Origin of the sequence: Corynebacterium sp. ACRPO, assembly GCF_022347205.1 — a bacterium.
Taxonomy (GTDB): Bacteria; Actinomycetota; Actinomycetes; order Mycobacteriales; family Mycobacteriaceae; genus Corynebacterium.
Genome location: NZ_JAKRNE010000013.1, coordinates 1 through 57,328, shown reverse-complemented (window position 1 = coordinate 57,328; position 57,328 = coordinate 1). Strand labels below are relative to the sequence as shown.

The following is a 57,328-nucleotide window of genomic DNA, read 5'->3' as shown; positions in this document are numbered from 1 at the left end:
CGCAGCTCGGGGTCAGCAACGATGTTGCCTACCACCGTGATATTGGTATCTCCCTGTGCCATGTCTTTACTCCTTATCGGTTACGTGGATTGTGCTTGATCCCAGTATCCGTTACTTGCTGTCGGTGCGCAGAACCTTGGTACGCAGGATGGTGTCGTTCAGGTTCAGACGGCGGTCGAGCTCGGCAACCGAAGTGTGCTCGCACTCCAGGTTGACGACGGCATAAATGCCCTCTTCCTTCTTGTTGATGGGGTATGCAAGACGACGCTTGCCCCATACATCAAGGTTCTCAACCTTGCCGCCTTCCTGGCGGACGATTTCGAGGAACTTATCCAGGGACGGGGTTACGGTGCGCTCATCCTGATTAGGATCCAGAATGATCATGACTTCGTAGTGACGCACGGACCTCATCACCTCCTATGGTCTAGTAGTTTTCGGCTGCATCACCTTTGCGGATGCAGCAGGAGGGTACGTTGCGTCAAGCAACCCCACTACAGTACCGCAAATGACCGGCGAAAAGAAATCTAACCAGTGGTCGTTGCGGCGAAAAACACAGCTGCCGTCGCCGGAATGATGGTGAGGAAAAGAATGGCCAAAAGCCCCAGCACGATGGGTCCGCGGCGATCCTCACGATTGTGGAAGAGCCAGAAGGCTCCCATCACGCAGAGGAATCCCAAGAAGATGGATGCCATTCCGATATAGGTAACGATCATGCGAATGCTCCTGCCAAAGGATCGCGGTCGGCGTGCGCATCGCGCACCTTATCCGGGGTCTTTCCGCACATCTGGCGAATAACGAGGACAGCCATGGCGATAATGAGGGCGTCGCGGGAGACAATCGCAACGTCAAGCAGCTCGTGCGGAATGCCCTTATTGTCTGTACCCAGCATGTGCCACATGAGTAGGGGCCACACGAGGGCGTCGACAAGCGCCCAGCTAAAGACCAAACGCCAGCGTGGCAGGGCTAGGGCCGCGGGCACCAACAGCCACAACGAATACTGGGGCGACCACACCTTGTTGAACAGTAAGAAGGCTGCCACGATGAGGTAAACCAACTCGGCCATGCGCGGCGTCCGCGCGCTGCGCAGGCCCAGCACCGCAATCGCCGCACAGAGAGCCAAAAACGCCACCAGGCTGAAGGTATTGAGGAACTCAGGGCTAAAGCTAATCCCAGTATTGCGGCTAAGCACCGAGTAAATGGTGGTCCACTCCGCACCGCGCTCTTGGTTGAGGCGGAAAAATTCGCGCCATGCCTCCGGGTACTTCAGGGCCACCGGAGCGTTGACCACGATCCAGGTCACGGCCGCGGCGAGCAAGGCGTAGAAAAATTGCGGCCAGCGGCGGTTGCGCACCGCCAAGACCAGGAACGCCCCCAAGAGAAAGAGCGGCCACAGCTTAAAGGAAGTGCCAAGGCCGATGAGGACACCCGCTACGGCAGGGCGCTTGCGCGCGGCGGCCAGGAGCGCACCTACGGCAAAGGCGATGGAGGGAATATCCCAGTTGCTGAAGGCGTGGATGATGACAAGGGGGCTGGCGGCGACAAGGATGGTATCCCAAGTGCGGTTGCCCACCAGCAGGTAGACCATGTAGAGCACGCCTACCCAGATGCACGCCATGACCAAGGCGGTCAGGCCGAAGTACCATCCGGCCTCCGGGATGCCGGCCCACTCAACCAGAGAGTACGTATTGCGGGCAATCCAGCCCATCAACCCCTGGAAAAGGCCCGCGAGGACTGGGTACTCCATATAGCGGGTCAGGTCACCCTCTTGCCAAGAATAGGCATAGGGGAAGCCGCCTTCATCGAGGCCGCGGCCACCGTAAAGCGGGATGATGTCGTTATAGCAAAAAGAGGTGTACTGGCGGTTGCCCGCCCAATTCAGGCTAATGACCCCGTCATCACCGCGGGTGCCGCCGGCGCAATTAGCCTTCGAGAGGAATCCGCACGCCAGGAAAACCCAGCCGACGGCGATTATGGCGCGCAGAGGGGTCCACCACTGGGTGCGGCGTACACCGGCAAAACGGCCCCTTGGCCCGCCGAGGAATTCAATTACCCCGCGGGCCAAGGGTTCTGAGGAGGCGGGAATGCGCTGGTGCGGATTCGCTGTCACTGCCGCCTACCCTAGAAGGTCTGCCAAGTCGCTATCGGGGCCGATGAGGTCATCCAAAGACGGCGCCTCTGGCTGGGCCGGTGCCTGGTTGCTATTACCGCTATTGCCACCATTGCCGCTATTGCCATTGCCGCGTTGCGGTTTCGGGGCAGGCTTCGGGCTCTCCGGCTTCTTCTCCGGCTGAGCCGGCTTGGTTTCCTCTTCCGGAGCCGCTTCCTCGGCAGGGGCCTCGTAGTCCTGGGTATCGCCAGCGCCGCTATCCCAGCTCGGGTCATAGGCCGGAGCGGCCGTTCCGGCGCCCATGTTGCCGAATCCCAGCGGATAGGCAGCCGGGAAGTTTTGGAATTCGGAGTTGGCCAGGGAGTTATCCAGCACGGCCTTCCAAATCTTGGTTGGCGCGCCGGCGCCGTACATGATGCCGCCGTACTGATCGAAGATAGCGGAGGTGTTATCCGCGGTACCTACCCACACGGCGGTAGCCAGCTGCGGGGTGGCACCGACCATCCAGGCATCCTTGTTATTGCCGGTATCGCCCATCTGAGTGGTACCGGTCTTGGAGGCGGAAACACGGCCACCGGCAAGAGCGCCATTAGACCATGCGGCCACCGGCTCCATGGCTTCGATGACGTTATTAGCCACGTTGGACGATACGCGGCGCTCGCCCTCGTCTTCGGGGTGCTCGTACAGCACTTCGCCGGCAGCGTTTTCTACGCGCTGCACAAAGTGCGGGTTATGCCACACGCCCTGGTTAGCCAGGGTGGACATTGCGGTGGCCATATCGAGCGGGCGGGACTGGTACTGGCCCAGAACAATGCCTTCGAATGGCTGCTTGCCGTTTTCCGTCAGCGTCTTTTCAATGCCCGGCAGGGACTTAGCCACGCCAAGGGCGTGCGCCATATCTGCGGTGTCCTGCGTGCCGTTCTTGAGGTCCTCCTGCAGGCGAAGGAAGGAGGTATTCAGGGATTGCTTGGTAGCCTCGCGCAGGTTGCACACGCCGCAGCCGCCGCCCACGTTGGTGACAACATCCGAGCCAGGCAGCTGGTACGGAGCGGACGAGTAATTGGTATCCAGGCTGATGCCCTGCTGCAGGGCGGCCGCAAGGGTCATGATCTTGAAAGTAGAACCGGTCTGCAGCGGGGAGTTGGCGTAGTCCCAACCATTGGAATCGTGGCCGCCAAAGTATCCACGGACCGCACCGGTCTTCGGATCGATGGTCACGGAAGCCGCACGCGCATCCTCTTGCAGCGGAGCCATCTGGTCATCGACTGCCTGGATGGTGTTGTTCTGCACATTCATATCGATGGTGGTGGTGATGCGCAGGCCGCCGGTGGACACCTCGTTTTCGGTGATGCCTACCTCTTCCAGTTCGCGGATGACCTGATCCTTGATGTGGCCATTAGCGCCTGGGGCTTCGGTGTAGGCGGAGTACTCAGCTGGGTCGCGGGTCTCTGGGAAGACCATGCCATCACGCTGTTCCTGGGTGAGGTCACCCATGTCTACCAAGCCATCAAGGACGTAGTTCCAGCGGTCCTCGGAGCCCTCCTGGTTCACGCGCGGGTCGAGGCCGGACGGGGACTGAATGAGGCCAGCGAGCATGGCGCCTTCCTCCGGAGTGAGGTCCTTGGCGTCCTTATCAAAGTAGGCGTTGGATGCCGCCTGGATGCCGTAGGCATTGCGGCCGAAGTACACGGTGTTGAGGTAGGCGTTGAGAATATCCTCCTTATCCCACTCATTGGTCATCTTCACCGAGTAGATGAGCTCGCGAATCTTGCGCACGTAGGAGTATTCGTTGCCCACCAGCGTGTTTTTCACATACTGCTGGGTAATGGTGGAACCGCCGCCAGCATCTTCATTGCCGGTTAGCTTACCCACCACGGCGCGGCCGAGGCCGGTGAAGGAGAAGCCGGAGTTATCCCAGAAGTCACGGTCCTCCGCGGCCAGCACGGAGTCCTGCACGTATTCCGGGATTTCATCCAGCTTCACGTGGGTGCGGTTGCCTTCCGGCGGCACCAGGCGGGCGAGCTGGGTCTGATTATCACCCGCGTAGATGGTAGAGACCTGGTTATTGGCCAGGTCCTTGGGCTCCGGAACGGAGTATTGCGAGTATGCGTAGGCAAAAAGTCCTGCGGGCAGTGCTACAAAGACCAGTAGGAACGCCAAAACGACCCACGGCCAGATGCGGCGCTTCTTTGTCGCCTGCTTTTTGCTGGGGCGAGCCACCTTAGTGGACTTGCCGGTAGATTCCTTCTCGGTCACTGATTCGTGTCCTCATTCATCCCTGATCACAAACTAAATAATTGCAGCTTACTGCCTAAGGCGGTGCGCTGGAAACTAACACGCGTTAAATGCAGTAGCAGAACGCAACAAGTGGTTCCACCGGCACTGGCGGCATACCTCCACCTCGTGCACCGTAAACTCCAAGCCCTCGGCTACAAACTCCGCTATTTCTTTCTCACTGCGGGCACTCCCGGCGCGGCGGCCGAGGTTCTCGCCATAGACCCAGCGCGTGAGCCGCAGAGGTTCGCCACACACGGGGCATTCCTTATCCATGGCGCGCCCGTGGTGCTCTGCTGCGGCGCGCAGCAAAAAATCAGCATCGCACACGTCCTCCCGCGTGAGCTGCCCGGCGCGAAATTCGCGCAGGTGGTGGGCGCGCTCCCATTCATGGGAGAGCACGTGCTTATAGGCAACGGAATTCACCCGGATCATCCTAATTACCTCTTCTTGATCGATCCACATGGCGTTATGCCACCATAGGGCATAATTTTCGGCTTACTCTTGCGCAGTCACTGACAGCCACAACTCATGGAGTAAAAGGAGTAGACCGTGTCCGAAAAAGTAAAGGTCGCCATCGTGGGCGTCGGCAACTGCGCCACGTCCCTCATTGAAGGCGTGGAGTTTTATCGCAACGCCGCGGCAGATGCAGATATTCCCGGCTTGATGCACGCCCAGTTTGGCCCGTACCACGTAGGCGATGTGGAATTTGTTGCCGCCTTCGACGTGGATGCGGACAAGGTGGGCAAGGATCTGGCGGAGGCTACGCGCAGCTCCCGCAATTGCACCATTTCCATAACTGACGTCCCTGAGCTGGGCGTTACCGTGCAGCGCGGTCCTACCCTGGACGGCCTCGGCCGGTACTACCAAGAATCCATCGCGGAATCGGAAGCCCCGCTTGCCGACGTCCCCGCCACACTCCGCCAATCCGGCGCCGACGTCGTAGTCTCCTACCTGCCGGTGGGCTCTGAGGAAGCGGATAAGTTCTACGCCCAGGCGGCGATCGATGCCGGCTGCGCCTTTGTCAATGCCTTGCCGGTCTTTATTGCCTCTGATCCGGAGTGGGCGAAGAAGTTCGAAGATGCCGGGCTGCCCATCGTAGGCGATGATATTAAGTCCCAGGTGGGCGCCACCATTACTCACCGCGTCATGGCGAAGCTCTTTGAAGACCGCGGCGTGCGCTTGGAGCGCACCATGCAGCTCAATGTGGGCGGCAATATGGATTTCAAGAATATGCTCGAGCGCGAGCGCCTCGAATCCAAAAAGATCTCCAAGACGCAGGCCGTAACCTCTAACCTGCACAACTCGCCCATCGCCGGCAAGCGGGAGGACCGCAACGTCCACATCGGGCCTTCCGATTACGTGGAATGGCTCGATGATCGCAAATGGGCCTATGTCCGCTTAGAGGGCTCCGCCTTTGGCGAAGTACCGCTGAACTTGGAGTACAAGCTGGAAGTATGGGACTCGCCTAACTCCGCCGGTATCATCATTGATGCAGTGCGCGCCGCCAAGATTGCCCTCGACCGCGGGGTGGCGGGCCCAGTACTGGCTGCCTCGTCCTACCTGATGAAATCCCCGCCGGTACAAAAGGCCGATGACGTGGCGCGCGCCGAGCTAGAAGACTTTATTGCCGGAAACTAATTTTTTAACTTCCGAACTACCGCGCAGGGAAAACGGGCTATACAATCGTTTTCTATGACGCAGCAACATGAGGAGAAGGGCCCCGCTCAATCCCCGTCTACGTACGAGGATGCCGTCGAGGTCGCGCGTTCCATCCAGCCGTCGCTCAATAAGCTCATTCTTATTTTCCAGCGCACGGCGGAGGGCTCTTCATTGACCACCTCCCAGGTGTCCATCATGAACCAGCTGCGTATGCGCGGACCGTCCCGCGTTTCCACCATCGCGCAGGCAGAACTTATCCGCATGCCCACCGCCTCCAACGCGCTCTATCAGCTAGAGCGCCGCGGCTACGTGGAACGCCACCGCGATGAAGAGGACCGCCGCGGCGTCTTGGTAGCGCTGACGCAACTAGGCGAATCCGAACTAGCCATAGTCTCGCAGCAGCGCGCCTCCGCCCTAGCAGAGATCATGCGGTGGCTCGAGCCGAAGGATTTGGAGACCGCCAACGAAGTAGCCACCGTTATCTCCAAGCTGGCTGATGTCTATCGCCCCACAATGAACGGCGAACAGCGCTAGTTTTGCCCGCGGTGATTTCATTTTTCTTGGCCTTAACGTGATAATTGAGGGAAACGAAAACCGTAATCTCTCACTAGTTCACTCCGTATGGCAACTGATTCTTCCGATGGGCATCTGCCGGCCTTGAGCAAGGGCTCGGCCGATAAACCCCTTCGCATTCTTATTTCTTGGAGCCCTTCTTCCTCCGGTACCGAGGCTCTAGATTGTGCCGCGTGGCTCTCCCGCACCGCAGAAATACAAGTACGCGTCATCTCTACCGTGTTCCAGCCGTGGACTACGACTTCCCTCAACAAACTCGGCGGAAAATATAAAAAATGGTTTAAAGAACAAAAGGAGGCCTGTGCCGCAGCTACCCGTGCCGCCCTCGATGAAGCCGGCGTGCCGCGTAGCTGCTGGGATGAGAAACCCTCCCTATTGGTCGACGGCCCTTCGCGCCCCCATCTGCTGACGGAAATGGCCAAGAAGTTCGAGGCAGACCTCATCATTTTGGGGCCCAACCAGGCCGCACCGAAGGGCCGTTTCTTTGCTGGTTCTACGGCCGATACCTTGCTGCATTATTCTCCTCAGCCGTTGGGTTTGGTGCCCCGCAAGGTAAAACTGTCCAAGCACGGCGTCACCCGCTTTAACTTTGCCATTACTGAACGCAGCCCGCGCGAAGATCATGAGATGCTCGCCGCAGCGGAGCTCGCGAACCGCTGGAACCTGCCGCTGCGCCTGCTGGCCTTTTCGGCAAAGGGACTGCTCAATACGCCGTCCAAGGATAAGCACGATATGGCGCTCGAGCTGGTGGCGGAGTGGCTCGAGGATTCCCTCGCCATGCTGGACCGCGCCCGCGATTGCATTCAAGAAAAATTCCCCGAGCTGGATGTCACTTCTGAAATTGGTTCCGGTGCGGGCTGGGGCGGCGCAGTGGATTCGCTCAAGTGGAAGAAGGGCGATCTCATGCTCATGGCCTCCACCCCGCAGGGCCCCATCGCCCGCGTGTTCTTGGGATCTACCGCCACGGAGCTGCTGCCGCATATTCGGGTGCCTATCTTGGTCCACCCATCCTGCGGTTAGGATTGGGGCATGAGCCTGCGACCAGAGCATCCCGAAAACGATCTAACTTCCGATGCGGACTATGCCAATCTGCGCCGCCCGGAACCGCGGAGCTTTGATGAGCTGGCCGATGAGCCGGACCCTTTAGAGATTGCCGCTGCTAACCGCCGCTCCACCCGCCAGGCCGTCTGGTACATGATCGGCGTTCTTGTGCTCTCCGCGCTTTATGGTTTCGCAGTCGCGCTCGTCACTCGGCTCTCCGGTGGTCCCTTGTGTGAGGATGACGCCGCCACGTGGCTCTGCACCGACGGGCAGCGCACCTTCTTTAGCCTGACCACCCCGATCATTCCCTTCTTCGGCATGATCGGCTGCGCCATCATCATGGTGCGCAAGCTGCACCGCTATCTGCGGTGGCGCAGTTGGATGGCCATTTTCTGGGTAATGGCCTGCAATTTCATGCTGTGGACCATTACCGATATCCAGCTGTTCCTCATGGACTCGGCCGCCGCATAGAAACTTTCCGCCTCCCTATGATCCTCCTGCTTGATAATTACGATTCTTATACCTTCAACCTTGCCCACCTCATCGCGGAGGTAGCCGGACGCGAACCACTCGTCGTCGCCGCCGGTGAAGCGGAAGGGCTGGCCGATCGCGTCCGTGCCGGCGAATTTTCGCATGTGGTGATTTCTCCTGGGCCGGGCACGCCGGAGCGCGAGGAGGATTTCGGTGCTGCCCGGGGCATTATCGCCGCCGCAGCCGCGGCCGAGATTCCGGTACTGGGTGTATGCCTTGGCCACCAGGGGCTAGGTCTGCTGGCCGGCGCCCAGGTGTCGCGCGCGCCGCAGCCGCGCCACGGTTTTGTCTCTACCATCAGTCACTCGGGCGAAGGAATCTTTGCCGGAATCCCGCAAGACTTCGAGGTGGTGCGCTACCACTCCCTGCATATAGAGGAGGCCCCCGGCATTACCGTGCATGCCCGCAGCGAGGATGGCGTCATCCAAGCGCTTAAGGTCGATGGCTTGCCGCACTGGGGCGTGCAATTTCACCCGGAGTCGGTGCTTACCCAGCACGGCCGGGAGATTATGCGCAACTTTCTAGGCGGGTTCCGCTTGCTCCACCGCGAAGTCCCCGGCGCGGTGGATTGCCCACGGGTCTTTGCCGCCCTGCGCGCCGAGGGCAACGATGCCTTCTTCCTCGACTCCGCGGATCCCCGCGGGCGCTATTCCATCCTCGGCGATACCGCCGGCGCATTGAGTCGCTCTTTCCGCTACCGGCTTGGCGACGCCCCCGATATCCTCACCCTCCTCGACCGCGAGCTTGCCACCCGCATCATCGACGCACCGGACCTCCCGTTTACCGGCGGGGTAATCGGGTACCTGGGTTACGAATGCGCCCAGCTCACCCTGCCCATTGAGCTACGCCACCGCTCTCCTTACCCAGATGCCTACTTTGTGCGGCCGCAGTCCTTTATCGTCTACGACCACCACGCAGAAACCGCGCACCTGTGCTGCCTTGCCGATGACGGCGCCGAGGAACTGCTAAAACGCCTGGAAGCCGCCTTGGACACGGAGGAACCACGGCCCACGGGGGAGGACGGTGGGGCGTCGCTAAGCGCGGGCTCCTGGCGCAGCCCCGGCTACCTGGAGCGGATTAAACGCGCCCAAGAATTCCTGCACGCCGGCGAGAGTTACGAGGTCTGCCTGACCGATACCTACACGGCCGCGACCGAAGGCGAGCTCTATCCCCAACTGCGCTCGCACAATCCCGCACCCTATGCCGCACACCTCGTCTTCGACGGCGTAGAGGTCTGCAGCGCCTCGCCCGAACGCTTCCTCACCGTGCGCGGCCGTGAGGTAGAGGCCAAGCCGATTAAGGGCACCATCTCGGCCGACCAGGATCCCGCACTGCTGACCACGGACCCGAAGACACGGGCCGAAAACCTCATGATCGTTGACCTACTGCGCAACGATCTCTCCCGGGTATGCGAGCCCGGTACCGTGCGCGTGCCGAAGTTGATGCAGGTAGAAAGCTATGCCACCGTCCATCAGTTGGTCTCCACCATTACCGGGCAGCTGCGCGCCAGTGCCACCGCGGTCGATGCCCTCCGCGCCACCTTTCCTCCCGGATCGATGACGGGCGCGCCGAAGCTGCGCACCTGCGAGATCATTGACCAACTCGAAACGGGACCGCGCGGCGTGTACTCCGGCGTGGTGGGCTACCTGGGGTTTGACGGACAATCCGATCTCAGCGTGGTCATCCGCACAGCCGTGCGGGCGGCCGGTGAGATCACCATCGGCGCCGGCGGGGCCATCGTCCTGGATTCGGATCCGGCCGCCGAGCTGGAGGAGCGCAACCTCAAGGCCCAATCCGTGCTGGGGGCGTGGCAATGAGCAGCTACCTCTGGCACCAGGGCAGCTTTATTCCAAGCCAACCTCACCCCGGCCCCTTTGACGTTGCGGATTCTTGGCGGATGCTTGCCGACGCCCACTCCAACGCCCTCCCCCTGCACCTCCAGCGCTTCGAGTCGGTGGCCGGCCCACTTCCCGCCGGCTTCGTCCCCGCGATGCTGCAGCTTATAGGCCCCGGCGATCTCTTCCCCCGCATCTCGCTAGCCGGCGAACACCTGCGCCTCGATATTCGCCCCGCACCCCCTGCGCGCCGAACCACCCGGGTGACCTATGTGCAAGCCCCCGACCCGCGCACGCAACCTTTAGTCAAGGGTCCCGACTTCCCAGCGCTAGCACGCTACCGCGACGAGTATCAGGCAGACGGCACCGATGACACCGCCATCGTGGATTCCTCCGGTGCCATGGTGGAGACCACCACCGGCGCGCTCGTCGCCTGGGACGAGGAAACGCTTATCCTCCCCACCGGTCAGGCGCTGCCCAGCATCACGCTGCGCCAAGTTGCCCGGCGCGCTGCGGACCTAGGCATGCGAACCGAAACGCGCCCGCTCACCCCGGAGCTTGCCGCCGAACGCCCCCTGTGGTTCCTCAACTCGCTCCACGGTATTAGCCCGGTCAGTAAGCTACACGCCCCCACCGGCGTCATCCATCCGCCGCACAGCCCATATACCGTAGCGTGGCAGCACTGGTGGTGGGGCTGCTTCCGCAAGGAAACGGCGCGCGACTAGCTCTCCTGCTTGGCTAGCTGCGCTGCCACTTCGGCGCAATCCGGCCGGCCGCAGTGCTGGGTTTCTACGTGCTGGATGCAGTCATCACAGATGAGTACCTGCTGGCGGCAGGTATCTTCATTGATGCAATTGTGGAAGGTATTCGTGCCCTTACCGCAGTGCACGCAGTGGCCGAGCTGGATGAAACCGGGGTCTTGCAGTCCTTGGCCAAACTCGTGGTGCATGCGCTTGTCAAAGACATACATGGAGCCTTCCCACAGGCCATCATTGCCGTACTTTTCGCCGTAGCGCACGATGCCACCATCGATCTGGTAGACCTCTTTGAAGCCGCGGTTCTTCATCAACGAGGACAGGATCTCGCAGCGGATGCCACCGGTGCAGTAAGACACCACCGGCTTATCCTTCATCCAGTCATACTTGCCGGATTCGATTTCCTCGATGAAGTCATGCGTGGTTTTCACATTGGGCACGACCGCATTTTTAAACTTGCCAATCTCTGCCTCCATGGCGTTGCGGCCATCAAAGAAAACGACCTCTTCACCACGTTCTTCTACCAGCTTATTTACCTCTTCTGGCTTGAGGTGCACGCCGCCGCCAACGACGCCGTTTTCATCGACCTTCAGCTCGCCCGGCGCGCCAAAGGCCACGATTTCATCGCGCACCTTGACCGAAAGCCGCGGGAAGTCATCCGCGCCGCCCTCGGACCATTTAAACTGCATGCGCTTAAAGCCGGGGTATTCCTTGGTCTGGCGGACGTAGCGCTTGCAGGCTTCCATATCGCCGCCAACGGTGCCGTTGATGCCGTGCTCGGAAATGAGGATGCGCCCCTTGAGCCCCAGGGACTCGCACAGGGTGCGCTGCCACAGCATGATTGCGGTGGGATCTTCGATGGGGGTAAAGCAGTAATACAGGAGAACTTTGCCAATAGTCACGCCCCAATCTTAGGCCCGCAGCTGCGCAGATCCCCAATCTTGTAGCTCTCCCTTATATGACTGCGGCCCCTCCAGTACAAGCTGAAAGGGCCGAATCTTGAGCATGCGAAAGTTAGCGCTTTTGGTACAGCGCCTTCTTGCGGGCAAAGACTGGGTCAGAGGTCACGAGCACGCCGAGGTTGCGGAAGATTCCCTCATCCACAGAACCCAGGATGGTGGTGGTGTGGACGTCGCAACCAGCAAGCTCCTTGATCTGCTCCAGCGCCTTGCGGGCATTGTCATCCTTCGCCGCAGACACGGACAAGGCGATCAGAACCTCGTCGGTATGCAGGCGTGGATTCTTGGAACCCAGGTGCTTGGTCTTGAGCGTTTGAATCGGCTCGATGGACTCGGGCGACAGCAGATGAATATCGTCATCGATGCCCGCCAGGTGCTTCAGCGCGTTGAGCAGCATCGCCGCCGAGCAGCCCAGCAGGGGCGCGGTGCGGCCGGTGATCATGGTGCCGTCGTGCAGCTGCATAGCAGAGGCAGGCTCGCCGGTTTCTTCCGCGCGCTGGCGCGCAGGTGCTACCACGGGCCGATCTTCTACCTTGATGCCGGCCTTAGCCATGATGACGGCGGCGCGCTCGGATTGCTCGGTGCCCAAGCCCGCACGCGCCTCTTCCACCTGGGCCTTGAAGTAACGGCGGATGATTTCTTGTTGGGCGGCGGCGCGGCACACGGCGTCATCAGTAATGCAGAAGCCGGCCATGTTCACGCCCATGTCCGTCGGAGACTGGTACGGGGTGGTGCCGGTGAGCTTTTCCAAAAGCGTGCGCAGCAGCGGGAATGCTTCCACATCGCGGTTGTAGTTCACGGTGGATTCGCCGTGGGCGGACAGGTGGAAGTGGTCAATAATATTGGAATCGTTCAGGTCCACCGTGGCTGCCTCATAGGCCAGGTTCACGGGGTGTTCCAGGGGGAGATTCCAGATAGGGAAGGTTTCAAATTTGGCGTAGCCGGCATTATTGCCGCGCTGGTGCTCGTGGTAGACCTGCGAGAGCGCGGTGGCCAGCTTTCCGGAGCCAGGGCCCGGCGCGGTGACCACGACAAGGTCGCGGGAGGTTTCCGCAAACTCATTGCGCCCAAAGCCCTCTTCGGACACGATAAGGTCCGTATTGGTGGGGTAGCCGGGGATAACGCGGTGGCGCGCCACCTTGAGGCCGAGGCGCTCGACCTTTTCGATGAAGGCCTCCGCCTGGGAGTTGCCTTCCTCCAGCTGGGTCATGACGATGTTTTCTACCAAGAATCCGCGGCTGCGGAATACGTCCACCAGGCGCAGCAGGTCATCTTCATAAAGGATGCCCAGGTCCGCGCGCACCTTCTGGCGGGAGATATCCTTCGCGTTGATGCAGATGAGGATCTCAACGTCCTCTTTGATGCGCTCCAGCATCGCGATTTTATTGTCCGGGGTGAAGCCGGGCAATACGCGGGAGGCGTGCATATCGTCAAAAAGCTTGCCGCCCATCTCTAGGTAGAGTTTGCCGCCGATTTCCTCGCGGCGGGCGTGGATGTGCTTCGACTGCAGCTCAATGTATTTCTCGCGGTCAAAGCCGATTTTTTGCGTCATGATTTGAAAGCCTTCCCCTGAGTTAAATCATTCCGCATTTCGAGTTTACGCTATTGTCACCCCGCAAATAAGTGAGCTGGTTAGCGCCCGGTTTGGCCGAAAATTCTTCCCGATTAGACTGGATTCCATGCCTGAAGGTCACGTCATCCACCGCCTAGCTAATAAATTCAACGCCGATTTTCGCGGCATGCCGCTGCGCGTGACCAGTCCGCAGGGCCGCTTCGCGGCGGAGGCGGAGCTTCTCGATGGCGAGCGCATCGAGCTGGCAGAGACCTACGGCAAGCACCTTTTTGTACACTTCAGCGCCCAGGATCCGCGCCATATCCTCTATATTCACTTAGGCCTGATTGGCAAGCTGCGCTTCGAGCCCCGCGCGGAAGTAGGCGGACAGATCCGGGTGCGCATTGATAATGGCGCCGAGGCCGCTAACCTGCGCGGGCCGCAGTTTTGCCGCCTGCTCACTGAAGAGGAATTCCGCGCCCAGCTAGCCAAGGTAGGCCAAGACCCGCTGCGCACGGACGCCGACGTGGAGGCGCTCTGGGCCAAAGTGCATAAATCGCGCCGCAGCATCGGCTCACTCATGATGGATCAGCACCTTTATGCCGGAGTGGGCAATATCTACCGGGCGGAAACCCTCTTTCGCCACGGCCTCTCCCCTTTCCTGCCGGGCCGGAACGTTTCCCGTGAAACTTTTGACGCCACATGGGCGGACTTGGTGGTTCTCATGGAATACGGGGTGGAGCACGGCCGCATCGATACCGTGCGGCCCGAGCACTCCCCCGAGGCCATGGGCCGCGAACCGCGCAAAGATGACCACGGTGGCGAGGTCTACGTCTACCGCCGCGCCAGCCTTCCTTGCTATATCTGCGGCACCCCGGTGGCAGAAAAAGTCATGGAGGGACGCAACCTATTTTGGTGCCCGACCTGCCAACCGGCACCTTAAAGGCCTATCCTGGCGGTCATGCGACATGCCTATAGCGTTGCCGCCGTCCGCGCGGCAGAGCGTTCCCTTCTAGCCCAGCAGAACTTTGACGATGAGCTCATGCGCCTAGCCGCACGAGGCGTAGCAGCCACGGCCACAAGCATGCTCGACTCTGGACGGCACGTAACTATCCTTGCCGGACCAGGCGGCAACGGCGGCGATGGCCTCTATGCTGGCGCTTTCCTGGCAGAAGAGGGCTACTCAGTGGAGGCCATTCTCGCAGCGGATAGCGCCCACGAACCCGCGCTAGAGGCATTTGCCGCGGCCGGCGGAACCATTGCGCACGGTCTAGGAAACACCGATCTGCTTATCGACGCCATCGCCGGCCTCGCCTCCACACGCGGCCTTTCCGGTGCCCCACTGAGGGCCTATACCGAGGTCAAGGAGCGTGGGGTGCCGGTATTAGCTGTGGACATTCCTTCGGGCATTAACGCCGATACCGGCATGGCCGCAGCCGATGCCGTAGACGCAGACGTGACTATTAGCTTTGGCTGGGCCCGTGCCGGACATATCTTTGCCCCGGAATGCGGTGCGGTGGTGCTCTGCGATCTGCTCCTACCCGGCGCCCCTCGCTCCTTTGCAGAAGAGCTTTCCGCTACCGCGGAGCCGGTGGGCTATATCGCCAATGAACCCACTATTCCCCTGCCCTACCAGTGGCCGACTGAGCCGGTGCTTTCGGGAGAACAAGGCCTGGTCACCGCCCCGAAGCCGGTGGGCTGCACGGGACCAATCCTGGATCCGACTCCGGGAGCGAAAAGCACCAAGTACACCGGCGGAGTGACCGCAGTATGTGCTGGCAGCAGTGCTTTTCCCGGCGCGGGCATCCTCGTCGCCACGGGCGCGGTGCGCGCCACGCCGTCCATGGTTCGCGTCGTAGGCAATGACTCCGTGGTCACGAGCCTGCCGGAGGTAGTGCCTCATGCCAGTGCCCAAGAAAAGGTCCACGCCCAAGCCTGGGTCGTAGGTCCAGGGCGCGGCACCGGACCGGAGGCGGCCGCGGAATTGCGCGCCGTGCTAGAACGCGGGCTGCCCACCATTATCGACGCCGATGCGCTGACCGTGCTCTCGACCGACGGCGATCTACGCGAACTCGTGCGCGATCATCCCTGCGCCGTCCTGACCCCGCATGCCGGGGAGTTTGAGCGGCTCTACGCGGCAACTCTCGACCGCGAACGTGATCTTTCGGAAGGCCTTGGGGTGCGCCTGCGGGAGCTTTCCGATGCGCTCGACTGCTTCATCCTGCACAAGGGCCGGATCACCACGGTCACGGCCCCAGGCCAGAAAATTTATGGCATGAACGCTGGGCACTCCTACGCGGCCACCGCCGGTTCTGGTGACGTACTCTCTGGCATCCTCGGAGCCACGCTCGCGCAACTGGATGCCGCCGAGGCGGATTCGGAGGCGATCATTATGGAAATCCTGCACGCCGCGGCCATCCACCAACACGCGGCGGCCATTGCCGCCCACACCCCGGACGGCTTTGGCCTTTGCTCCGCCTCCCAGATTGCCGCGGCCGTGCCGCAGGCAATCGCACGGCTACTCCTCATGCAGCGCTAGCTGAGCGCAGTGACCTTCTCCTGCTCGGAGACATGGCCGTCCTTGACCTCAACCACGCGGTCAGCGAAGTTCAGCAGGGAGCGGTCGTGGGTCACCAGCACGGTGGCGGTGTTCATCTCCTGGGTGACATCGCGCAAGAGGCGGATGATCTCCTGCGAAAGGTGGGAATCAAGCGCAGAGGTAGGCTCATCCGCCAAGAGCAGGTCCGGCTGCTCCATGAGCGCTCGAGCGATATTGACCCGCTGGCGCTGGCCACCGGACAACTGGCCCATGCGGCGATTGCCCATCCCGGCCAGGCCTACAAACTCCAATAACTCATCGGCGCGCTGTGTGCGCAGCTTGCGGCCAGCAATATGGTCCATGATCACCAATTGGTCGCGCACATTGAGCGAGGACAGCAGGTTGGCCTGCTGAAAAATGATGGAGCGGGTACCGTCCACGTGCACGGACCCGGAGTCTGGGGTGATGAGGCCAGCGGCTACGGACAGCAGCGTGGACTTGCCGGACCCTGACTCACCCACGATGGCGGTAAGGGTAGTGGATTCGGCGATGAGGGAGGCTTCGGCAAGCGCGGTGGTCGTGGCCTCACCGTCCTGGTAGGTCACGGTGGCGTTGCGGATATCAAGAATGGTGGACATATTAAGCATTTCCTCCAAGGGCATCGAGTGGGTTGGCTTTAGCTACGCGGCGGGTAGCAATAAGGGCGCCGGCCATGCCGAGGGCCCAGATGCCAACCGCGGGAACGGCGATGGTGCGCAGGGAAACATCGAAGGGCACGGTGCCGGAGGCAAGCGCGCCGAGCACCCAACCAACGACGGCGCCCACAATGGTGCCGGCAGCCAAGATGATGGCGGCCTGTGCCAGGGCATCGCGCAAGAGGTAGCGCACGGTGGCGCCGAGCGCGCGCAGGATGGACAGGTCGCGGGTGCGCTGGATGGTCCACACGGTCAAGAAAGCGACGGTGACCAGTGCGGAGATGCCGTACAAGAAGCCCTGCATGGTAAGCAGCGAGCCGCGCTCAGACTGATAGGCCGCCAAGCCGGAGAAGGACGTGGACACCTTCACGGAGCCTGGAACCTCTTGTTTATATAGCGCTGCCGTACCTATCACGCCCTGTGGAGCGTGGCTGATGCGCTGCCAAGTTTCGGTAGACGCCCATACCACCTCGGAGTGGGAGTACATGGTCTCTGGGACGGTGCCCTCCACCGAAAAGTCGGCGCCGCCTAGGGTGACGGTATCGGCCGCGTCGATGGACTCTGGCAGGAGCACTCCCTGCTCCGGGATGGTCTTATCGCTACCCGGAACCTGAGTGCCGGCCGGCAGGCTGAGGACGGCAACGCCGCCGTGCCCCTCCAGCTTGGTCTGGGCAGCGCCTAGAGGAATGCCATCGCTGGCGATATCGCCAGCGTGCATCTCGGACTCGCTGAAGGAGGGCTCCTCGGTGGAGAAGGAAATATACGGGTACTCCTCTTCCAGGGACTCCAACGCGGAAGTATTCTGCTTGGACAGGCCCTCCGTCAGGCCGGAGAGCATCACGAGCAGAAGGGTAATGAGCGCAACCGTGCCGCCGATGAGCGCGAAGCGGCCGCGCGCTGTGGTGATTTCTCTGATTGCTAGGAACATAGTTCTATATTCGCTTTATGCAGGTCAGAAGTAATCGGCCAGCTCGCTGAACCTCGAGTCAACCAAGTGGTTGATTCACGGTCCACCCGTGCGCGGATATCCTGGGTGGTTGTGTTTAAAGGACAAAAACTATGGGTCTATGGCCTCCACGCCATGTTCGCGTTTCTGCTGGTATTCGGCGTGGCGCGCGCCTATGTGGACGGCCGGCTCGATGCCCGGGTGATCGGCTTAGCCATCGCCCTCGCCGTGGTCTACTCCGCACAACGTTGGCTGCCCACATGGCTATGGCTAGGTGGGCTATGCGTGCTGTGGCTGGGCCTGATGGTCCATGCGCAAGATTTCATGTGGCTGGAATTCCCGCTCATTTTTGTCTTTCTGCGTGCTTTGCCCACCGTGCCTGGGTTGGTTTCCATCGCCGTGCTGTGGGCGGCGGCCGCCTTCATTCCCGCCTGGCTACACCCCGAGGGCTGGTCCATCGCTGCGGCCGTGGGCCCGCTTATCGGCACCGCCTTTGCGGCAACGGTCTTTTTCATCCAGCGACGCCTGCAGGCAGAAGCGGCGCACCACAGGGACATCGCCAAGCAGCTGCGCGAAACCCAAGCCGAGCTGGCCGCCAGCGAGCACCAAGCCGGCCGGCTAGAGGAGCGCGAGCGCCTCTCCCGGGAGATCCATGACACCGTCGCGCAAGGCCTTAGCTCCATCTTGCTGCTCTCCCGCGCGGCCCGTGGCACCGATGATCCCCGCACCAAAGAAGAGCAGCTGGCGGTCATCGAGGATGTCGCGAGCGAGAATCTGGCCGAGGCCCGCCGCTTCGTCCGTGAGCTTGCCGGCCCCGATGAACGGCTGGAAACCCAGCTCACCTCCCTGCTGTCCCAGATGCGCAGCCGTGTGAAAGCCTTGGGGGAAGAGACCACCTTTGAGCTGGTGGTTTCCGGCAGCGGCAAGGTGCCCGAACACATCAAAGAGGTCATCGTGCGCGCAGCCCAAGAGGGCCTGAATAACGTCATCAAACACGCCCACGCCTCGCGCGCGGTGGTTACGCTCGGCCTTTTCGAGGATGCGGTGACCTTGGACGTCGTTGATAATGGACGCGGACTATCCGCCTCCCCTCGCCCCAGTGGCAGGGATCATGGTTTCGGGCTTACCGGCCTCCGCGGCCGCGTGGAAGCTGTGGGCGGCACCATGAACCTGGAATCCGGCGAGGGCACCGCCCTGGCCGTCCGTATCCCGCTGAAGGAGAAAAGCAATGGTTAATGTCATGCTGATTGATGATCACCCAGTGGTCCGCGCCGGCCTGCGTGCCATCCTCAATACCTTCTCCGATGTCGAGGTAGTCATGGAAGGCTCTACCGGCGCGGATGTGGATAAGCTCTTTACTGACAACGCCCCGCAGGTAGATGCCGTGGTCTGCGATATCCAGATGCCCGGCATGGATGGCATCGCGGCCACCAAGCGCGTGGTGGAGGCCGGCGGCCCACCGGTGCTCATCCTGACCACCTATGACACGCAGGCCGATATCCTTGCCGCCGTGGAGGCCGGCGCGATGGGCTATCTACTCAAGGATTCCCCGGAGCAGGCGCTGCACGAGGCCGTGCTCAATACCGCCGCGCACCGCCGCACCTTGGCGCCGGAGGTGGTAGATCTCCTGGCCCAGCGAGTGGGCCGGCCGCAAGAATCGCTCTCCACCCGCGAGCTAGAAATTCTTCGGGCGCTTTCCAGCGGTTCCTCCAATAAGGAGCTGGCCAAGCAGCTCTTCATCTCTGAGGCCACGGTCAAGACCCACCTCATCCATATCTTCCAGAAGTTGGGCGTGGAAACTCGCACCGCCGCGGTGACCGTGGCGCGGGAAAGGAAGCTCATTTAATGCTGGACTGCATAGTCATTGGCGCCGGTCAGGCGGGTCTTGCGGTGGGCTATTACCTGCGTAAGAAGGGGCTGGATTTTGTCATTCTGGACGCTGAACCCGGCCCCGGTGCGGCCTGGCGTCACACCTGGCCTTCGCTGACGCTCTTTAGCAATTCCGCCTCTTCTAACCTGCCGGGGTGGCCCATGCCCCACCACGAGGGCTTTCCGCCGGCCAGCCACGTTATCGACTATTTTGCGCGCTACGAGCAGCGCTATGAACTGCCCATTCGCCGGCCGGTCAGAGTGGATGAGGTGACCCATGATGGCGCATGCTTCCACGTCTTTGCCGGTACAGAGCATTTGACCGCGCGCACGGTCGTGGCGGCCACGGGCACGTGGTCCGCGCCCTTTATCCCCTACTACCCCGGCGATTTTGGCGGACAGCAATGGCATTCAGCTTTCTACCCAGGCCCAGAGGACTTTGTCGGATCCACCGTCGCGGTCGTGGGTGCGGCCAATTCCGGCGCCCAAATCGCGGCCGAGCTCCTGCTCTCTGGCGTGGAGACCACCTGGTATACCCGCAGCTCCCCGCGGTGGATGCCCGATGATGTTGACGGCCGGGTGCTCTTCCAGCGCAATCGCGCCCGCCTCAACGCCATGCTGCGTGGCGAGCCAGACCCCGGCGCGGATTCCAACCTAGGCGATATTGTGATGGTTCCACCGGTCCTACGCGCGCGGGATTCAGGCCTTTTGCAGGCCACTCCCATGTTTTCTTCGCTTGAAGAAGTCGCCGCAGACCACCTCATATGGTGCACCGGTTTCCGGCCTGCCCTCCGGCCCATCCGCGGGCTCCTTGATGGCACCTCCCCCACCGTCGACGGCCTCTTCCTCGTGGGTTACGGCACATGGACCGGCCCCGGCTCCGCAACCATTACCGGGGTAAGCCCCTTTGCCAAGCAGACCGCGCACGACGTTGCGAATATATGTGACTAAAGCTATAGGTTAGTCCCAGCTGATTCGACTACACTGCCTTCACGCAGAGAGTGCGAAACGATTAGGGAAAGCTGGTCTATACATGTCTGCCTGGGATCTCTACGATGACCTCATCGATGCCATTCCCCGTGACATAGTGGTCTCCCGCGCCGCCCAAGGCCCGCGGTGGACCCGGGTATACACCGAAAGTCCTAGCTGCGGCATGGCCATGACCATGTCTGCCACCTCTCGCCCGGCCCAGATGCGCACCGAGTACACCGGCGTTCCTCTACGCGCCATCGCCCAGCTGGCCAAGAGCTGGAATTTTTCGGAGGCGTCCTTCGGCATGGCCGCGCTAAATTCCTACTACGCCACACCTTCCGTGGCCGGCGAGCATGGCTTTGCGCTTGCCGACGCCCCCTGGCCCCACATCTTCGATCCCTTCCGCAACGCCGTTGCTGGGAAGAAGGTCGCAGTCATTGGCCACTTCCCTTTTGCACCTAAAGCACTCAACCAGGCTGCGGATTTTTATATGTTGGAGCGCTCGCTCAATGAGGGCGACTATCCCGATTCCGCCGCCGAATACATCCTGCCCGAGTGCGATTATGTTTTTATTACCGGCTCCGCCTTTGTCAATAAAACCGCTCCCCGCCTGCTCGAGCTCTCCCGCGAGTCCTTCAATGTCGTCCTAGGCCCATCAACTCCCCTAGCCCCAGTACTGCTGGAAGACTACGGCGTATCGCAAGTCACCGGCATGGTTCCGTCCAATCCCGCAGGGATGTTTGAGGGCCTAGAGAAGGGTGATTCCCTCGATATGTTCAACTTCGGACACCGAGTCACCCTAGGGCGCTAAACAATCACTCCGGCCAAGATTACTGCAGCGAGAGCACCCAGTCCCGCCGCCGCAGTCCAGCCGATGAAGCGCACAGCTCGCAGCTGCGCCTTAAAACTGCTCCGGCTTAGCAGGAACGCACCCAAGGATGCGCCGAGGGTATTGAAGACCAAGTCGTCTACGTCGCTAAATCCCAGCGAGAATACGTATTGGGTAATTTCGATACCCAGGCTGAGCGCCATCGCCAGAAGGATGGTTCCACCGCGGCCAAAGCGGATGCGCCGCGAATTGTGCCCCATTACTACCAAGCACGCACCGAGCGGCATAAACAGCGCGATATTACCAAAGGTATTGGTCCACGGACCCCACCACGGATGAGGGTTATTAAACCCATTAAGCATCTGCAAATCTAGACTGCGGCGTGCGTGCGCAGACGCATCAACCACACCGGGGATATCTATAAAGGGCTTTCCCACCGTAGCTACTGCGATAGCCACCATGACAACCACGCAGGCTACGGCTGCACTGCGCCACAGCGTGCGCTTAGCAGGCATGCCACGCGCACCAATCTGGCGCGAGGCGCGGGCGGGCATCGTGGTCATCGTCATGTTGTTCAAGTTAACAAGCGAGCCTGAAAATTCTCCGTGAGATTCGCTGTTAAATGGCTGCATCACATTTAACGTACGATGGTGAGCATGAGCACTCTACTAGTTACTCGCAACGAAGATAAATCCGTTACGACCTCCTTTGAAGAGGGAGAGTTTTTCGGCGAAGGCGACCTTACCGTCGATGTTTCTTATTCTTCGCTGAACTACAAAGACGCCATGGCAATTGCCGGCGATCGTGGCGTCATGCGCACCAGCCCACTGGTTCCGGGCATCGACGTGGTCGGCACCGTTGCCGAGTCCAACGTGGAACGACTCCCGGTTGGCACCCTGGTAGCGTCCTTCGGCGATGGCCTCGGTGAATTCCGCCACGGCGGCTACACCCCGAAGCAGCGGGTGAATTCCCAGGCAACCGTTGCGTTGCCAGCAGACTTCACAGCAGAGCAGGCGGCCGCCGTGGGAACCGCAGGTTACACTGCCGCCCTGTGCGTTAATTCGTTGCGCGGGCTTCCCGATGGCCCCGTCTTGGTCACCGGCGCCACCGGTGGCGTAGGCTCCATCGCCGTGAATCTACTGTCCAATGCCGGTTACGAGGTCCACGCCATGACCGGCCGCCCAGATGACTATTCCCAGTACCTCCACGAGCTCGGTGCCCATACCATTGTGGACCGCGCCGAATTTGCTGAGGCCGGAAAGCCCCTGCAGAAGGCAACGTATGCCGGTGCGATTGATACCTCCGGCTCCAATATCTTGGCTAACGTATTGGCCCGCACTGTGTGGGGCGGCACCGTCGCCTCCACCGGCATGGCCGCCGGCCCAGACCTGCCCACCACCGTCTTGCCGTTCATTCTGCGCAATGTGCACCTCGCCGGCGTTAACTCTGTCGACGCCCCGCTGCACTACCGCCAGAACGCTTGGCAGCTCCTCGCACGCAAGCTGGACCGGTCCATCCTTGAGTCCCTGACCAATACGATTCCGCTGTCGGATGTTGTCGAGGAATCCAAGTCCCTCCTCGAGGGCACCCACCACGGACGCACCGTTCTTAAGATTTCCTAGGTCCCGCCTAGCCAATCTTCTAAGGCGCCCGCCGTTATAGCGGGTGCCTTTTTACATCCACCGGCCGGCGCGGACAGCTAGCTTTCCGACGTCCCCTCTTTAACTACCGCGCGTAGCAACGTGCGGGAAATCCTGCCCAAGGTTTGTAGGTCTTCGTCACTAAGGGTGCCCACCACGATCTCTTCGACTGTGGCAGTATGTCGCACGATCGCTGTGTTGAAAGCAGCACTTCCCTGTTCCGTCACAGTGACTTCAACTGCACGGGTTCCTAACTCCGGCGCCTCGCGCCTGGAAACCAATTTTCGGGACTCCATGCGCACTAACTGCCGATGCAACCGCGACTTCTCCCACCGAAGCTCCGCCGCCAATTCATGCGGGCGTGTAGAAATCTGGCGGCGACGATACAGAACGGCCAAAACCGCGTAGTCTGCCTCACTCAAACTAGAGCCACTCTGCAGCTCTCCAGAAAGCCGCGCGTGGAGCGCCTCTTGCATGGCAACAAAGTCAGCCCACGCCGCACTCTGCTCCACACGCATCGCATTCCTCCTTTGGTTCTCCTTCTATCAACAGTCTATACTGCAGAGTTGATCTAGCAACTCATAGGCTTGCTTGGAGTTGATACACCAACTCCCACTACTGAATAGGGATGTAGGTCTAAGAGAGCCACAATTTCACAAACCCATACCTTTGCTAGCGAAAACACTTTAATTTTCCTTTTGAATACCTATCTGCTGGTACTCACTATTGTTTGAGTAGGTATGTTCTTGACCTGAAAATTAAATAATGAAGCAAATACCCGCGACAAAAATGCGGCTGTGAAGGCAATGACTGCTCCGGCAGAGGAGACCGCAGCGTTTAGAATGGCAAGCATGGATAAGCTATTTAGCACGTGCGGTTTCGACTTCGCGGATATGGAAGAACTCATTGCGGAGCTACCTAACGACCACGACATGTGGGAGGCGCCCGGATTTGATCGAGTGTTATTCCACGCCGACCCGTCTGGCATGGCGGTTACAGGTATGGAGTACGAAGGGGAGTGGGCCGCAGTTCCTTCCTACCGGGGTGGGGAAGAGGCACCGGGCACGATATATCGCGCAACGCCCTATATCGGCATTGTGGAAACTGGTGATCTACAGTTCGCGGCGCTGGCGGATGCGCCCTTTGCCCTGCCGGCAGGCAACCCGGTCGGAGGAGAAAAGCTCCAGGGACAGGTGCGGCCGGCGGTTGTGGCATTGAAGTACGAGGTAGGGGAACCGGAAGAGTTTTCCTTGACTTCGCCTGCTACCGAGCGCTTCTACCGAAACTTCAAGCCCAGCATGCTCAACCCGCAGGTGGAAGTGGCGGGGACTATCGGGGGCGTCGCCAAGCACAGCAATGAGCTGGGCATGGGGGAGTTTTGGGTATGCGACCTCGACGGCCTCCCGCTCATCGTGAACGAGAAGCTGGAGGTCGGCCAGGGGATCCGGGCGCACGGCATTGCGCTGTGCGCCACGGAATTTTGGGACGAGTAACTACTTGACCACAAGGTTGACCATGCGGCCCGGAACGTAGATCTTCTTCACCACGTTCTTGCCGTTGGTCAGATCGGCAATCTTTGCGTCGGCGAGGGCAACGTCAAAGACCGCGTCCTGGTCCGCATCAGCGGCCACGTTGATCCGGGCCTTGACCTTGCCGTTGATCTGAACCGGCACCTCAATCTCGTCGTCTACCAGGTATTTTTCCTCAAAAGTGGGGAAGGGCTGATAGGTGATGGTCTCGTCATGGCCGAAGCGCTGCCACAGTTCCTCCGCGATATGCGGGGCAATGGGGGAGACCAACTGTGCGATCGGCTCCACGGCGGCGCGCGGGGCCTCGGTGCGGTAGGTCTTAGTCAGGTAGTTGACGTACTCGATGAGCTTGGCCACCACGGTATTAAGCCGCAGGTTCTCGTAATCATCGCGCACGCCTGCGATGGTGCGGTGGAGCTGCTTGAGGTCATCCTCGCTCAAGGCGGCGTCGGTAGTGGCCAGCTCGCCGGTGTCCTCATTGACGGCTAGGCGCCACAGGCGCTGCAAGAAGCGCTGGGAGCCTACGACGTCCTTGGTAGCCCACGGGCGAGACGTATCCAGCGGACCCATGGACATCTCATAAACACGCAGGGTATCGGCACCGAAGTCGCGGCAAATATCGTCCGGAGCCACGGCATTCTTGAGGGACTTGCCCATCTTGCCATACTCCTGATTGACCTCTTCGCCGTCGTAGTAGAACTTGCCGTCCTTTTCCTCTACTTCCGCGGCCGGAACGTACACGCCGCGGGAATCCGTGTAGGCATAGGCCTGGATATAACCCTGGTTGTACAGGCGGCGGTAGGGCTCTTGGGAGCTAACAAAGCCCAGGTCAAAGAGCACCTTATGCCAGAAGCGGGAGTAGAGCAGATGCAGCACGGCGTGCTCGACGCCGCCGACGTAGAGGTCCACGCCGCCCGAGTCCTGCGGGCCATGCTGCTCCGGACGCGGGCCGGTCCAGTAGCGCTCGTTTTCGATATCGCAGAATGCCTCATCATTGCGGGGATCGATATAGCGCAGCTGATACCAGGAAGAACCCGCCCACTGCGGCATAACGTTGGTATCGCGGAAATAGGTCTGTGGACCGTCGCCCAGATCCAGCTCTACCTCGACCCAATCGCGCACCTTTGCCAGCGGTGGTTGTGGCTCGGAATCCTTGTCCTCGGGATCAAAGGAAACTGGCTTATAGTCTTCCACCTCTGGTAGCTCTACCGGCAGCATGGATTCCGGCAGGGCGTGGGCAAAGCCGTTCTTGTCGTAGACGATGGGGAAGGGCTCGCCCCAGTAACGCTGGCGGGCGAAGAGCCAATCGCGCAGCTTGTACTGCACCTTTTCGCGGCCAGAGCCGTCCTTTTCCAGCCATTCAATGGCCGCGGCAATGGCCTCGGCCTTATTCAGGCCGTTAAGATCCAGGCCTTTGTCGTTGGAGGAATTAACCAGCGCGCCGTCCTCGGTCCAGGCTTCTTCCTCCACGTTTCCGCCAGAGACAACCTCCGTAATAGGTAGGCCGAAGGCCTGGGCAAACTCGTAGTCACGGGTGTCGTGCGCCGGAACTGCCATGATGGCGCCGGTGCCGTAGCCGGTCAGGACATAGTCCGCGATGAAGATCGGGACCTTCTTGCCAGAAACCGGGTTGGTGGCATAAGTACCCAGGAAGACGCCGGTCTTTTCCTTGTTCTCCTGGCGCTCCAGGTCGGACTTGGCGGCAATATCGGTGCGGTAGGACTCCACGGCCTCCTTCGGATCATCGTGGCCATAGGTCCAACGCTCATCCACGTCATCGTCATAAGGGATGGGGGAGAGGAGGGCGTCGACAAGCTCGTGCTCTGGGGCCAGCACCACGTACTCGGCACCGAAGAGGGTATCCGGGCGGGTGGTAAAGACCTCGATCTCGTAGCCCTCGGCAGGGAAGGAGACCTCTGCGCCGCGGGAACGGCCGATCCAATTGCGCTGCATGGACTTGACCTTGTCCGGCCAATCCAAAAGCTCCAGATCATCCAGCAAGCGATCGGAGTAGGCGGTAATGCGCATCATCCACTGCGAAAGGTTCTTGCGGAAGACCGGGAAATTGCCGCGCTCGGACTTGCCCTCAGCGGTGACCTCCTCGTTTGCCAGCACGGTACCCAAGCCCGGGCACCAATTCACCGTGGAATTAGACAGGTAGACCAGGCGGAATTCATCGATGGCCGCGGCCTTTTCCTCTTCGGTGAGGTCCTCGTAGTAGCGGCCATCCTTAGTGGTGCGCTTATTGGCCTCCAGCTCCTTGATGAGCTCTGCAATCGGGCGCGCCTTCTGCTGCTCCTCATCGAACCAAGAGTTATAAATCTGCAGGAAGATCCACTGCGTCCACTTGAAGAACTCCGGATCGGTTGATTCCACAGAGCGGCGCGGATCGTGGCCCAGGCCCAACATGCCCAGCTGGCGGCGCATGTTTTCAATATTCGCCTCGGTGGTGGTGCGCGGGTGGGTACCGGTCTGGATGGCGTACTGCTCGGCCGGCAGGCCGAAGGCATCGTAGCCCAAGGTGTGCAACACGTTCTTGCCCAGCATGCGGTTATAGCGGGCGTACGTATCGGTGGCGATATATCCCAGTGGGTGTCCCACGTGCAGGCCCGCACCGGAAGGGTAGGGGAACATATCCTGCACATTGAGCTTTTCCTTAGGCAACTCGCCCGCATCGGTGGCGAGCTCGCCTACCGGGTTCGGGGCATTAAAGGTGCCATTGTCTTTCCAGTACTGCTGCCAGGTCTTCTCGATCTGGTTCGCCAGCTCCGGGGTATAGCGGTACGAAGTGGAATCGCTCTGGGTAGTCATAATCACACAGTGTAATAGCCGCATCCCGGCGCGGGGTAGTTCGCTATGCTTTCCGCGTTCTGCTTGGCACGCACATCCAAAATCCCCGCCGTAATCGCCCCCGGTTTTCGCGCCATTTCCGCCGCTCGCAGCCAAAATGCAGATCTGCATGAAAATGATCTAGGCTGGGGTAAATGAGCCAGGAGAAGTTTCGCAGCCAGCTATCATCTTTTGCAGACGCAGCGGTATTTCAGGGGATCCCGCACCTGCGCCTCTCCCCAGCTACCAACACATTGGAGCTGTACCTACCGGCCGTAACCGCAGGTTATGAGCCAGAAGATCCCCAGTGGACCGTGACCGCACAGCTGCTCGACGGCAGCGAGGACACCCGCAAGTTCTACTACGTGGAGGGCGAGGAGCCCGGCTTGTGGATCAGCATGCCGCGTGCCTTTAGCCACCTCAGCGTTTCCTTTGAGGAGCACACCTTGGAGTTTGCCGGCGTGGCCAATGGCGGATTGCTGCTCGATTCCACCCATCGCCCAATCGATACCACCACAGCGGTAGCCAAGGGTTCTTATACCTTCATCGCCCCCACCGGCACGGAGCTTGCTAAGGCCAAGGTCGGCGAGGCCCGTCCCCACGGTGCATGGGAGGGCTGGACCATCGCCCCGGTCGAGGTCAGCCAGTCTTTCACCGTGGAGGTTCCGCGCCAAGAATCCGCGACCATCAAGGTGTCCGGCAGCCCTGATTTTGCCTGGGACATGGCCGTGAAGACGCTACCTAATGCCCATGGCCTAGATGGTGAACTGGTCTATACCCAGTCCCCGCGGGTCATCGCCAATACGGAACTCAGCATGGAGCTGGCCTATGTCCCCATTGGTGGGGAAGAGGAGGCCGTGCTGGAGGATGAACTACCGGAGGGCATTCACGAGGTACTTCCCGCAGACGCCTTCGAGGATCCCTGGGTGGGCCGCTACCGCTTCACCCTGTACAAGGACGAGGAACTGGTGGATATCCAGTACCTCAATTTTGCGGAGTCGCTGCACATGCGTGCCAAGAACGAGGGCCCGCGCGGCACCAACTTTCGCTTTATCGATGCCCTGGGCAACCTTTCGCCGTTTAGCTATGCCTTGGCTTCTGCGCCGGGCAAGGCTATCCAAATGGAAAAGGGCCAGCGCGTCTTTGGCGAGGACGAAAGCGTGCGCGAGGAGACCGTCGGCAGTGAGGCCGGCTATGAGCTGACCTTCCAGGTGGAGCCGGCGACGATTCGTACTCGAGTCAAACGCACCGCGGCCGAGCCCGTGGATTACCTGGATAAGCAGGTCATCCTGGCGGACCAGCTCGATGCGGATGCACTTTTTACCATTCATTCTCCGGAGCCACTGCCGCTGGCAAAGTTCGTGGTTATTGATAAGAACCAGAAGATTAGGGACCTGGTCACCGCCAATGGCTCAACGGAAGCGGCCACCAGCCTATCCGTACCCAACCGCGCGCTGAAGTCGGCACTGACGAAGAAGACCTCGCTGGAGCTTTACCTCCTGTGGTCCACGTTGTCCTATGAGGAGTACCTCGAAGGACTGCCGGAAAAGGAGCGCGCAGCGCACCAAAAACGCAGCTTTGAGCGGCGCGTCATGGAATATGAGGCCACCGCGGCCAGCGACCTCATTTATGCCGCCATCGCCACCGTGCGCAAGGCACCGTTGGTCGCCCGCGCAACCATTGAGGACGGCATCCTCGTCCCCGAGCAGGCGCACGAGGAGGAGGTAGAGCTATTGGCTTGGGCGTGGCCGCTGGGCAATCCCGCGGGCGAGCCGCTACCGCTGGAGCCCACTGAGGAAGGCTTTGAGCTGCCCGAGGAGCTGCTGGACGCCGGCCACCTCATCGTGGACTTCCGCGAGGATGAGCCGGCCAGCGACTTGGCCGCGCCGCAGTACCCGCCGGCTAGCGCTCTTATCATCTTCCACGACGGTGAAACCGAAAACACCGAGGGTATGTGGCCTGCCTACGCGGCCATGCGCCGCCTCGCACCCAAGGCCAAGGAAACCTTCGAGGGAATCATCAAGGAGATTGAGGCCGATCCGCGCGCCAGCATGGATGCACTTATGGCCGCGGAATTTGAGCCGGGGCAGCGCATGCGCGCCTTTGTCCGCACCGGCTTGGTCTCCCGCACCTTCCGCCGCGAGGAGCCGGCCACCGAGCCTTCCTCACTCTTGGCCGCGCTTGCCGACGCCGCCCATGACTACGTCGAAGCCCACGGCTCCGCCTCCCTCGCGCGCGTGCCGTCCACCGGCGTCGACGATGTCACCCGCCCCATGCTGCTGATGAGTGCAACGGGCGAGGCACCTACGCCAGCAACGGACAGCGACCAGCTCTGCGATGATGCCCACCGCATCGCCGCACTGCGCGAGTGCTTTGCCAATGACCTTGCGCTCACCCGCTTGGGCACCATTTCTAACCTGCGTAACACCGCAATGCAGCTGCGGGTGACGCTGCAACAGCTGGGCGTCGATAAGTCCGTCCTGCATACCCTGCTCGCGCTGGACGCCTTTGGCGATGGCAATTCGGAGCTCGGCGATTCCGCCTGGATGCCGTTTATTTCCTATGTCTTTGCCATCACGGCGCGCGGCGTGGCCAATGGCCAGCTGGCGGACCCTGCTTTCGCCGCCACGCTTGACGACGCCCTCCCACAGCTCGCCGAGGCCGTCTCCCTCGCCCCGCAGCTGTTCTACCGCGATATTCTCACCGCGGAGGCCCTCACGCTGAGCTAGGGTGGCAGGCATGCAGGTCATCTCTACCAATGTCGCCGTCCGCCGGCCGGACCCGAGCGGGCGGCATGAGTTCTCGGGCATCGATAAGCAACCGCAGGACTTTATCGATCTGGCAGCGCCCGGACCCCATTACGGCGATGGGTCCGGCGTGCGCGGCGATATAATTGGTGACACCCAACATCACGGCGGCAACGATAAGGCCGTCTACGCTTACTCCCGCGAGGAACTGGATTACTGGCAATCTGAACTTTCCCGCCCGCTGGCCTCCGGCGGCTTTGGCGAAAATCTCACCACGCAGGGCATCGATCTGTCTGCTCTGCTCATCAATCAGCGCGTGTGCATCGGCACCGCCGTGCTTGAGGTATCCGTGCCCCGACAACCATGTGCCACCTTCGCCGGCTGGCTAGGGGAGCGCGGCTGGCTCAAGCGCTGGACCGCGCGTGGTGACTGCGGCACCTACCTGCGCATCATGTCCCCCGGCCGCATTCGCCCCGGCGACGCCATTGAGCTGGATAACCCACCCAGCCACGGCATCACCATGCGCATGGCCTTTGCCGCCAAGATGGGCGACCGCGCCCTCGCCCGGCGCGTTGTAGATGCTGGCTGCCTGCCCACTCACCAACAGAACTCGCTTCGCACCTAGTTACACAAGGGCTCATAGTCCGCCATCAATGTCGCCGTTGTTCCGCCCGCACTCGATGAGCCCAAACATCCGGTAGGCAACGAGACCGCAGGCTGTGTCAGGGCCTTTAGCTTACCGGCGAGGCCAGCACCCTCTTCTTGCCCGGAGTGCACGCAAAACAAAAGCACGCCAGCGCTTAGCGCTGGCGTGCTTTTCATGCCGAGTGCGAAGGAGGGGCAGTGGCTGTGTTACTTGCCCGCTTCAAAGCTCAGATGGTGCCCCTTCGCCTTAGGGAAGCGGCCGTGCACGAAGAAGTAGTAGATAGCGGCGATGACCACGAGACCCGCGAGAATGAGATACATCGTGTCAAAGCCCGTTGCCCCAACAATGGGGCCCAGGCCGAACGGGGCCAGGCCAATACCGAGGTCCATGAGCAGGAACATGGTGGAGATACCGGCGCCCATCTGCGCGGCAGGAACCGAGCGCACGGAGATGGCTTGGCAGGCGGGGCTGAGGGTGCCGAAGCCCAAACCGGTGCAGGCGCCCGCGACCACCAGCATGACGTCATTGGTGGGGAAACCCATGATCAGCAGGGCCACGACAAAGGCGGCCAAGCCGAGGTACATCACGGCATTATCACCCTTATGGTCCTGGATACGGCCCAAGACGAAGCGCATGATGAGCATCGTGACCGCATAGCCGATAAAGAAGAGCCCTGCGCCGGTGGCCAGGTCTTCCTTGCGGGCGTAGGCGTTGAGGTAGGTCACCACGCCGGAGTAGGCGATGCCGACTAGGAGCATGAATAGACCGATGGGCACCACGTTGGGGTGCACGGCATTGCGCAACTTAAAGGCCGGCTTTTCGGAGGAAACCTCGGCCGGATAGCGCAGCACCAAGGCCAGGATCAAGGAAACAATATTTGCACCAAGGGCGACAGCAAAAAGCGTGGTGTAGCCGATGTTATTAGCCAATAACAGGCCGATAGCTGGACCAAACGCGGTTGCAAGGGTAGTGCCCAGGGCGAAGTATCCGGTGCCTTCCGCACGGCGTTCATGTGGGATAACGGACTGCGCCACCGCCATGAGTGCCGTGGAGGTCAAGGCATAGCCCGCGCCGTGCACCATTCGCACGATAATCAAGACCGCAACATTATGCGCAAAAAAGTACGCCACAGCTACAACTGTGACGAAGGCCAGGGAAGTCAAGGCCGCCTTCTTGTGGCCCACGCGGTCCACGATCCAGCCGGAGAACACGCGCATGCACGTCGCGCCCAGAACAAAGGCACTGGAGGCGAAACCACCGACGGTATCCGATGCCCCGAAGCTTTCTACCGCGTAGAGGGCCATGGTGGTTACGGACAGGTAAAAGACCAAGAACTGACAAAAATTAGCCACCCACGCGAGGACAAACGTAGGCGTAATCAGCTGCGGTTTAGCCGCTGCAGATTCCGTAGGCGTCATATACTCACTCCAAATAACAAAAAGAAAATTCCCTCTCCACGCGCTGGCCATAAGGCCACGCATCGCAGACGAAGGAAATAGAAATTGAATTATACGGAGAGGCACTATACGCCCCGCAGGCCGCAAAGGTTAATCAAAAGCCCTTACAGGCTCTTATCAAAGCCGCCCCCGTTTCGGCGGCTACCGGCAAATTGCCAGGCCTTGAACTGGCACAATGCTACCCACTGGGCAGGTAGCACAGATTCGTGCACGCTTAGGAGACGCTGGTCAGGAGATTTGCATAAATAGCTTGAGCCGGGTCGCGCAAAGGGGACCCGGCTGGTTTCTCCCGCCTTGTAAAGCGCTCAAACCTTTAGGCCCCGGTATAAGGATCACGGATACCCAAGTACTGCACCGCGGTATATTCTTCAATACCTTCGGCGCCGCCTTCGCGTCCTAAACCAGATTGCTTGACACCGCCGAATGGGGCAGCGGCATTAGAGATGACACCGGCATTGAATCCCATCAAGCCAAACTCGAGGCCGTCGGCAACGCGCCAGAGGCGATCGGAATCCTCCGTATATACATAGGAGGCAAGTCCGTACTCCGTATCGTTCGCAATCGCTAACGCTTCCGATTCGTCCTTGAAGGTAAGGATGGGCGCAATCGGTCCAAAAATTTCTTCCTGAGCCACGCGAGTTTCACGTGAAACATTACTCAGGATAGTGGGCGCATAGAAGTGGCCCGCGCCCTCGCCGCGGGTGCCACCGGTGACAACGGTCGCGCCCTTGTCCACCGCATCCTCAACCAGGGCTGCAACATTGTCGAGGGCCTTAGCCTCAATCAACGGACCACACGTCACGCCTTCGTCCATGCCATTGCCAACGACAAGCTTCTCAAACTCTGTTGCCAGCTTCTGCGTAAACTGCTCTGCCACGGACTCGTGCACCAAGAAGCGGTTGGCCGCGGTGCAGGCCTCGCCGATATTGCGCATCTTGGCGCCCATAGCTCCCGCAACCGCTTGGTCAATATCCGCATCCTCGAAAACAATGAACGGTGCATTACCGCCAAGCTCCATAGAGGTGCGCAAGACATTATCCGCGGCACCCTTAAGGAGGGTTTTGCCCACTGGGGTAGAACCGGTGAAGGAGAGCTTGCGCAAGCGGGCGTCGGCAAGCAAGGGCTCCGAAATGGCCGAAGCGGAGCTGCCGGAGACCACATTGAGCACGCCCTGTGGCAGGCCGGCATCGAGCATGGTTTGTGCGAAGTACTGCGTGGTGAGCGGCGTCAGCTTGGCCGGCTTCAGGACCATGGTGCAGCCCGCTGCAACGGCCGGAGCAACCTTTCGGGTGGCCATGGCGAGGGGGAAGTTCCACGGAGTAATCAATAGACACGGACCCACAGGCTTGCGGCGGGTAACCATGCGCAAGGTACCTTCCGGGACGGGGGAGTAGCGGCCATAATCGCGCGTGGCTTCCTCACTAAACCACCGCAAGTATTCCGCACCATAGGTAACCTCACCTTGCGACTCGGCAAAGGGCTTTCCCATCTCAAGAGTCATCAGGGTGGCGAACTCATCGGCGCGCTCGTGTACCAATTCAAAGGCGCGGCGTAGAATATCAGCGCGCTCGCGCGGGGTGGTGCGCACCCACTCATCTTGGGCCACACAGGCAGCGTCGAGGGCAGCCACCGCATCATCAGAATTCGCCGAGGACAGCGTGGCGATGGTCGCGCCCGTCGCCGGATTTTCTACGTCAAAGGTCTCACCGGAAGACGCGTCGCGCCACTGTCCGCCTATCAAAAGCTGAGTGGGGACCTTCGCTAGTAGTTCCTTCTGGTCGATGCTCATATTCATCACCTTTCTCCATTGCGTGAATGCACTCCACAGTACCGCGATTCGTTAGCTGGCTTTCTTGGTCCGGCGCCAAGCACAAGCGCATAGTGGGAGAGGATGAATATTTTTATCGATTACCTGACCGGCTATAGAAATCTAGGTTAGTATGACCGTTATGAAGAAGATGACTACTGCTTGGTGGTGGCGCGCGTAACCCGCGGGCCTTATTCCACATCCCATTTTTAGGCTCGCATTCTGCGGGCCTTTTGGCGTTTTAGTGCCTCTGCTCGCGGAAGCTTCCTATCCGTTTCCCCGTTCCCCACACCCATCGAAAGGGCACTGCAATGCCATACACCGCCACTCGCGACATCTCCTACGGCAGCGATGCGGCCGCAATCTTTGACGCCCTCGCACAACCGCACGACTCCCTACTTCTCGAAAGCGCGGACATTGAGACAAAGAAGAATCTCAATTGCCTCGCGGTCCTCAGGGCCGCCCTGAAAGTAACATGCCACGGCCAGAGGGTAGAGGTACGCGCCCTCACGGAGGCAGGGGAGACGCTCCTTCCTTCCCTCGAGGACCGGTTCCACCATCGCCTAGTTTCACGTGAAACTACCGCGGCAGTTTTCGAGTTCTCGCAGTCCACGCTTCCAGACGAGCGGGAACGGCTTCTTGCCGAATCTACCGCCGATGTTTTGCGGTTCCTGCAATTAGAAGCCAACTATTCCTCTCCTTTATTGCCGTTCCTTGGGGGTGGATTCGCTTATGACTACCTCGCTACTTTTGAGGAACTGCCCGAGGTTAACCCCGGGGCCAACACCTACCCGGACTACGAATTCTTGGTAGCCCAAACGGTCCTCGCAGTGGACCACCTGCAAGGGACTGCGCACCTAGAAGGCTGGGACATCGACGACAAGCGCCTGCGGGAAGAGTTGGATTATCTTGCCTCACTGCCGGTGGCTGCTCGTTTCACGGCGCCGCAAAAGGAAAGGATCCGGGCGGTGGCCGATGTGGATGATGCAGGGTTTAGGGCGGACGTCGACAAGCTTAAAGGCAATATTCACGCCGGTGATATCTACCAAGTAGTGCCCGCGCGCGCCTTCACCGTGGAATGCCCCAACGCCCTGGCTGCCTACCGGGCACTGCGCGAGACCAACCCCTCGCCCTATATGTTCTACGTCCGTGGTGCCTCCTATGAGCTCTTCGGCGCCTCGCCGGAATCAAACCTCAAATTCACGCCAGAAGATAGGCAGGTCCAGCTCTATCCCATCGCGGGAACCCGGCCGCGCGGGCTCAACCCGGATGGCAGCATCAACCATGAACTGGATATCCGCAACGAGCTGGACATGCGTACAGACCAAAAAGAGGTTGCGGAACACACGATGCTGGTCGATCTAGCACGCAATGACCTCGCTCGCGTGGCCGTGCCCCGCAGCCGGCAGGTAGCAGAACTCCTGCACGTTGACCGCTACTCGCGGGTCATGCACTTGGTCTCCCGTGTCACGGCGACGCTCCACCCGGACTTCGATGCGCTCGATGCCTACCGTGCGTGCATGAATATGGGGACGCTTACGGGAGCACCCAAACTTCGCGCCACCGAACTGGTGCGCCGCACGGAGGGGAAGCGCCGCGGATCCTATGGCGGGGCGGTGGGGTACCTGCGCGGCGATGGAGCCATGGATAACTGCATCGTCATCCGCTCGGCCTACGTCCAGGACGGAACCGCAGTGGTGCAAGCCGGCGCCGGAGTGGTCAAGGATTCCGTGCCGCAAGCCGAGGCCGATGAAACGGTGCATAAGGCCTACGCCGTACTCCATGCCATCGCCATTGCACACGGAGCCGAGTTGGAGGTACAGCGATGAGCTCGCCGCATATTGTCCTGCTAGATAACCACGATTCTTTTGTCTACAACCTCGTCGATGCCCTTGCTGGGTTCGATACCACCGTGTTTCGCAATACCGTAGCGGTTCACGACGTGCTGCGCGCACAACCCGACATTATTGTGCTTTCCCCGGGCCCCGGTCATCCACGGGACGCCGGCTGCATGATGGAACTTATCGACGCCACCCTAGGCACCACCCCGATCCTTGGCGTATGCCTCGGCTTCCAAGCACTACTCGAGCACCACGGCGGTTCGGTCGAACCGTGCGGCCCCGTGCACGGGAAGTCCATCCCGATGACCCTGACCGAGGCCGGCGTTATGCACCCCGTCTTTCAGGGCCTTGCCACCGATACTGAGCCGGACCAACCGGGTCACCTTGGTACGCAAGTTCCGGTGGCGCGCTATCACTCGCTTGGATGTACGGACCTCCCTCGGGGGATGCGTTGTCTCGCGCGTACGTCCACGGACATCGGAGAGGTAGCCATGGCGGCCGAAACGGACGACGGTAGGGCCTTCGGCGTGCAGTTCCACCCTGAGTCCATCCTCACTCCCCGCGGCCCCCTCATGCTTGAGCGTTGCGTTAATCAACTATTTATGCACACCACTATGGATATGGAGCACTAAAAATGAATCACGCACCCCTGCGTACCTTGCAAGCCTTCCTGAATAACTCTCAGCCCACCATGGAAGAAGCCATGGAGGTATTTACCCCCTTGGCTGTGGGCGACTACGACGATATTCATATCGCGGCGCTGCTTACCCATATTCGCACCCGCGGCGAGACCTTCGCAGACATTGCCGGCGCGGCCAAAGCTTTCTTGAAAGTGGGCTATCCATTCCCCATCACTGGAAAAGGACTCATGGATTCGGCCGGCACTGGTGGCGATGGCGCGAATACTATCAATATCACTACGGGCGCCTCCCTCATTGCCGCCGCCGGGGGAGTGAGGATGATCAAGCATGGCAACCGCTCGGTCTCTTCTAAGTCCGGATCGGCCGATGTCCTCGAAGCCCTGAATATTCCACTGGACCTAGACGCTGCCCGAGCAGTGCGCCAATTTAAAGCTTCCAACTTCACGTTCCTATTCGCCCCAGCCTACAACCCAGCGGTCGCCCACGTACAACCGGTGCGCAAGGCGCTAGGTATCCCCACCATCTTCAATACACTAGGACCCCTCCTGTCCCCAGGACGCCCGTCACTGCAAATTATGGGCATCGCAAACCCAGCCCAAGGCCAACTCATCGCGGAAGTCTTTCGAGAGCTCGGCCGAGAGCGCGCCTTGGTCGTCCATGGTGCTGGAACGGATGAGATCGCTACCCACGGCACGACACAGGTCTGGGAGCTCAAGGACGGCGAGATTGCCTCTTACGAGCTCACTCCGGAAGACCTCGGCATCAAGCGCCACGAGCTGACGGACCTTGCAGGCGGCGACGGCGCCGCGAATGCCCAAGCCCTCCGTGCGGTTTTTGCCGGCCGTGGCGAGCCCGCCCATTGTGACGCCATTGCCGCCACCGCCGGCGCGATATTTTACCTCAACGGGACCACGGAGACTATCGCAGAGGGAGTCACTCACGCCAAGGAACTGATCAGCAGCGGCACTGTTGAAGAATGGCTCACCCTTCACGAGAGCGCCAACTATGCAATAGGGGAGGAGAGCTAATGTCAGAGAATACTTTACCCACGGTGCTCGAGGAGATCGTCACCCAGCGCCGCACTCACCTGCCTGCACTCCGGGAGCGCCTGTCCCACGTGGACCTGGCTAGCGTGCCACGCTCGGAGCGTTCGCTTGCCGACGCCCTCCGTGGCACCAACCGCTTCATCATGGAGTGCAAGTCTGCCTCGCCGTCCCTTGGCAAAATTCGCGAGGACTATCGCCCGGGCGATATTGCCCGGATCTACTCTCGCTATGCCTCCGCCATCTCGGTGTTGTGCGAGCCCGATCGTTTTGGCGGCGACTACGACCACTTGCAGACCGTCGCGCTATCCACCCATGTGCCGGTGCTGTGCAAGGACTTTATTGTCGATCCCATCCAGGTATATGCCGCGCGCTATTACGGCGCCGATGCCATCTTGCTCATGATGTCTATCGTGGACGATGACACCTACGGTGAGCTCAAAGCACTGGCGGACGAACTCTGCCTAGACGTCTTGACTGAAGCCATCACCGAGGACGAAGTGGATCGCGCAGTGAAATTTGGCGTCGATATCATCGGCATTAACAACCGCAACCTCCACGATCTCAGCATCGACCTGGGCCGCACCGAACGCCTAGCCCGCCATGTTCCAGACGGAAAGGTGATCGTTTCCGAATCTGGAATCCGCGATAATGCCACCGTCCGCCGGTTAGGAGCCCACGCTCATGCTTTCCTTGTAGGCTCCCAGCTCACCTCCCAGGAGGACATCGATCGGGCGGCGCGCGACCTCGTCTATGGTGCCAATAAAGTATGCGGCCTTACTACCGCCTCTTCCGCACAAGCAGCCCGCGCTGCTGGCGCCCGCTACGGGGGACTCATCTTCGCACCAGGTTCGCCCCGCAGTGTTTCACGTGAAACCGCACAAAGCATCATTTCCGCGGAACCAGAGTTGGAGTACGTGGCCGTGACGCGGTCTACGGATGTGGAAACGCTACGGAGCCTAGCCGGGATTCCCGGCCTCAAAGTTCTCCAGCTCCACGCCCCATTCCAAGGCAGTAGGGAAGCAGAGCTGGAATTCGTTCGAGATGTACGCGGCGTCGCTGACGGTCTTCACCTTTGGCGGGCCATCGACATGAATAACCCTGACTTCGCTGCCTTGACACTGGACCTAGCGCCAGAGGCAGACGCTCTTGTCCTCGACTCCGGCAGTGGCGGGACAGGAACCACTTTTGAATGGCGAACGATTCCCCCTGAAGTGAAGGACAAGGCTCTCCTCGCCGGCGGGCTCCGGCTAGACAACCTCGAAGAGGCGTTGTCGATCGGCACGAAGGGACTCGACCTCAATTCCGGTCTGGAATATGCGCCTGGGCGCAAGGACGCCTCGTTAATCGCCCAAGCCTTTAGCACCATCCGAAACTACACACCCATAGAAAGAAGAGAACGATGACAGTTTCACGTGAAACGCTCCTTCCGGCATATTTTGGCGAATTCGGCGGACAGTTCGTCCCCGAATCCCTCATCCCGGCGCTCGACCAACTTGAGAAGGCCTTTGTCGACGCACAAAACGACCCCGCATTTCGCGAAGAGCTAAGCGCGCTATTGCGTGACTATCTCGGCCGTCCCACACCAATTACAGAGGCGAGGAACCTCGGGGGTAAGGCGCGCATCTTCCTCAAACGTGAAGACCTCGTACACGGTGGAGCACACAAGACGAACCAGGTTCTTGGTCAGGCACTGCTGGCAAAGCGGATGGGGAAGACACGCATTATTGCGGAGACCGGAGCGGGCCAGCACGGCACCGCTACTGCACTCGCTTGCGCATTGCTGGATCTTGAGTGTGTGGTCTACATGGGTGCGAAAGACGTGGAGCGCCAGCAGCCAAACGTATTCCGTATGGAGCTGATGGGCGCGAAGGTCGTCGCCGTCGACACCGGATCCGGAACTCTTAAGGACGCAGTGAATGAAGCCCTCCGTGATTGGACCGCCACCTTCCATGAATCCCACTATCTCCTCGGTACCGCGGCCGGACCCCATCCATTCCCAACCATCGTCCGAGAGTTCCACAAGGTCATCTCTGAAGAGGCTAAAGCACAAATGCTTGAGCGCACCGGTGGCCTGCCGGATGTAGTCGTAGCGTGTGTCGGAGGCGGCTCCAATGCAATCGGCATGTTCGCAGACTTTATTGACGAAGAGGAAGTGGAACTCGTCGGCGCCGAACCCGGTGGTGAAGGGCTGGACTCCGGCAAGCACGGTGCCACCATCAACAACGGTACCGTTGGCATCCTCCACGGCGCGCGCAGCTATCTCATGCGCAACGCGGACGGCCAAGTGGAGGAATCCTATTCAATTTCCGCCGGGCTGGACTACCCGGGTGTAGGGCCGCAGCACGCGCACCTTCACGCTAGCGGCCGCGCACAATATGTCGGCATTACTGACACCGAAGCACTGGAGGCGTTCCAGCTTCTTTCCACTAAGGAAGGCATCATTCCAGCCCTCGAATCCTCTCACGCGTTGGCCTACGCCCTGAAACGCAAGGACGAGGACATCACCATCTTGGTCTCCCTGTCCGGCCGCGGAGACAAGGATATCGACCACGTTCGCCACACCCTTGAGGCCCACCCAGAATTCAAACTGCAGGAGAAGAATTAATGAGCACCCGATACGAAGACCTATTCCGCTCACTACACAACAGGGGAGAGGGCGCTTTCGTCCCATTCCTTATGTTGGGCGACCCCACGCCAGAGCACACGTTGGCCATCGTGCGAACGGTCGTCGCGGCCGGAGCCGATGCATTGGAGCTCGGCGTTCCATTTTCTGACCCAGTGGCTGACGGCCCCACCATTCAGGCCTCCCACCTTCGCGCGCTTGACGGCGGCTCCACCGTAGATTCTGCCTTAGAACAGGTGCGAACAATCCGCGCGGAATTTCCCGAGCTTCCCATCGGCATGCTCATCTACGGCAATGTGGCGTTCACTCGAGGATTCGACCGCTTCTACGCGGAATTTGCAGAGGCGGGCGCGGATAGCATTTTGCTTCCCGACGTCCCCGTGCGCGAAGGTGCTCCATTCATCACCGCAGCAGAAAAGGCCGGTATTGATCCAATCTTCATCGCCCCGGCCCGCGCTACTTCGCACACCCTCGAGGGCGTCGCTCAAAGCTCGCGGGGATATATCTACGCAGTTTCGCGCGATGGAGTTACGGGTGCCGAAAAGAAATCAGAAACTATTGGTCTCGAAGAAGTCGTCGCCAACATCAAAAAGTTCGACGGACCACCGGTACTGCTCGGGTTCGGCATTTCCGAGCCTGAACACGTGCGCGATGCCGTCGCCGCTGGGGCAGCGGGAGCCATTACAGGATCCGCAATTACCAAGATTATTGATCGGCACGTTTCACGTGAAACAGACGCGGAGGGCAAAATTGTGGAAGGAACCCCAGGACGCATTTCCGATGCGAAAGCCTTGCATAAAGAACTCGCCGAATACGTAACTCGCATGAAGGCGGCAACTAGGAAGTAGTCCTGAAGACGCGAAGAACCCTCCTCAGCTCTCGGCAGCTGAGGAGGGTTCGCTATAAAAAGCCTCTACGCGGTTGCTTCTGCAGATTCCTCTTCGGTGTGGTCCTTCTTGGAGCCCGCGAACTTGTCCACGATCATCGCGATAGCGCCGTCGCCAGTAACGTTGGCGGCAGTGCCAACCGAGTCGATAGCAATATAGGCGGCGATCATCAGTGCCACCATGCCATCGTCAAAGCCCATCATGTCCGCCAGTAGTCCAGCTGCGACCATGACCGCGCCGCCGGGCACACCCGGTGCCGCAATCATCATGATTCCCAATAGGAAGATGAAACCAAGTCCGGTACTCGTACTAATATCCAGGTTCGCCATGTACACGATGGCAAAAGCATAGAGCGTCAGTTTAATCATGGAACCGGAGAGGTGGATGGTCGCACACAGAGGAATAACAAAATTTGCCACCGGCTTCGAAATGCCATTCTTCAGCGTCGACTCCAAAGACACCGGAATTGTCGCGGCCGAAGAAGAGGTTCCCAGTGCGGTGAAATATGCCGGCACCATATTGCGCAGTGCCTTGAAAGGATTCTTTCCGGTAATTGCGCCAGCGATAATGTACTGGAACACCAGATAGACCAGAGTCATGACAACCGCCAGGATCAGGACCTTGGCGAAGGCCGAGAGCACTGAGCCCAAATTGCCATTCATGCCCAAGCCCAAGAACATGCCGAAGATATAGAAGGGCAGAATTGGCACAACAAAGCCCCAAATGACCTTGACTACTACGCTCTCCAATTCCTTTGTGACCGCATACAAGGTATCGGACTTCACTGTAGTCATCGCTACACCGATGCAGAATGACAACAAGAGAGCCGTCATAACCTCAAAAGGCGGCGCCATTTCCACCTCGAAGTACGGACTGAGTGCACCCTCATCAATATCGGAGACATTTGTAATCAGATCCTCACCACTGAGCATGGCGGGGTAGAGCCAGTGTGCAAGTACGTAGGCAAGAAGACCCGCAACAATCGTTGAGCCGTAGGCAATACCTGCAGTAACACCCAACCATTTTCCGGCTCCCCGTCCCAGACCAGCAATCGACGGGGCGATAAGCGCGAAGATGAGGACCGGAATAAAGAAATTGAGGAAGTTACTAAAGAGTCCATTGAAGGTGGCGAATACGCGGCCAAACCATTCGGGCGCGAATTGGCTCACCACCACGCCAAGGATGATGGCGACGATGATGCGGAACAACAGAGATTCCGAGAGTTTCTTGAGATTCACGTACTTACAATCAAATCGGGTGTTTCGCCCCTTGGTAAACAATCCCAGGGTGAAACAGTGCGGTACAGAGGCAACGGTCAATTCAATATCTATCGATCGACCTTAAAGGCATACTACCCGACCGGAGGCATAGCCAGAACACTCACCCCAGCCACGATTTTTATCTTGGCGCTACAAGGTTAAACTGAATACATGATCGCTGTGGGAATCATCTTTTTAATCCTCGCCGTCTTTCTTATCGTCGTGGGTGCCTTGGCCTCCACCAAGCGCCTACCTGGAAATAGCTATATCGGCTTGCGGCTGCAGGAAATTCGCAAGTCCCGTGAAGCATGGGACAATGCCCATCGCGTCGCCGGGCCATTCTGGATGCTGAGCGGCGTCTGCTTAGTCTTCGGCGGCATCGTCGCGCTCCGCGCTGAGGGCTGGATGTGGCTCATCCCGGTTCTTACCTTTGTGGCCGCTGTTCTAGCCCTCTCCATCGGTTCTAATCTCGGCTCACGTGCCGCGTTCCTCTACGAACAAGCACACGCGGATGAGGAGGGTTGTGGAGAATCCTGTAATTGTGGTTCCGACGGTTGCGGTGGGGAAGAGGCCTCCGCAGCATCCGCCCCCCAGGTTGATGTCGACGCACTCCGTCACGCCGCTCGCGAATCCGACAGGTAACCACGCACCGCTGCGCAATCTACCCCTTCTGGAGAAAGATTCATCTTCCGTCCAGAAGGGGAATTTTTGTAGCTATACCTTTCGTAGTGAGTTATCGCTACACACTTCCGGTTAGTCACAGTGACTTTATTAATTAGGACAGCTGTTTGCCCGTTTTTAGTAACTGTCAATATTTTAATCCAAACCACGGTCTGGAATTAACCCATACTTGAATAACTCTATAGTTGATTCACTGCACCATTGCGATTCCTGCGAGAGAGGGTAGAGGTTACGTAAAGCTGCCATGAAACCCTGACAGGCAAGAGCACAACCAGCCCCCTGAAGGGCAGAATATAGTGCATGAAGAAAAGTACCGCCCTGGCTGCCATCGCCGCTTCAACTTTTGTCATCGGCACGTACGCCGAGCAAGACCACAAGGCGACGACGTCTGTAGCAGAAGCACACGAACAACAGTCTGCGCAGAGCATCGTAAATGATTTAGGCATCGAGTCTGGCACCTATGAACTTGTCGCTACTTCTGAAGGCTCTCCGGAAACTTGGGAAGGACTCCTAGCTAACTAACTACAGTGTTTCACGTGAAACTTTAATTCCAACCGGACAAACGGGAACGGCACAATACGCAAGACCAACGGGCTAGAGTAGAAGCATGATCAAGTGCTCCCGTCGAATGTTCTTACTTGGAACCGCCACCACATTTGCAGGCGCCTACGCCGCGGCCTGTGGCTCCTCTCCGTCCGCAGAAATTGCGGCAACCGAGATTCCGATTGGCTCCGCGAAGATTGTCGATGGCGTAATCTTCACCCAGCCCAAGGAAGGGGAGTTTAAGGCCTACTCCCAAACTTGCCCCCACCAACACAATCCAATCACCGAGATTGATGGCATGACGGCCACTTGCACGGCACACAACACTTCCTACAATCTCAGCGATGGAAGCGTAATCTCCGGCCCGGGGCGCGATCCATTGGAAGAATACGAAGTTAAACAAGACGGCTCTAACGTCACCACGGCCTAAAGTGCATTTCCCGTGTGGTTTCACGTGAAACTACACGGGTTGTGTTTTCTTGGCCCGAGCATCTGCAGCATGTGATGACGAATAGGGTTTAAACTCTTAGCATGCTGCAGCGTTTGAAAAAGCCCGACCCGCTTATCGTCCTCATTATCCTGGCGGTCATCATTGCGATCATTGCACCAGCCCGCGGGAGCTTTGCCGACATATTCGGCCAATTAACAAACGTGGCCATCGCGCTACTCTTCTTCTTGTATGGCGCGAGGCTTTCCACTCAAGAAGCCCTCAACGGACTCAAGCATTGGCGGCTACACCTCACAATTCTCGCTTTCACCTTTGTGGTTTACCCGCTTATAGGCATAGCTCTGCGCCCACTCACCGCTGTCATATCGCACGACATGTACCTGGGCATCTTATTCCTCACGCTGGTTCCATCCACGGTGCAATCTTCGGTTGCCTTCACCTCAATCGCGAAAGGAAACGTGGCGGGCGCAATCGTATCGGCTTCTGCCTCAAACTTGGTGGGAGTAATCATCACTCCATTGCTCGTCATGTTCCTCATGGGAACTGGGGGAGGAGTTCACATCGATACGTCAGTATTCGGCGAAATCGCCCTTCTATTGTTGGCGCCATTTGTTTTAGGTCAGCTTACTCGGCGCTGGGTGGGGAAGGTTGCGCAAAGCAAGGCCACTAAGGTCGTGGACCGCGGCTCAATTGCGATGGTGGTGTATTCCGCTTTTTCCAAGGGCGTTGTGGACGGAATTTGGTCCTCTATTTCTCTGTGGGACCTGGCGTTCCTAGTTGTCTTCGCCGCGATCTTCGTCGCTTTCATGCTGTGGCTCACCAGAAAGGCAAGCCAAAAGATGGGATTCAACCGCGCCGATACCATCGCAATCGAGTTCTGCGGATCGAAAAAGTCATTAGCCACGGGGCTACCCATGGCCTCGGTCATCTTTGCTTCTGGCGGCGCATCCCTTGGGCTACTAATCCTCCCGTTGATGATTTACCACCAGGTTCAGCTGATGATGTGCTCATGGCTAGCGGCCCGCTACGCGCAGCACCCCGACACGTAACTACACTTAAGTGCCATGACGAATTACCTTTACGTACGAACCGAACTGAATGTGCCCGGAGTGGGCTCAGCAATTCACATGGCGGAAATGGAAGAGCGCGATGCCCGCAGCTGCCGCATGGTGCGCATGATTGCGCTGGATCCCTCGGATGCCATCGTCGGGGTAGCAACACCAACTAGTTCCACGGGAAACGTAGATCAACCGCAAGAGGTTGTCCCTCACCCGGATACCTATGATGATTTTCCGGACATTAGCGCGCAGTACGTGGACCAGTCTCGGTTCGACGCCCTGTGGTCCGAAGCCACCGCCAAGTTCGGCCTATAAGAGTCGCAAGGGCTAAAACACTACGTTGACGAGGAGCATATAGAAGGCGGTTCCTCCGAAGATGGACAGCGCAGACTCCCGCTTCCACAGGTGAAGCAGGAAGGTAACCACCACACCGAGGAGAGCCGCCCAGATACCACCGGGGGCGCTGGACTGCCCGTGGACGGTATACACGACCAAGATCGTCATCACGCCCACAGGCATCATCATGCCGAGCAAGGAAAAGAACTGACTATCCTTCATCCATTTCACAAAGGAGAAAGGAAGTTGGCGAAGTACAACGGTAATCAAACCGATGGGAACCAAGACTGTCACGATAGAAGCAAGGGTGACTCCTGCGGGCATTTAGCACTCCTCCCGGAATCCCTTAAGGTCGCCTCGCCTACGCAAGCTGAAAGCGGCATCGACGCGTGGGGATAGATACCGAATAATGAGCAGGATGAAGTAGACGCTGAGAGCCACCATGAGGAGTTGTCCAGGAGCGAAGGCGGCTGCGAGGATTCCTACCATCGCCGCGCTCAAAGGCAAAGAGAAGTCCTGATTATTGCGGAAGGAATCCATCGCCAGCACGACGAAGAGCGCCACTAGGGCGAATTCCATGCCCTGCACGGTAGAGGGAATCACCTGGCCGGCGAGAGCACCGACAATGCCACCACCTACCCACAGAGCCTGACAAAAAATTTGGATGGTGAGGATCCGGCGTCCGGTCGGGCGGTCATGGGTGGGGAGGGAGGAGACGATGGCATAGGTTTCGTCGGTAAGCGCATAGGTGGAATAAGCCCTGCCCAGGCGCGAGTTAATGCGGTGGCGAGGAAAAGTAAGACCATAGAAAATATGGCGGAAGTTCACCATGAAACCGGTGACCAGGGAGGCCACGGCTGTGGCGCCGCCGGTGACCATGGAAATGGCCAGGAACTCCATCGAGCCAGCATAGATGACGATGGAGAAAATAGGCGTCCACCACCAACTGAAGCCGGATTGGACCATGAGCAGGCCGAAGGCTAGGCCGAGGGGAATGAGGCCGATGGCGGCGGCCCTAGTATCCCGCACACCTTGTGAAATATCCTCACGCATGCGGGCTAGTGTAGCCCACTGCCTGCAGCTTGATAGGAATTAATTGTCTTCCACGTTGACGGGGTAGGTGGAGTACAGCGGCAACGGCATGGGTTGGCGCTTCATAACATCGGACCAGAGGTCGGCCGGGCCCGGCGTAATAACGTCTTGGGCTAGGGCAGGGGAGACGAACCATTCGCCGGCCTCGATTTCCTCCTCGAGCTGGCCCGGGCCCCACTCGGCGTAGCCGGCAAACATGCGCATGCCCGAGACCAAGGGCTCTATCTCTTCTGGCTCCGCGCGCAGATCCACATGCGCGAGGCGCGGGGCGAGGCGGGTAAGTCGGTCATGCTTGTCCGGATCGACGCCCTGGTTGGTCTGCGCGAGTCCTACGACGGATTGCTGATTGAGCGGGCCGCCGATGTACAGCGCCTGCGGCTTGGCCACAACGGGAAGCCATTCCGGCAGCACATTGAAAATCGCCACCTCGGAGCGCTTGGTCAGATCCACGCCGAAGGTCATCATGTCATTGTGCTCAATAACGAGAATGACGGAACGGGCGAATTCCGGCGAAAGCATCCCCGGAGCGGCGATGAGCAGCTGGCCGGGGGCGGGGTCATTGCGCTCGAGGGCGTTGAATAATCTATCGGCAAACATCACTGTTTAGAATCCCACCACTCGCGCAACTTCGCAATCGCTTCCTCGCGCTCGAGGGGACCATGCTCGAGGCGCAGCTCCTTGAGATAGGACCATGCCTGGCCCACCTCAGGGCCGGGCTGGAGGCCTAGGATCTCCATGATCTCGTTGCCGTCGAGGTCTGGACGCACGCGGGCCAAGTCCTCCTTGCGGCCGATCTCTTCGATACGCTCCTCGAGCTGATCGTAGGTGCGCTGGAGGCGGCGGGCCTTCTTGGCATTGCGGGTGGTGCAATCGGCGCGCACCAGCTTGTGCAGGCGGGGAAGAAGCTTGCCGGCGTCGGTGACATAGCGGCGCACGGCGGAATCGGTCCATTGATTTTCCCCAAACCCGTGGAAGCGCATGTGCAGGTACACCAGCTGGCCGATGGACTCCGTGGTGGCCTTGGGGTACTTCAACTTGCGCAGGCGCTTGCGGGCGAGCTTCGCGCCCACCACCTCGTGGTGGTGGAAGGAGACCTTGCCATCGGTGTTATCAAAGGTATCCGGCTTGCCAATATCGTGCAGCAGCGCCGCCCAGCGCAGGACGAGGTCTGGACCATCTTCTTCCTGGTCCATGGCCTGGCTCAGCACCTTGAGCGAGTGGGCATAGACGTCCTTGTGCTGCGCGTGTTCGTCCGCGGTCATGCGTAACGCGGGGATCTCTGGGAAGATATAGTCCGCGATTCCCGTAGATACCAGTAGATCGATGCCATCCCACGGGGCCGTGCCGCAGATGAGCTTATCCAGCTCCACCTGCACGCGCTCCACGGTGATGCGCTGGATCTCGCCAGCCATATCCCGCATGGCCTCCACAACGCGATCCGCCACGCGGAATTCCAACTGGGAGGCGAAACGCGCCGCACGCAGCATGCGGAGCGGATCATCGTGGAAGGAGATCTCCGGCTTATCCGGGGTATCGAGCACCCGGTCAGCTATGTCTTGGAGGCCGTGGAGGGGATCGTGGAACTTAAAGGAGGCGTCGGCAAGCAGCTCAATGGCCATCGCATTGGCCTTGAAGTCGCGCCGTACTAGGTCGCCCTCCAAGGTGTCACCGTAAACCACCTCTGGATTGCGGGACTGGCCGTCATAAGAATCAGAGCGGAAGGTGGTGATCTCAATCTGCTGGCCCTTGTAGGCCGCGGAGACGGTACCGAAGTCTATGCCGGTATCCCACACGGTTTCGGCCCACTCATCGAGGATCTCCTTGACCACCTCGGGGCGGGCCGGGGTAGTAAAGTCCAGGTCATTTCCCAAGCGACCCAAAAGCGCATCGCGCACAGAGCCGCCCACGAGGTAGAGCGAGTAGCCGCGCGCGGCAAATTTCTCCACCAGCCCACCCAGCAGGTTGCTGAGGGAGGAGACGGTGGATTCCGCGCGGGCAAGAACGCCGATTAGCTGAGTGTCCTGAAAATTCACGGGTGAGAGTCTACTACGATTGGCAGGGATGACTAACCAAGAACAGGGCCCCTCCAAGGGAGGCGGCCGCAACCGCAACCGGTCTCGGCGCAGGCGGCGCCGCCGGCCGGATAATCGCGCGCGCCGCACCACCCAGCAGCGCAAGCCCTACCGCGGTGGCAATGGCCAATCCACGGCCATGGAAACCCGCGATGAAACCTCCGCGGGCGGCCTCGTTGTCTCCGGCTTGGCGGAGTGCGTCGATGCCAATGGCAACGTCGACCTTTCCCGGCTCTATGTGGCGCTCATCGGCCGCCTCGACCGCCGCGGGCGCCTGCTGTGGTCCATGCCCAAGGGCCATGTGGAAAATGGCGAGGCCAAGGAGGTCACCGCTGAACGCGAGGTATGGGAAGAAACCGGCATTTCTGGTGAGGTTTTTGCGGACCTCGGCATGATTGATTACTGGTTCGTCTCTGATGGCGTGCGCATCCATAAGACCGTGCACCACCACTTGCTGCGTTTTGTAGACGGCATTATGAACGATGAGGATCCAGAGGTCACCGAGGTCTCGTGGATCCCCGTCTCTGAACTCATCGAGCACTTGGCTTACGCCGATGAGCGCAAGCTGGCGCGCATCGCGCATGATCTCCTTCCCGATCTCGCACGAAAGGAAGCCGCGGCGGGGAAAGTGACGCCACGGTAATGCGCCAACGCCTGAAGTCTTGGGCCGCCGTGGGCGGCTGCATGGCGGTAGCGGGGTGGGGCTTGTGCCTGCCGCTACCAGAAGCCGCCGCGCAGATGGACTCGGCCGCCGAAAATCAGCAGGATATCCAGGCATGGTTGGGCGCGCGCGGGCCGGAGCGGGCCACTCTTGATCTCCTTACGGCCGAGCCCTTTTCCGTGGGCAAGGCCCTGAAACTGACCTTCCGCCTGCACAATCCAACCGATGAAGCCATGGAGAATCTTCAGCTCACGAGCCGCCGCGGCGATGCCGTGGAGGATACCGCGCAGGCCCGCACGCAGTTGGCCACCGGCGAATTCCCGTATTACGGTCCGAGCACTACCACCGCGCCCCTGCAGCCGGGCGAATCCCGGGAGGTTACCTTCCAGGTTCCCACCTCCCTGCACGAGGAGCAGACCCTGGCCATCGAAGAGCCTGGCTCCTATCCGCTGCTGTTTACCCTCACCGGCACCGTAGGCGGCGAGGCGGTCAGCTTTGCGGAGGAGCGCCTCGTAGGCCAGGTAAAGGGGAAGGAGCAGGCGCTTGGCGATGCCCCCTCGGATCCCAAACCCCACGATCTCACCGTGGTCTATCCCATCAGTGCCGATATTGACTCGGTACCAGGCGGCGTTGGGGGAGAGGACCTTATCCTCTCCTCTGATGAGCTGGCCGGTGAGCTGGCGGAGGGCGGCCGGCTCGATCGCTTGGTCAGCACGTATGCCGACCACGACCTGCGCGGGGCAGGCTGCGTAGCCATCGATCCCGCCCTCTTGGATACGGTCAACCGCATGGCGGAGGGCTATAAGGTGGGGCCGGCCCGCCTACCTCAAGCCGAGCGACCTAAGCGCCTGCGCGATTCGTGGTTCACTAACGATGACGATGTGCACCTCGAACCCGGCACTGGAAAAGAGGACGCTGCCCGCTGGCTCAAGCGCCTGCGCGAGCTCGATTGCTTTATGTCTATGCCGTGGGCGAACGCCAATGCTTCCTCCGTGGCCAAAGCGAATAATCCCTTCCTTACCTACGAAGGACTGCAACGCGGCAATCACACCATCGAGCGAATTCTCGGTGCCAAGCCGGCCACCACCGTGCTCGCGGTCGGCTCCGGCTATGTGGATCAGCAGCTGCCCCTGCCCGCATTGGTGGCGGATAATACTTCGTGGCCCGGCCGCGCCGTGACTTTCGACGCCTCCCTGGGCGCCCTCCTCGCCCAAACCGGCTCCAAACCACAGACGGTGGGCTATTCCAACCCAGAGCTGCGCTACGATTACTCGCTCGACTCCGATCTTTCTCGTGCCATCACCGGCGGCGCCGCACTGAGCTTGGCCGCAAGCGATGACACCGTGGCGCGCTTGCCCAATTACTTGGATCCCAGCGCGGCCGAGTACGCACTCGACTCTGCCGAGGCACTCATCGCTTCCGGTAAGTCCCATCCGCGCACCGTCGGCAGCCTGAAGCAGGAGACCGCAGAGCCCGGTTCACTGCCCGGCAGCCCCTTTAGCGATCCCGCCGCCTTTGCCGAATCCGATATCGTCCGCGTGGAGCAGCAGGCTCGCTATACCGACGAGCTGATGAATATCATGGTCGATGATCCCGATATCGCGCTCACTCGCTATGAATTCGTCCTGCCTTTGCGCCGAGATCTGCTCGCCGCCCTCTCGCTGACCAACCGCGATAGCTTGGGAAGCAATGCAGAGGCGCAGCGCCGGTTCACTCATACGATGGATGTACATTCCGATACGCTGCGGGACCTGCGTTCTTCTGTGGCGCTTATCCCACCGGGCAATGTCTATACCCGCGTATCCGAGTCATCGCCGCTGCTCATCGTGGCAGAAAATGGCCTGCCACTCCCGGTGGAGGCCAAGCTGCAATACGACGCCCCCGATGGCGCGCGCCTCAACACACCCAAGAGTGTCCGTATTCCGGCCAAGGGCTCTATTACTGTATCCATGACCGCCGATATGCCTAAGGACGCCGATCGCACGGACATTGGCCTGTGGCTTGCTACCCCAGAAAAGCAAACCATCTCCGAGCCCATCAATATCGCTGTGCAAACGCGTGCCGGTATCGTAAGCGTGTATGGCGTCGGCATAGCCGGCGCCCTTGCGCTGGTCTTAGCCACGCTCTTCCGGCTAGGCCGCCATCGGCGCAAAAAATCACAAAGGCTTAAAAAGTAAGTTGAAGTTGTATCCTCTATGACTGATAAGACTGGCCGCGAGGCCGAACACGTGGAGAAGTCACCTGCGGGTGTAGTTGAGCCGAAGGATGCCGCCGTGCCGGCAGAGCACCCCGCCCCGGCGGGTGCCCGCGGCCGCATCGTCCAGGCCTCTCCTCCCGCTCCGGTACCCGAAAAGCGCCCCACCCCAGCGGTGAAGGACACCACCGTTCCTCCCGAGGAGGATAAGTCCGCGCTCACTGGACGCAACGCGGACAATGAATCATCCAATCAGGATGTCATCCGCGCAACAGGCACGATGGCCATCGCGACGCTGCTATCCCGCATCACCGGCTTCTTGCGCCAGATGCTCATCGGCGCCACGCTCGGCGCAACGGTGGGAACTGCGTTTAGTAGCGCCAACCAGATCCCCAACCTCGTCACCGAGATCGTTTTGGGTGCGGTGCTGACCTCTCTGGTCGTGCCCGTCCTCGTGCGGGCCGAAAAGGAAGACACGGACCGCGGTGAAACCTTTGTCCGGCGGCTATTTACCCTGGCCTTTTCCATCCTGGGCATAGTTACCATCGCCTCCGTAGTACTCGCTCCCTTCTTAACCAGGATGATGCTGCCGGAAGATTCCAAGGCCAATGCCGTGCAGGCAACGTCCTTGGCCTTTTTACTGCTGCCACAGATCCTTTTCTACGGCCTCTTCGCCCTCTTCCAGGCCGTCCTCAATACCAAGAATGTCTTTGGTCCGGGCGCCTGGGCGCCGGTAATCAATAACGTCATCTCCATTAGCGTGCTGCTGGCTTATCGCATCCTGCCAGGCGAGCTCGACCCGCATGATCCCACGCCGGTGGCCGATCCACACGTCATGCTACTGGGCTTGGGCACCACCACGGCGGTGATGGTGCAGTGCCTCATCCTATTGCCGTATCTGAAAAAGGCCGGCATTAACCTGCGCCCCAAATGGGGCTTGGATGCGCGCATCAAGCAATTCGGTGGCATGGCACTGGCCATTATTACCTACGTAGCCATCTCCCAGTTGGGCTACGTAATCACCTCTCGCGTGGCCGCATACGCGGATGCGGGCGCTCCGCTGGTCTATCAGAATGCCTGGCTCATGCTGCAGGTGCCTTATGGCGTTATCGGCGTGACGCTCCTGACGGCGATTATGCCTCGCCTGTCCCGCAACGCCGCCGACGGCGATGTAGATGCCGTGGTCCGCGATCTCACCCTGGGCTCCAAGCTGACTTTCATCGCACTTATCCCCATCGTCATCTTCATGACCGGCTTCGGCGTTCCTATCGCCCGTGCCCTCTTCCAATACGGTGCCTACGGCGCCGAGAGCGCCGAGCAGCTCGGCCTGACCATCAGCTTCTCCGCCTTCACACTCATCCCGTATGCCTTGGTGCTGCTGCACCTGCGCGTGTTCTATGCCCGCGAGGAAGCCTGGACGCCTACCTTCATCATCGCCGGCATCACGCTGACCAAGATCGTCCTCACGCTCTTGGCACCATTGATGACGTCCAACCCAGACCGCGTGGTGATCCTGCTCGGTACGGCCAATGGCTTTGGCTTCGTGTCCGGTGCGGTCATTGGCGGCTTCCTGCTCAAACGCAAGCTCGGCAGCCTCGGCGGCAAGGCCGTCACGCAAACCGTGTTGTGGGCTTCCGGTGCCGGCCTAGTGGGCTTGGTCGTCTCCTGGGTGCTGTACTGGGTCGTGAATCTCCTCCTCCCGGAGAATTTGCCGTCCATCGTCTCGCTGATCAAGGTCGCGGTGCTCGGTGTCATATTCCTCATCGCCACCGGCTTGGTGCTGTCCAAGTCCTCCTTGCCGGAGGTCCAGAACCTGGCCCGCGCCCTACAGCGCATTCCGGGCATGTCCCGCTTCATCAAGGTCGATTCCTCCAAGGCCATCGAGCTGGAGGAGCCCGACGTACCGGAAATCCGGCCGGTATTTACCCAGGATGCTTTCAATGCCACCCTGGTGCCGCCGCCGATGTCCGCGGGCATCGTCCGCGGACCACGCCTGGTCCCAGGCGCCCCGGTATCGGACGGTCGCTTCCGCCTGCTCCAAGATCACGGTGCGGTCACTGGTGCGCAGTTCTGGCAGGCACGCGAACAGTCCACCGGCCGACTGGTCGCCTTGACGTTCGTCGATACCAATAGCCTGGCGCCAATTGCGCCGGCGACGCCGGGAGTTGCAGCCCGTCGCTCCGCAGAGATTTCGCGCAATACCCGCCGCCTGGCCGAGCTGGAGCTCGATACCGTGGCGGATAATATCCAAGTCCTGTCCTACCGCACCGGCTGCCTGGTGGTAGCGGATTGGTTCGAGGGCACCTCCCTCAAGCAGGTAGCGGAGGCCGATAACCTCGATCCCCATTCCGTGGCACGAGCTACTGCACCGCTTTTTGCTGATGCCGCCGCTGCCCACGACGCCGGCCTCACCCTCGGCGTGGAGCACCGTGACCGTTTCCGCGTCTCTACCGATGGCGTGGTCAAGGTTGCCTTCCCCGCCGTGCTGGACGGCACCTCCGCGGCCACCGACCGCGAGGCTTTAAGCTCCGCCCTGGAACTGCTCGTAGAGTCCACGGAGCCTTCGCCGAAGAAGCTGCGCGATATTTCTGAGGACGCCAACCTTCCCGCGGACGAGGCCGCCCAGCGCGTCGAAGATGCGCACTACGCGCTCGATAGTGCCGACGAAGACAGCCGCGAGGAAAAGATGGAGGAGCTACAAGAGGCACAGGCACTCACCTTGGCCGGCATCGCCCAGCGCCTGCGCGACTTCGCACCGGATGAACCAGAAGAAGCACCTGAAGCCCTGCCGGTGAAGGCACAGGTAGAACCGGACCAAGAGGATGACCCGGCGCAAGAACCCGGCTTTGGCGGCCGCGGTTATTCCGGTTCCGGCGTCATCGTCATCGGCATCTTCGCCACCATCTTCGTCGTAGCAATGGCCGCGCTCACCACCTGGATCATGTCCTTGCTCAGCAATGTGGAGGCATCCAACCCGGTCAGCGAGACCATCCACGGCAGCACGGACATTCCGGATACCCCGCCGGTGCGTCTCCAGCCTTCCTCTGCGGTTACCGTCCCTGATAACAAGGACTATGCAGCGCTTATCGACGGCAAAACGGCCACCACTTGGTCCACCGAAAAGGAGGACACCGGCGTCCTCGTCACCTTGGATACGCCAACGCACCTTGCGGTCCTGCCGGTGGTGCAGTCCAACTCCACTGGGGCGAAGTACGCCGTCTATGGCGTAAATCAGGACAGCTTCAATCCGGAGAACCCACAAGCTGGCTCCCTGCACCAACTGGCCAGGGGCAAGTTCGAAAGCGGCAAGGAAGATATCGAGCTGGAGGAAACGACCGAGCAATTCGACGGCCTCCTCCTCATGATCACCGAGCTGCCCAAGTCCAATAAGGCAACCATCGCAGACATTGGTCTCGTCGGGCAGCCCTAGGCACAGCCCACACGGCCGAATCGAGGAAACGACCCTCGATTCGGCCTTCTTTTTTAAATTCTTCCCAATCAAACTCCTTTGACCTGCACACTCAAAAATTTTTTACTTCACGTGTTGACTATTTAGAAGTGGTACGTACACTGTGGGGTGTAACGCAAACAACAACCTTAGGAGTATTCATCATGGCCCTCGCAGCAGGTACCTACGTACTAGACCCAGCCCACACGGTGCTGTTGCAAAGTTGGGCGGAGAGCCGAGACGACCCAGTTTCTCATTTCCTGATGGCCGCTGCGTGCCGGCGTTCTCAGGCCGTCTCGAAGACCCAGTTGACGATCACCGCGTCCGGATTGGGGTGCCCATAAGCAAACATCGTGCCCTGACCTTTCCGTAATGAATGCATCGCTTCCATCCCTTTCAACGTCCGGTAGGCGGAAATTCGGTTTTTGAACGCCCCCTTCGGTCCCAGGATTCTTTTAAGTCGGCCATGATCTCCCTCGAGAACGTTGTTCAGGTATTCCACCTGCCGGTGCTCCACCGTCTGAGGGCAGATTCCCTCCGCCTTCAGCTCGGATATTGCCTTGGCCAGAGCTGGTGCCTTGTCGGTGTTGATGACCCGCGGGGACCCGGCTGTCGTATTCGATCGCAGCGTCTTGGCCAGGAAACGCTTGGCCGCAGCCACATTCCGTTTTGGTGAGAGGTAGAAGTCTAAGGTCTGCCCACCGGCGGTAATAGCCCGGTAGAGATAGCACCACGTGCCGCCGACCCGGATATAGGTCTCATCCACCCGCCAGGACTGGGCCTGCCAGTCGGGTACCTGCCGGTACCAGCGAGTGTGCTTATCCAGCTCAGGGGCGTATTTCTGCACCCAGCGGTAGATCGTGGTGTGATCGACTGGCACACCCCGCTCGGTCATCATTTCTTCGAGGTCGCGGTAGCTCACGCCGTAGCGGCAGTACCACCGCACCGCCCACAGGATGATGTCACGGGGGAAATGCCGACCGGAGAAGATGCCCATGGCTGTGATTATTTCACGCCGGTCTTTCTACTGCCCCAACTTTGCAACAGCACCAAGTAAATGATGCGCTCTACAAATTAGAGGAGGCCAACGCTTGGTCTCGAGTTGAGCAAGCTCTCGCTAAAGGGGTTCAATACTTGGCGACTGCTAACCCAGGACTCATGATTCCTGACCTCACTGTGCTTCTAGTGTTAGGTGATCCTTCCAACGAGCACTTCATGGACGAAGTTCGAGGCCTGTCGGCCTTCGGTGGGATCAGTGGTTACATTGCCATCACCATCTGGCCGACTGAGGAAGTTCTCCATCGTCTAGAAGCGATTGCCCTACACGAGTTGCGCCACAACGTCCGATATTCAGCTGACGGCATCGTATGGGACCCGCAGACAGTGACCGTCGGTGAGCACGTCGTGGCCGAGGGACTAGCCGACCTATTCGCTGCCCAGTTCTACAGTAAGCGTGGATATACGCACTTCGTCACCGACCAAACCAGATCGAGAGAAGATGTACTAAGACGAGTCGTCGAGGGCTTGGATGTGACAGGCATGCAGGACTTCGCCGCATGGGTGCTTGGAGATTCGAGCGCCCGTCTGATGGGATCGAAACCGGTCGGACTACCCACCGGAGCTGGTTACGCCGCAGGGGCTCGTATCACCAAAGCCTACATGGATAAGACAGGTCGGACGGCCGCCGAGTGTGTCACCACACCCGCCGCTGAAATCTTAAATGTTGCCTTGCCACAACTAGGCCTGACGCGACACGACAGCTGACAAGAAACACCTGGTATGTCTTGCCGTAGGGCAGGACATACCAGGTGTTTTTAGGGCTGCTGCGTGGTGAGCTTTTCGTAATTGGCAAACAACAGCTCCTGGCACTGCCGGACGGTCGTGAGCTTACGGGAAGCGCCAAATGCCTTATCCACCTCACGGTCAAGCGCGTCATGCGCCTTGATGAGTTCCGGGGCCATGGCGAGTGGGTTGTAGTGCTCGGCCAGCGAGCGCTCTGGGTGCAGCGCGCGGGCATCGAGCACCTTCTTGCCTGCCTTAATAATGCGCTGCCGTGTTTTCTCGTCGAACTCTGGCACGGGGAACGCGTACCACGTCAGAGTTGATCCGAAGCGGAGATCGGATTTAATTCGTCCTTCAATTGTTTATTACGTGGCAAAACAAACAATTGAAGGACGAAATCAAAGAGAATTGAAGACCTTCTGGGTCGAGAGTGTCTGATGGTTTGTGTGTGGGTACCTAACCCGCATGAGGAGATGGACCAGAATGACTACTGTGGCACGACGAGACTCGGCTGATAAGGCCAAAATTGATGCGATTGAAAAGAAGCTTCTTGCTAACCCTGAAATCGCGAAACTGATTGACGACCTAGGCACGTCCACAACGGATGCCAATGACCTAGTTCGCGGCATGTTGCAAGCCTCGATTACCAGGGGACTCAACGCTGAAATGGATGCCCACCTGGGCTACGAGTCTGGCGACAGGAGCGCTAAAGCTGCAGCTAGAACAGACAATCACCGCAACGGGTCATATCCAAAGACCGTGGATTCTAACTACGGGCCAGTAACCGTTGATGTCCCACGCGATCGGGCTGGAACATTCTTGCCGACTATGGTCCCTAAAGGTTCTAGGCGCTTGACTGATGTCGATGACATGATAGTCAGCTTGTACGCCGGTGGGATGACAATTAGGGACATCCAGCACC

Annotated in this window: 53 protein-coding genes and 1 pseudogene (1 of these 54 cut by a window edge); 32 read left to right on the top strand and 22 right to left on the bottom strand. The window is 59.8% G+C overall.

Features of this window, described 5'->3' with window-relative positions; all coding sequences use genetic code 11:
- From MHY22_RS09075 to MHY22_RS09050, 6 genes are all read right to left on the bottom strand, one after another.
- Positions 1 to 62, bottom strand: partial view of a single-stranded DNA-binding protein gene (locus MHY22_RS09075; RefSeq protein ID WP_005325943.1) — the 5' end (the start) only. 484 nt of this gene lie to the left of the window's left edge; 62 of the gene's 546 nt are visible here — the first part of the coding sequence; the start codon lies at positions 60 to 62; its stop codon lies off the left edge, out of view.
- Between the two features lie 49 nt (positions 63 to 111).
- Positions 112 to 402, bottom strand: coding sequence for a 30S ribosomal protein S6 (gene rpsF / locus MHY22_RS09070; protein ID WP_005326996.1), 291 nt, complete (start codon positions 400 to 402; stop codon positions 112 to 114).
- A 122-nt stretch (positions 403 to 524) separates the two neighbouring features.
- Positions 525 to 713, bottom strand: a complete 189-nt coding sequence (locus MHY22_RS09065) for a hypothetical protein (RefSeq protein WP_005325940.1) — start codon at positions 711 to 713, stop codon at positions 525 to 527.
- Entirely contained in the window at positions 710 to 2,107 is a 1,398-nt protein-coding gene (locus MHY22_RS09060; RefSeq protein WP_239279024.1) for a glycosyltransferase 87 family protein, read from the bottom strand. Before MHY22_RS09060 ends, MHY22_RS09065 begins: the two co-directional genes overlap by 4 nt.
- Before the next feature lie 6 nt (positions 2,108 to 2,113).
- Positions 2,114 to 4,363, bottom strand: a complete 2,250-nt coding sequence (locus tag MHY22_RS09055; protein ID WP_239279023.1) for a transglycosylase domain-containing protein — start codon at positions 4,361 to 4,363, stop codon at positions 2,114 to 2,116.
- A 75-nt stretch (positions 4,364 to 4,438) separates the two neighbouring features.
- Positions 4,439 to 4,816, bottom strand: a complete 378-nt coding sequence (locus MHY22_RS09050) for a DUF5318 family protein (protein ID WP_239279031.1) — start codon at positions 4,814 to 4,816, stop codon at positions 4,439 to 4,441.
- Between the two features lie 117 nt (positions 4,817 to 4,933).
- Between MHY22_RS09050 and MHY22_RS09045 the strand changes: the two genes are divergently transcribed.
- The 6 genes from MHY22_RS09045 (at position 4,934) to MHY22_RS09020 (ending at position 10,748) form a co-directional block, all read left to right on the top strand.
- The gene (locus tag MHY22_RS09045; RefSeq protein WP_239279022.1) at positions 4,934 to 6,022 is read left to right on the top strand and encodes an inositol-3-phosphate synthase; all 1,089 of its coding nucleotides are present in this window, start codon (positions 4,934 to 4,936) and stop codon (positions 6,020 to 6,022) included.
- A gap of 54 nt (positions 6,023 to 6,076) precedes the next feature.
- Positions 6,077 to 6,577: a MarR family winged helix-turn-helix transcriptional regulator gene (locus MHY22_RS09040; protein WP_239279020.1), complete on the top strand. Its 501-nt coding sequence runs from the start codon at positions 6,077 to 6,079 to the stop codon at positions 6,575 to 6,577.
- Between the two features lie 87 nt (positions 6,578 to 6,664).
- The gene (locus MHY22_RS09035) at positions 6,665 to 7,636 is read left to right on the top strand and encodes a universal stress protein (RefSeq protein WP_239279019.1); all 972 of its coding nucleotides are present in this window, start codon (positions 6,665 to 6,667) and stop codon (positions 7,634 to 7,636) included.
- Positions 7,637 to 7,645: 9 nt separating this feature from the next.
- Positions 7,646 to 8,128 (top strand): hypothetical protein, encoded by a 483-nt coding sequence (locus tag MHY22_RS09030; protein ID WP_239279018.1) that lies wholly within the window; start codon positions 7,646 to 7,648, stop codon positions 8,126 to 8,128.
- 17 nt (positions 8,129 to 8,145) lie between these two features.
- Positions 8,146 to 10,005 (top strand): chorismate-binding protein, encoded by a 1,860-nt coding sequence (locus MHY22_RS09025; RefSeq protein ID WP_239279017.1) that lies wholly within the window; start codon positions 8,146 to 8,148, stop codon positions 10,003 to 10,005.
- Positions 10,002 to 10,748: an aminotransferase class IV gene (locus MHY22_RS09020; RefSeq protein ID WP_239279016.1), complete on the top strand. Its 747-nt coding sequence runs from the start codon at positions 10,002 to 10,004 to the stop codon at positions 10,746 to 10,748. Before MHY22_RS09025 ends, MHY22_RS09020 begins: the two co-directional genes overlap by 4 nt.
- On the opposite strand, the gene MHY22_RS09015 is transcribed toward MHY22_RS09020, so the two are convergent.
- Together MHY22_RS09015 and MHY22_RS09010 are read right to left on the bottom strand one after the other, a co-directional pair.
- Positions 10,745 to 11,680, bottom strand: a complete 936-nt coding sequence (locus MHY22_RS09015; RefSeq protein ID WP_239279015.1) for a rhodanese-related sulfurtransferase — start codon at positions 11,678 to 11,680, stop codon at positions 10,745 to 10,747. The genes MHY22_RS09020 and MHY22_RS09015 overlap by 4 nt on opposite strands.
- 112 nt (positions 11,681 to 11,792) lie before the next feature.
- Positions 11,793 to 13,289 carry a DUF1846 domain-containing protein gene (locus MHY22_RS09010; protein WP_005326977.1) on the bottom strand — a complete coding sequence of 499 codons (1,497 nt, stop codon included), beginning with the start codon at positions 13,287 to 13,289 and terminating at the stop codon, positions 11,793 to 11,795.
- Positions 13,290 to 13,416: 127 nt separating this feature from the next.
- Here MHY22_RS09010 and MHY22_RS09005 point away from each other — a divergent pair, with 127 nt between their 5' ends.
- Positions 13,417 to 14,232, top strand: coding sequence for an Fpg/Nei family DNA glycosylase (locus MHY22_RS09005; RefSeq protein ID WP_239279014.1), 816 nt, complete (start codon positions 13,417 to 13,419; stop codon positions 14,230 to 14,232).
- Between the two features lie 18 nt (positions 14,233 to 14,250).
- Positions 14,251 to 15,828: a bifunctional ADP-dependent NAD(P)H-hydrate dehydratase/NAD(P)H-hydrate epimerase gene (locus MHY22_RS09000; RefSeq protein ID WP_239279013.1), complete on the top strand. Its 1,578-nt coding sequence runs from the start codon at positions 14,251 to 14,253 to the stop codon at positions 15,826 to 15,828.
- On the opposite strand, the gene MHY22_RS08995 is transcribed toward MHY22_RS09000, so the two are convergent.
- Together MHY22_RS08995 and MHY22_RS08990 are read right to left on the bottom strand one after the other, a co-directional pair.
- The gene (locus tag MHY22_RS08995; protein WP_239279012.1) at positions 15,825 to 16,466 is read right to left on the bottom strand and encodes an ABC transporter ATP-binding protein; all 642 of its coding nucleotides are present in this window, start codon (positions 16,464 to 16,466) and stop codon (positions 15,825 to 15,827) included. The genes MHY22_RS09000 and MHY22_RS08995 overlap by 4 nt on opposite strands.
- Position 16,467: 1 nt before the next feature.
- On the bottom strand, positions 16,468 to 17,451 hold the full coding sequence (locus MHY22_RS08990; protein ID WP_239279011.1) for an ABC transporter permease: 984 nt from the start codon (positions 17,449 to 17,451) through the stop codon (positions 16,468 to 16,470).
- 153 nt (positions 17,452 to 17,604) lie between these two features.
- Between MHY22_RS08990 and MHY22_RS08985 the strand changes: the two genes are divergently transcribed.
- The 4 genes from MHY22_RS08985 (at position 17,605) to MHY22_RS08970 (ending at position 21,121) form a co-directional block, all read left to right on the top strand.
- The gene (locus MHY22_RS08985) at positions 17,605 to 18,705 is read left to right on the top strand and encodes a sensor histidine kinase (protein ID WP_239279030.1); all 1,101 of its coding nucleotides are present in this window, start codon (positions 17,605 to 17,607) and stop codon (positions 18,703 to 18,705) included.
- Complete coding sequence (locus tag MHY22_RS08980) at positions 18,698 to 19,315, top strand: response regulator transcription factor (protein WP_239279010.1); 618 nt, start codon at positions 18,698 to 18,700, stop codon at positions 19,313 to 19,315. The genes MHY22_RS08985 and MHY22_RS08980 overlap by 8 nt, the downstream gene beginning before the upstream one ends.
- On the top strand, positions 19,315 to 20,289 hold the full coding sequence (locus MHY22_RS08975; RefSeq protein WP_239279009.1) for an NAD(P)-binding domain-containing protein: 975 nt from the start codon (positions 19,315 to 19,317) through the stop codon (positions 20,287 to 20,289). Before MHY22_RS08980 ends, MHY22_RS08975 begins: the two co-directional genes overlap by 1 nt.
- A gap of 82 nt (positions 20,290 to 20,371) precedes the next feature.
- On the top strand, positions 20,372 to 21,121 hold the full coding sequence (locus MHY22_RS08970; protein ID WP_239279007.1) for a DUF364 domain-containing protein: 750 nt from the start codon (positions 20,372 to 20,374) through the stop codon (positions 21,119 to 21,121).
- Here MHY22_RS08970 and MHY22_RS08965 read toward each other — a convergent pair.
- A complete protein-coding gene (locus MHY22_RS08965; RefSeq protein WP_239279006.1) occupies positions 21,118 to 21,708 on the bottom strand; it encodes a VanZ family protein in 591 nt (196 codons plus the stop codon). The two genes, MHY22_RS08970 and MHY22_RS08965, sit on opposite strands and share 4 nt — an antisense overlap.
- A gap of 78 nt (positions 21,709 to 21,786) precedes the next feature.
- Here MHY22_RS08965 and MHY22_RS08960 point away from each other — a divergent pair, with 78 nt between their 5' ends.
- Positions 21,787 to 22,761, top strand: coding sequence for an MDR family oxidoreductase (locus tag MHY22_RS08960; RefSeq protein ID WP_239279005.1), 975 nt, complete (start codon positions 21,787 to 21,789; stop codon positions 22,759 to 22,761).
- A 77-nt stretch (positions 22,762 to 22,838) separates the two neighbouring features.
- On the opposite strand, the gene MHY22_RS08955 is transcribed toward MHY22_RS08960, so the two are convergent.
- Positions 22,839 to 23,297, bottom strand: coding sequence for a MarR family winged helix-turn-helix transcriptional regulator (locus MHY22_RS08955; protein WP_239279004.1), 459 nt, complete (start codon positions 23,295 to 23,297; stop codon positions 22,839 to 22,841).
- Between the two features lie 333 nt (positions 23,298 to 23,630).
- Between MHY22_RS08955 and MHY22_RS08950 the strand changes: the two genes are divergently transcribed.
- Positions 23,631 to 24,272 (top strand): hypothetical protein, encoded by a 642-nt coding sequence (locus MHY22_RS08950; RefSeq protein WP_239279003.1) that lies wholly within the window; start codon positions 23,631 to 23,633, stop codon positions 24,270 to 24,272.
- On the opposite strand, the gene leuS is transcribed toward MHY22_RS08950, so the two are convergent.
- Positions 24,273 to 27,119 (bottom strand): leucine--tRNA ligase, encoded by a 2,847-nt coding sequence (gene leuS, locus MHY22_RS08945; protein ID WP_239279002.1) that lies wholly within the window; start codon positions 27,117 to 27,119, stop codon positions 24,273 to 24,275.
- 173 nt (positions 27,120 to 27,292) lie between these two features.
- Between leuS and MHY22_RS08940 the strand changes: the two genes are divergently transcribed.
- Both MHY22_RS08940 and MHY22_RS08935 read left to right on the top strand, forming a co-directional pair.
- Entirely contained in the window at positions 27,293 to 29,866 is a 2,574-nt protein-coding gene (locus MHY22_RS08940; protein ID WP_239279001.1) for a hypothetical protein, read from the top strand.
- 10 nt (positions 29,867 to 29,876) lie between these two features.
- Positions 29,877 to 30,509 (top strand): MOSC domain-containing protein, encoded by a 633-nt coding sequence (locus tag MHY22_RS08935; RefSeq protein WP_239279000.1) that lies wholly within the window; start codon positions 29,877 to 29,879, stop codon positions 30,507 to 30,509.
- A 227-nt stretch (positions 30,510 to 30,736) separates the two neighbouring features.
- On the opposite strand, the gene MHY22_RS08930 is transcribed toward MHY22_RS08935, so the two are convergent.
- On the bottom strand, positions 30,737 to 31,948 hold the full coding sequence (locus MHY22_RS08930) for an MFS transporter (RefSeq protein ID WP_198492242.1): 1,212 nt from the start codon (positions 31,946 to 31,948) through the stop codon (positions 30,737 to 30,739).
- A gap of 352 nt (positions 31,949 to 32,300) precedes the next feature.
- Positions 32,301 to 33,782: an NAD-dependent succinate-semialdehyde dehydrogenase gene (locus MHY22_RS08925; protein ID WP_370658849.1), complete on the bottom strand. Its 1,482-nt coding sequence runs from the start codon at positions 33,780 to 33,782 to the stop codon at positions 32,301 to 32,303.
- Between the two features lie 323 nt (positions 33,783 to 34,105).
- Between MHY22_RS08925 and MHY22_RS08920 the strand changes: the two genes are divergently transcribed.
- From MHY22_RS08920 to trpA, 6 genes are read left to right on the top strand one after another with little or no spacing between them, the layout of a single operon-like run.
- Complete coding sequence (locus MHY22_RS08920; protein WP_239278997.1) at positions 34,106 to 35,623, top strand: anthranilate synthase component 1; 1,518 nt, start codon at positions 34,106 to 34,108, stop codon at positions 35,621 to 35,623.
- A complete protein-coding gene (locus MHY22_RS08915; RefSeq protein WP_239278996.1) occupies positions 35,620 to 36,267 on the top strand; it encodes an anthranilate synthase component II in 648 nt (215 codons plus the stop codon). The genes MHY22_RS08920 and MHY22_RS08915 overlap by 4 nt, the downstream gene beginning before the upstream one ends.
- A gap of 2 nt (positions 36,268 to 36,269) precedes the next feature.
- A complete protein-coding gene (gene trpD, locus MHY22_RS08910) occupies positions 36,270 to 37,304 on the top strand; it encodes an anthranilate phosphoribosyltransferase (protein WP_239278995.1) in 1,035 nt (344 codons plus the stop codon).
- Positions 37,304 to 38,725, top strand: coding sequence for a bifunctional indole-3-glycerol-phosphate synthase TrpC/phosphoribosylanthranilate isomerase TrpF (gene trpCF / locus MHY22_RS08905; RefSeq protein ID WP_239278994.1), 1,422 nt, complete (start codon positions 37,304 to 37,306; stop codon positions 38,723 to 38,725). Before trpD ends, trpCF begins: the two co-directional genes overlap by 1 nt.
- The gene (gene trpB / locus MHY22_RS08900; RefSeq protein WP_225746236.1) at positions 38,722 to 39,927 is read left to right on the top strand and encodes a tryptophan synthase subunit beta; all 1,206 of its coding nucleotides are present in this window, start codon (positions 38,722 to 38,724) and stop codon (positions 39,925 to 39,927) included. Before trpCF ends, trpB begins: the two co-directional genes overlap by 4 nt.
- A complete protein-coding gene (trpA, locus tag MHY22_RS08895) occupies positions 39,927 to 40,793 on the top strand; it encodes a tryptophan synthase subunit alpha (protein ID WP_225746235.1) in 867 nt (288 codons plus the stop codon). The genes trpB and trpA overlap by 1 nt, the downstream gene beginning before the upstream one ends.
- A 65-nt stretch (positions 40,794 to 40,858) precedes the next feature.
- On the opposite strand, the gene MHY22_RS08890 is transcribed toward trpA, so the two are convergent.
- Positions 40,859 to 42,070: a dicarboxylate/amino acid:cation symporter gene (locus MHY22_RS08890; RefSeq protein WP_239278993.1), complete on the bottom strand. Its 1,212-nt coding sequence runs from the start codon at positions 42,068 to 42,070 to the stop codon at positions 40,859 to 40,861.
- 192 nt (positions 42,071 to 42,262) lie between these two features.
- Here MHY22_RS08890 and MHY22_RS08885 point away from each other — a divergent pair, with 192 nt between their 5' ends.
- From MHY22_RS08885 to MHY22_RS08865, 5 genes are all read left to right on the top strand, one after another.
- The gene (locus tag MHY22_RS08885) at positions 42,263 to 42,733 is read left to right on the top strand and encodes an SdpI family protein (protein WP_239278992.1); all 471 of its coding nucleotides are present in this window, start codon (positions 42,263 to 42,265) and stop codon (positions 42,731 to 42,733) included.
- A gap of 339 nt (positions 42,734 to 43,072) precedes the next feature.
- Positions 43,073 to 43,294 (top strand): hypothetical protein, encoded by a 222-nt coding sequence (locus MHY22_RS08880; protein ID WP_225746232.1) that lies wholly within the window; start codon positions 43,073 to 43,075, stop codon positions 43,292 to 43,294.
- Positions 43,295 to 43,379: 85 nt separating this feature from the next.
- Positions 43,380 to 43,745 (top strand): Rieske 2Fe-2S domain-containing protein, encoded by a 366-nt coding sequence (locus MHY22_RS08875; RefSeq protein WP_005326925.1) that lies wholly within the window; start codon positions 43,380 to 43,382, stop codon positions 43,743 to 43,745.
- Positions 43,746 to 43,846: 101 nt separating this feature from the next.
- A complete protein-coding gene (locus MHY22_RS08870) occupies positions 43,847 to 44,812 on the top strand; it encodes a bile acid:sodium symporter family protein (protein ID WP_239278991.1) in 966 nt (321 codons plus the stop codon).
- A gap of 15 nt (positions 44,813 to 44,827) precedes the next feature.
- The gene (locus tag MHY22_RS08865) at positions 44,828 to 45,136 is read left to right on the top strand and encodes a hypothetical protein (RefSeq protein ID WP_239278990.1); all 309 of its coding nucleotides are present in this window, start codon (positions 44,828 to 44,830) and stop codon (positions 45,134 to 45,136) included.
- Between the two features lie 12 nt (positions 45,137 to 45,148).
- Here the strand turns inward: MHY22_RS08865 and MHY22_RS08860 are convergent, their stop codons facing one another.
- From MHY22_RS08860 to MHY22_RS08845, 4 genes are read right to left on the bottom strand one after another with little or no spacing between them, the layout of a single operon-like run.
- Positions 45,149 to 45,481, bottom strand: a complete 333-nt coding sequence (locus tag MHY22_RS08860; RefSeq protein WP_239278989.1) for a branched-chain amino acid transporter permease — start codon at positions 45,479 to 45,481, stop codon at positions 45,149 to 45,151.
- The gene (locus MHY22_RS08855; RefSeq protein WP_239278987.1) at positions 45,482 to 46,210 is read right to left on the bottom strand and encodes an AzlC family ABC transporter permease; all 729 of its coding nucleotides are present in this window, start codon (positions 46,208 to 46,210) and stop codon (positions 45,482 to 45,484) included. It abuts the gene before it with no gap.
- A gap of 39 nt (positions 46,211 to 46,249) precedes the next feature.
- Positions 46,250 to 46,846, bottom strand: coding sequence for a YqgE/AlgH family protein (locus tag MHY22_RS08850; protein WP_005325866.1), 597 nt, complete (start codon positions 46,844 to 46,846; stop codon positions 46,250 to 46,252).
- Positions 46,846 to 48,282 (bottom strand): CCA tRNA nucleotidyltransferase, encoded by a 1,437-nt coding sequence (locus MHY22_RS08845; RefSeq protein WP_239278986.1) that lies wholly within the window; start codon positions 48,280 to 48,282, stop codon positions 46,846 to 46,848. The genes MHY22_RS08850 and MHY22_RS08845 overlap by 1 nt, the downstream gene beginning before the upstream one ends.
- 178 nt (positions 48,283 to 48,460) lie before the next feature.
- Between MHY22_RS08845 and MHY22_RS08840 the strand changes: the two are divergent.
- The 3 genes and pseudogenes from MHY22_RS08840 to murJ form a co-directional block, all read left to right on the top strand.
- Positions 48,461 to 48,964: pseudogene (locus MHY22_RS08840) on the top strand (NUDIX hydrolase); the annotation flags it as partial.
- A complete protein-coding gene (locus MHY22_RS08835) occupies positions 48,964 to 51,159 on the top strand; it encodes a DUF6049 family protein (protein WP_239278985.1) in 2,196 nt (731 codons plus the stop codon). The pseudogene MHY22_RS08840 and the gene MHY22_RS08835, both read left to right, overlap by 1 nt.
- Positions 51,160 to 51,177: 18 nt before the next feature.
- On the top strand, positions 51,178 to 54,606 hold the full coding sequence (murJ, locus tag MHY22_RS08830) for a murein biosynthesis integral membrane protein MurJ (RefSeq protein ID WP_239278984.1): 3,429 nt from the start codon (positions 51,178 to 51,180) through the stop codon (positions 54,604 to 54,606).
- A 304-nt stretch (positions 54,607 to 54,910) separates the two neighbouring features.
- Here the strand turns inward: murJ and MHY22_RS08825 are convergent, their stop codons facing one another.
- Positions 54,911 to 55,621, bottom strand: coding sequence for an IS6 family transposase (locus MHY22_RS08825; protein ID WP_239278983.1), 711 nt, complete (start codon positions 55,619 to 55,621; stop codon positions 54,911 to 54,913).
- 161 nt (positions 55,622 to 55,782) lie between these two features.
- Here MHY22_RS08825 and MHY22_RS08820 point away from each other — a divergent pair, with 161 nt between their 5' ends.
- Positions 55,783 to 56,388: a DUF2268 domain-containing protein gene (locus tag MHY22_RS08820; protein WP_239278982.1), complete on the top strand. Its 606-nt coding sequence runs from the start codon at positions 55,783 to 55,785 to the stop codon at positions 56,386 to 56,388.
- 50 nt (positions 56,389 to 56,438) lie between these two features.
- Here the strand turns inward: MHY22_RS08820 and MHY22_RS08815 are convergent, their stop codons facing one another.
- A complete protein-coding gene (locus tag MHY22_RS08815; protein ID WP_239278981.1) occupies positions 56,439 to 56,702 on the bottom strand; it encodes a type IIL restriction-modification enzyme MmeI in 264 nt (87 codons plus the stop codon).
- Between the two features lie 187 nt (positions 56,703 to 56,889).
- On the opposite strand from MHY22_RS08815, the gene MHY22_RS08810 reads away from it, so the two are divergent.
- A partial coding sequence (locus tag MHY22_RS08810) for a transposase (RefSeq protein ID WP_239278980.1) occupies positions 56,890 to 57,328 on the top strand: 439 nt, incomplete at its 3' end.

Coding starts and splice junctions, on each gene's coding strand:
- MHY22_RS09065 (WP_005325940.1), bottom strand. CDS start 713: ATGATCGTTACCTATATCGGAATGGCATCCATCTTCTTGGGATTCCTC.
- MHY22_RS09050 (WP_239279031.1), bottom strand. CDS start 4,816: ATGATCCGGGTGAATTCCGTTGCCTATAAGCACGTGCTCTCCCATGAA.
- MHY22_RS09040 (WP_239279020.1), top strand. CDS start 6,077: ATGACGCAGCAACATGAGGAGAAGGGCCCCGCTCAATCCCCGTCTACG.
- MHY22_RS09035 (WP_239279019.1), top strand. CDS start 6,665: ATGGCAACTGATTCTTCCGATGGGCATCTGCCGGCCTTGAGCAAGGGC.
- MHY22_RS09030 (WP_239279018.1), top strand. CDS start 7,646: ATGAGCCTGCGACCAGAGCATCCCGAAAACGATCTAACTTCCGATGCG.
- MHY22_RS09025 (WP_239279017.1), top strand. CDS start 8,146: ATGATCCTCCTGCTTGATAATTACGATTCTTATACCTTCAACCTTGCC.
- MHY22_RS09020 (WP_239279016.1), top strand. CDS start 10,002: ATGAGCAGCTACCTCTGGCACCAGGGCAGCTTTATTCCAAGCCAACCT.
- MHY22_RS09010 (WP_005326977.1), bottom strand. CDS start 13,289: ATGACGCAAAAAATCGGCTTTGACCGCGAGAAATACATTGAGCTGCAG.
- MHY22_RS09005 (WP_239279014.1), top strand. CDS start 13,417: ATGCCTGAAGGTCACGTCATCCACCGCCTAGCTAATAAATTCAACGCC.
- MHY22_RS09000 (WP_239279013.1), top strand. CDS start 14,251: ATGCGACATGCCTATAGCGTTGCCGCCGTCCGCGCGGCAGAGCGTTCC.
- MHY22_RS08995 (WP_239279012.1), bottom strand. CDS start 16,466: ATGTCCACCATTCTTGATATCCGCAACGCCACCGTGACCTACCAGGAC.
- MHY22_RS08990 (WP_239279011.1), bottom strand. CDS start 17,451: ATGTTCCTAGCAATCAGAGAAATCACCACAGCGCGCGGCCGCTTCGCG.
- MHY22_RS08985 (WP_239279030.1), top strand. CDS start 17,605: ATGTTCGCGTTTCTGCTGGTATTCGGCGTGGCGCGCGCCTATGTGGAC.
- MHY22_RS08980 (WP_239279010.1), top strand. CDS start 18,698: ATGGTTAATGTCATGCTGATTGATGATCACCCAGTGGTCCGCGCCGGC.
- MHY22_RS08975 (WP_239279009.1), top strand. CDS start 19,315: ATGCTGGACTGCATAGTCATTGGCGCCGGTCAGGCGGGTCTTGCGGTG.
- MHY22_RS08970 (WP_239279007.1), top strand. CDS start 20,372: ATGTCTGCCTGGGATCTCTACGATGACCTCATCGATGCCATTCCCCGT.
- MHY22_RS08965 (WP_239279006.1), bottom strand. CDS start 21,708: ATGACGATGACCACGATGCCCGCCCGCGCCTCGCGCCAGATTGGTGCG.
- MHY22_RS08960 (WP_239279005.1), top strand. CDS start 21,787: ATGGTGAGCATGAGCACTCTACTAGTTACTCGCAACGAAGATAAATCC.
- MHY22_RS08955 (WP_239279004.1), bottom strand. CDS start 23,297: ATGCGTGTGGAGCAGAGTGCGGCGTGGGCTGACTTTGTTGCCATGCAA.
- MHY22_RS08950 (WP_239279003.1), top strand. CDS start 23,631: ATGGATAAGCTATTTAGCACGTGCGGTTTCGACTTCGCGGATATGGAA.
- leuS (WP_239279002.1), bottom strand. CDS start 27,119: ATGACTACCCAGAGCGATTCCACTTCGTACCGCTATACCCCGGAGCTG.
- MHY22_RS08940 (WP_239279001.1), top strand. CDS start 27,293: ATGAGCCAGGAGAAGTTTCGCAGCCAGCTATCATCTTTTGCAGACGCA.
- MHY22_RS08935 (WP_239279000.1), top strand. CDS start 29,877: ATGCAGGTCATCTCTACCAATGTCGCCGTCCGCCGGCCGGACCCGAGC.
- MHY22_RS08930 (WP_198492242.1), bottom strand. CDS start 31,948: ATGACGCCTACGGAATCTGCAGCGGCTAAACCGCAGCTGATTACGCCT.
- MHY22_RS08925 (WP_370658849.1), bottom strand. CDS start 33,782: ATGAATATGAGCATCGACCAGAAGGAACTACTAGCGAAGGTCCCCACT.
- MHY22_RS08920 (WP_239278997.1), top strand. CDS start 34,106: ATGCCATACACCGCCACTCGCGACATCTCCTACGGCAGCGATGCGGCC.
- MHY22_RS08915 (WP_239278996.1), top strand. CDS start 35,620: ATGAGCTCGCCGCATATTGTCCTGCTAGATAACCACGATTCTTTTGTC.
- trpD (WP_239278995.1), top strand. CDS start 36,270: ATGAATCACGCACCCCTGCGTACCTTGCAAGCCTTCCTGAATAACTCT.
- trpCF (WP_239278994.1), top strand. CDS start 37,304: ATGTCAGAGAATACTTTACCCACGGTGCTCGAGGAGATCGTCACCCAG.
- trpB (WP_225746236.1), top strand. CDS start 38,722: ATGACAGTTTCACGTGAAACGCTCCTTCCGGCATATTTTGGCGAATTC.
- trpA (WP_225746235.1), top strand. CDS start 39,927: ATGAGCACCCGATACGAAGACCTATTCCGCTCACTACACAACAGGGGA.
- MHY22_RS08885 (WP_239278992.1), top strand. CDS start 42,263: ATGATCGCTGTGGGAATCATCTTTTTAATCCTCGCCGTCTTTCTTATC.
- MHY22_RS08880 (WP_225746232.1), top strand. CDS start 43,073: ATGAAGAAAAGTACCGCCCTGGCTGCCATCGCCGCTTCAACTTTTGTC.
- MHY22_RS08875 (WP_005326925.1), top strand. CDS start 43,380: ATGATCAAGTGCTCCCGTCGAATGTTCTTACTTGGAACCGCCACCACA.
- MHY22_RS08870 (WP_239278991.1), top strand. CDS start 43,847: ATGCTGCAGCGTTTGAAAAAGCCCGACCCGCTTATCGTCCTCATTATC.
- MHY22_RS08865 (WP_239278990.1), top strand. CDS start 44,828: ATGACGAATTACCTTTACGTACGAACCGAACTGAATGTGCCCGGAGTG.
- MHY22_RS08860 (WP_239278989.1), bottom strand. CDS start 45,481: ATGCCCGCAGGAGTCACCCTTGCTTCTATCGTGACAGTCTTGGTTCCC.
- MHY22_RS08855 (WP_239278987.1), bottom strand. CDS start 46,210: ATGCGTGAGGATATTTCACAAGGTGTGCGGGATACTAGGGCCGCCGCC.
- MHY22_RS08850 (WP_005325866.1), bottom strand. CDS start 46,846: ATGTTTGCCGATAGATTATTCAACGCCCTCGAGCGCAATGACCCCGCC.
- MHY22_RS08835 (WP_239278985.1), top strand. CDS start 48,964: ATGCGCCAACGCCTGAAGTCTTGGGCCGCCGTGGGCGGCTGCATGGCG.
- murJ (WP_239278984.1), top strand. CDS start 51,178: ATGACTGATAAGACTGGCCGCGAGGCCGAACACGTGGAGAAGTCACCT.
- MHY22_RS08825 (WP_239278983.1), bottom strand. CDS start 55,621: ATGGGCATCTTCTCCGGTCGGCATTTCCCCCGTGACATCATCCTGTGG.
- MHY22_RS08820 (WP_239278982.1), top strand. CDS start 55,783: ATGATTCCTGACCTCACTGTGCTTCTAGTGTTAGGTGATCCTTCCAAC.